The organism is Thermocatellispora tengchongensis (assembly GCF_014202315.1).
GTDB classification, from domain to species: domain Bacteria; phylum Actinomycetota; class Actinomycetes; order Streptosporangiales; family Streptosporangiaceae; genus Thermocatellispora; species Thermocatellispora tengchongensis.
In genome coordinates this window covers 1-57,032 of the sequence record NZ_JACHGN010000034.1, presented here as the reverse complement: position 1 = coordinate 57,032, position 57,032 = coordinate 1, and the positions used below count along the sequence as shown (strand labels likewise).

The 57,032-nt window shown below is 69.4% G+C and carries 49 protein-coding genes, 1 tRNA gene and 2 pseudogenes (1 of these 52 running past the window's edge); 20 read left to right on the top strand and 32 right to left on the bottom strand.

The window, feature by feature from the left end:
• From HNP84_RS47405 to HNP84_RS47375, 7 genes are all read right to left on the bottom strand, one after another.
• Positions 1–672 carry the 5' portion of an oligosaccharide flippase family protein gene (locus tag HNP84_RS47405; protein ID WP_221337658.1) on the bottom strand. Its footprint begins 789 nt before the window's first position, so 672 of the gene's 1,461 nt are visible here — the first part of the coding sequence; the start codon lies at positions 670–672; its stop codon lies off the left edge, out of view.
• Entirely contained in the window at positions 669–1,883 is a 1,215-nt protein-coding gene (locus tag HNP84_RS47400) for a glycosyltransferase family 4 protein (protein ID WP_185056716.1), read from the bottom strand. The genes HNP84_RS47405 and HNP84_RS47400 overlap by 4 nt, the downstream gene beginning before the upstream one ends.
• A gap of 3 nt (positions 1,884–1,886) precedes the next feature.
• Complete coding sequence (locus tag HNP84_RS47395) at positions 1,887–2,996, bottom strand: DegT/DnrJ/EryC1/StrS family aminotransferase (RefSeq protein ID WP_185056715.1); 1,110 nt, start codon at positions 2,994–2,996, stop codon at positions 1,887–1,889.
• Positions 2,997–3,004: 8 nt separating this feature from the next.
• The gene (locus HNP84_RS56590) at positions 3,005–4,195 is read right to left on the bottom strand and encodes a glycosyltransferase (protein WP_185056714.1); all 1,191 of its coding nucleotides are present in this window, start codon (positions 4,193–4,195) and stop codon (positions 3,005–3,007) included.
• A complete protein-coding gene (locus HNP84_RS47385) occupies positions 4,177–5,139 on the bottom strand; it encodes an SDR family NAD(P)-dependent oxidoreductase (protein WP_185056713.1) in 963 nt (320 codons plus the stop codon). The genes HNP84_RS56590 and HNP84_RS47385 overlap by 19 nt, the downstream gene beginning before the upstream one ends.
• Positions 5,136–6,176: a Gfo/Idh/MocA family protein gene (locus HNP84_RS47380; protein ID WP_185056712.1), complete on the bottom strand. Its 1,041-nt coding sequence runs from the start codon at positions 6,174–6,176 to the stop codon at positions 5,136–5,138. The genes HNP84_RS47385 and HNP84_RS47380 overlap by 4 nt, the downstream gene beginning before the upstream one ends.
• Positions 6,177–6,241: 65 nt before the next feature.
• Complete coding sequence (locus HNP84_RS47375) at positions 6,242–10,258, bottom strand: DUF4082 domain-containing protein (RefSeq protein WP_185056711.1); 4,017 nt, start codon at positions 10,256–10,258, stop codon at positions 6,242–6,244.
• Positions 10,259–10,487: 229 nt separating this feature from the next.
• On the opposite strand from HNP84_RS47375, the gene HNP84_RS47370 reads away from it, so the two are divergent.
• The 3 genes from HNP84_RS47370 (at position 10,488) to HNP84_RS47360 (ending at position 13,806) form a co-directional block, all read left to right on the top strand.
• Complete coding sequence (locus HNP84_RS47370) at positions 10,488–11,336, top strand: glycosyltransferase family 2 protein (protein ID WP_185056710.1); 849 nt, start codon at positions 10,488–10,490, stop codon at positions 11,334–11,336.
• Positions 11,333–12,316, top strand: coding sequence for a right-handed parallel beta-helix repeat-containing protein (locus HNP84_RS47365; RefSeq protein WP_185056709.1), 984 nt, complete (start codon positions 11,333–11,335; stop codon positions 12,314–12,316). Before HNP84_RS47370 ends, HNP84_RS47365 begins: the two co-directional genes overlap by 4 nt.
• A 206-nt stretch (positions 12,317–12,522) precedes the next feature.
• Positions 12,523–13,806, top strand: coding sequence for a right-handed parallel beta-helix repeat-containing protein (locus HNP84_RS47360; protein ID WP_185056708.1), 1,284 nt, complete (start codon positions 12,523–12,525; stop codon positions 13,804–13,806).
• 16 nt (positions 13,807–13,822) lie between these two features.
• On the opposite strand, the gene HNP84_RS47355 is transcribed toward HNP84_RS47360, so the two are convergent.
• Positions 13,823–14,479 (bottom strand): class I SAM-dependent methyltransferase, encoded by a 657-nt coding sequence (locus HNP84_RS47355; RefSeq protein WP_185056707.1) that lies wholly within the window; start codon positions 14,477–14,479, stop codon positions 13,823–13,825.
• Between the two features lie 110 nt (positions 14,480–14,589).
• Between HNP84_RS47355 and rfbC the strand changes: the two genes are divergently transcribed.
• On the top strand, positions 14,590–15,192 hold the full coding sequence (rfbC, locus tag HNP84_RS47350; protein WP_312927283.1) for a dTDP-4-dehydrorhamnose 3,5-epimerase: 603 nt from the start codon (positions 14,590–14,592) through the stop codon (positions 15,190–15,192).
• A gap of 51 nt (positions 15,193–15,243) precedes the next feature.
• Here rfbC and HNP84_RS47345 read toward each other — a convergent pair whose 3' ends face one another.
• Positions 15,244–16,224, bottom strand: coding sequence for a 2-oxoacid:ferredoxin oxidoreductase subunit beta (locus HNP84_RS47345; RefSeq protein WP_185056757.1), 981 nt, complete (start codon positions 16,222–16,224; stop codon positions 15,244–15,246).
• A gap of 64 nt (positions 16,225–16,288) precedes the next feature.
• Positions 16,289–18,136: a 2-oxoacid:acceptor oxidoreductase subunit alpha gene (locus HNP84_RS47340; protein WP_185056705.1), complete on the bottom strand. Its 1,848-nt coding sequence runs from the start codon at positions 18,134–18,136 to the stop codon at positions 16,289–16,291.
• Between the two features lie 556 nt (positions 18,137–18,692).
• On the opposite strand from HNP84_RS47340, the gene HNP84_RS47335 reads away from it, so the two are divergent.
• The 6 genes from HNP84_RS47335 to HNP84_RS47310 all read left to right on the top strand — a co-directional run bounded on the left by HNP84_RS47335 (position 18,693) and on the right by HNP84_RS47310 (position 22,183).
• Positions 18,693–19,064, top strand: coding sequence for an NADH-quinone oxidoreductase subunit A (locus HNP84_RS47335; protein ID WP_185056704.1), 372 nt, complete (start codon positions 18,693–18,695; stop codon positions 19,062–19,064).
• A 91-nt stretch (positions 19,065–19,155) separates the two neighbouring features.
• A complete protein-coding gene (locus HNP84_RS47330) occupies positions 19,156–19,680 on the top strand; it encodes an NADH-quinone oxidoreductase subunit B (protein WP_185056703.1) in 525 nt (174 codons plus the stop codon).
• Positions 19,677–20,240 carry an NADH-quinone oxidoreductase subunit C gene (locus HNP84_RS47325; RefSeq protein ID WP_185056702.1) on the top strand — a complete coding sequence of 188 codons (564 nt, stop codon included), beginning with the start codon at positions 19,677–19,679 and terminating at the stop codon, positions 20,238–20,240. Before HNP84_RS47330 ends, HNP84_RS47325 begins: the two co-directional genes overlap by 4 nt.
• Complete coding sequence (gene nuoH, locus HNP84_RS47320) at positions 20,233–21,186, top strand: NADH-quinone oxidoreductase subunit NuoH (protein WP_185056701.1); 954 nt, start codon at positions 20,233–20,235, stop codon at positions 21,184–21,186. The genes HNP84_RS47325 and nuoH overlap by 8 nt, the downstream gene beginning before the upstream one ends.
• On the top strand, positions 21,183–21,644 hold the full coding sequence (locus HNP84_RS47315; RefSeq protein ID WP_185056700.1) for a hypothetical protein: 462 nt from the start codon (positions 21,183–21,185) through the stop codon (positions 21,642–21,644). Before nuoH ends, HNP84_RS47315 begins: the two co-directional genes overlap by 4 nt.
• 35 nt (positions 21,645–21,679) lie before the next feature.
• Positions 21,680–22,183, top strand: coding sequence for a hypothetical protein (locus HNP84_RS47310; RefSeq protein WP_185056699.1), 504 nt, complete (start codon positions 21,680–21,682; stop codon positions 22,181–22,183).
• A 1-nt stretch (position 22,184) separates the two neighbouring features.
• Here the strand turns inward: HNP84_RS47310 and HNP84_RS47305 are convergent, their stop codons facing one another.
• A complete protein-coding gene (locus HNP84_RS47305; RefSeq protein ID WP_221337657.1) occupies positions 22,185–23,363 on the bottom strand; it encodes a serine/threonine-protein kinase in 1,179 nt (392 codons plus the stop codon).
• A 186-nt stretch (positions 23,364–23,549) separates the two neighbouring features.
• On the opposite strand from HNP84_RS47305, the gene HNP84_RS54455 reads away from it, so the two are divergent.
• The 7 genes and pseudogenes from HNP84_RS54455 to htpX all read left to right on the top strand — a co-directional run bounded on the left by HNP84_RS54455 (position 23,550) and on the right by htpX (position 34,792).
• Complete coding sequence (locus HNP84_RS54455; RefSeq protein ID WP_312927280.1) at positions 23,550–25,703, top strand: NuoI/complex I 23 kDa subunit family protein; 2,154 nt, start codon at positions 23,550–23,552, stop codon at positions 25,701–25,703.
• A complete protein-coding gene (locus HNP84_RS47295; RefSeq protein WP_185056697.1) occupies positions 25,700–26,236 on the top strand; it encodes an NADH-quinone oxidoreductase subunit J family protein in 537 nt (178 codons plus the stop codon). Before HNP84_RS54455 ends, HNP84_RS47295 begins: the two co-directional genes overlap by 4 nt.
• Positions 26,236–26,532, top strand: a pseudogene (nuoK, locus tag HNP84_RS56585) (NADH-quinone oxidoreductase subunit NuoK); the annotation flags it as partial. The gene HNP84_RS47295 and the pseudogene nuoK, both read left to right, overlap by 1 nt.
• Positions 26,533–27,563: 1,031 nt before the next feature.
• Positions 27,564–29,444: an NADH-quinone oxidoreductase subunit 5 family protein gene (locus tag HNP84_RS47285; protein ID WP_312927279.1), complete on the top strand. Its 1,881-nt coding sequence runs from the start codon at positions 27,564–27,566 to the stop codon at positions 29,442–29,444.
• Entirely contained in the window at positions 29,441–31,174 is a 1,734-nt protein-coding gene (locus tag HNP84_RS47280; protein ID WP_185056696.1) for a complex I subunit 4 family protein, read from the top strand. The genes HNP84_RS47285 and HNP84_RS47280 overlap by 4 nt, the downstream gene beginning before the upstream one ends.
• Positions 31,171–33,162, top strand: coding sequence for an NADH-quinone oxidoreductase subunit N (locus HNP84_RS54450; RefSeq protein WP_246519539.1), 1,992 nt, complete (start codon positions 31,171–31,173; stop codon positions 33,160–33,162). The genes HNP84_RS47280 and HNP84_RS54450 overlap by 4 nt, the downstream gene beginning before the upstream one ends.
• A 778-nt stretch (positions 33,163–33,940) precedes the next feature.
• Positions 33,941–34,792 (top strand): zinc metalloprotease HtpX, encoded by an 852-nt coding sequence (htpX, locus tag HNP84_RS47270; RefSeq protein ID WP_185056695.1) that lies wholly within the window; start codon positions 33,941–33,943, stop codon positions 34,790–34,792.
• Positions 34,793–34,887: 95 nt separating this feature from the next.
• On the opposite strand, the gene HNP84_RS47265 is transcribed toward htpX, so the two are convergent.
• The 6 genes from HNP84_RS47265 to HNP84_RS47240 all read right to left on the bottom strand — a co-directional run bounded on the left by HNP84_RS47265 (position 34,888) and on the right by HNP84_RS47240 (position 41,029).
• On the bottom strand, positions 34,888–35,463 hold the full coding sequence (locus HNP84_RS47265; protein WP_185056694.1) for a pyridoxamine 5'-phosphate oxidase family protein: 576 nt from the start codon (positions 35,461–35,463) through the stop codon (positions 34,888–34,890).
• Between the two features lie 28 nt (positions 35,464–35,491).
• Entirely contained in the window at positions 35,492–35,869 is a 378-nt protein-coding gene (locus HNP84_RS47260) for a VOC family protein (protein ID WP_185056693.1), read from the bottom strand.
• A 44-nt stretch (positions 35,870–35,913) separates the two neighbouring features.
• Complete coding sequence (locus tag HNP84_RS47255) at positions 35,914–36,951, bottom strand: aldo/keto reductase (RefSeq protein ID WP_185056692.1); 1,038 nt, start codon at positions 36,949–36,951, stop codon at positions 35,914–35,916.
• Positions 36,952–37,036: 85 nt separating this feature from the next.
• The gene (locus HNP84_RS47250) at positions 37,037–38,911 is read right to left on the bottom strand and encodes a hypothetical protein (RefSeq protein WP_185056691.1); all 1,875 of its coding nucleotides are present in this window, start codon (positions 38,909–38,911) and stop codon (positions 37,037–37,039) included.
• Between the two features lie 219 nt (positions 38,912–39,130).
• The gene (locus HNP84_RS47245) at positions 39,131–40,306 is read right to left on the bottom strand and encodes a hypothetical protein (protein WP_185056690.1); all 1,176 of its coding nucleotides are present in this window, start codon (positions 40,304–40,306) and stop codon (positions 39,131–39,133) included.
• A gap of 231 nt (positions 40,307–40,537) precedes the next feature.
• Positions 40,538–41,029: a YajQ family cyclic di-GMP-binding protein gene (locus HNP84_RS47240; protein ID WP_185056689.1), complete on the bottom strand. Its 492-nt coding sequence runs from the start codon at positions 41,027–41,029 to the stop codon at positions 40,538–40,540.
• A 151-nt stretch (positions 41,030–41,180) separates the two neighbouring features.
• Here HNP84_RS47240 and HNP84_RS47235 point away from each other — a divergent pair.
• A tRNA-Tyr gene (locus HNP84_RS47235) sits at positions 41,181–41,265 on the top strand.
• A 223-nt stretch (positions 41,266–41,488) separates the two neighbouring features.
• Here HNP84_RS47235 and HNP84_RS47230 read toward each other — a convergent pair.
• The 11 genes from HNP84_RS47230 to HNP84_RS47180 form a co-directional block, all read right to left on the bottom strand.
• The gene (locus HNP84_RS47230) at positions 41,489–42,424 is read right to left on the bottom strand and encodes a tyrosine-type recombinase/integrase (RefSeq protein ID WP_246519538.1); all 936 of its coding nucleotides are present in this window, start codon (positions 42,422–42,424) and stop codon (positions 41,489–41,491) included.
• A gap of 454 nt (positions 42,425–42,878) precedes the next feature.
• Positions 42,879–43,070: a helix-turn-helix transcriptional regulator gene (locus tag HNP84_RS47225; protein WP_185056688.1), complete on the bottom strand. Its 192-nt coding sequence runs from the start codon at positions 43,068–43,070 to the stop codon at positions 42,879–42,881.
• Positions 43,067–44,659, bottom strand: a complete 1,593-nt coding sequence (locus HNP84_RS47220; RefSeq protein ID WP_185056687.1) for a replication initiator — start codon at positions 44,657–44,659, stop codon at positions 43,067–43,069. Before HNP84_RS47220 ends, HNP84_RS47225 begins: the two co-directional genes overlap by 4 nt.
• Positions 44,653–44,805: a hypothetical protein gene (locus HNP84_RS47215; RefSeq protein ID WP_185056686.1), complete on the bottom strand. Its 153-nt coding sequence runs from the start codon at positions 44,803–44,805 to the stop codon at positions 44,653–44,655. The genes HNP84_RS47220 and HNP84_RS47215 overlap by 7 nt, the downstream gene beginning before the upstream one ends.
• Positions 44,802–46,226, bottom strand: a complete 1,425-nt coding sequence (locus HNP84_RS47210; RefSeq protein WP_185056685.1) for an FtsK/SpoIIIE domain-containing protein — start codon at positions 46,224–46,226, stop codon at positions 44,802–44,804. Before HNP84_RS47210 ends, HNP84_RS47215 begins: the two co-directional genes overlap by 4 nt.
• Positions 46,227–46,314: 88 nt before the next feature.
• A complete protein-coding gene (locus HNP84_RS47205; protein ID WP_185056684.1) occupies positions 46,315–46,530 on the bottom strand; it encodes a hypothetical protein in 216 nt (71 codons plus the stop codon).
• Complete coding sequence (locus HNP84_RS47200) at positions 46,530–46,943, bottom strand: plasmid replication, integration and excision activator (RefSeq protein ID WP_185056683.1); 414 nt, start codon at positions 46,941–46,943, stop codon at positions 46,530–46,532. Before HNP84_RS47200 ends, HNP84_RS47205 begins: the two co-directional genes overlap by 1 nt.
• Before the next feature lie 116 nt (positions 46,944–47,059).
• On the bottom strand, positions 47,060–47,776 hold the full coding sequence (locus HNP84_RS47195; RefSeq protein ID WP_185056682.1) for a GntR family transcriptional regulator: 717 nt from the start codon (positions 47,774–47,776) through the stop codon (positions 47,060–47,062).
• Positions 47,777–47,818: 42 nt separating this feature from the next.
• Entirely contained in the window at positions 47,819–48,484 is a 666-nt protein-coding gene (locus HNP84_RS47190) for a hypothetical protein (protein ID WP_185056681.1), read from the bottom strand.
• 50 nt (positions 48,485–48,534) lie between these two features.
• Positions 48,535–48,888, bottom strand: coding sequence for a hypothetical protein (locus HNP84_RS47185; protein WP_185056680.1), 354 nt, complete (start codon positions 48,886–48,888; stop codon positions 48,535–48,537).
• Positions 48,885–49,217, bottom strand: a complete 333-nt coding sequence (locus tag HNP84_RS47180) for a hypothetical protein (protein ID WP_185056679.1) — start codon at positions 49,215–49,217, stop codon at positions 48,885–48,887. The genes HNP84_RS47185 and HNP84_RS47180 overlap by 4 nt, the downstream gene beginning before the upstream one ends.
• Before the next feature lie 205 nt (positions 49,218–49,422).
• On the opposite strand from HNP84_RS47180, the gene HNP84_RS47175 reads away from it, so the two are divergent.
• Positions 49,423–50,640, top strand: coding sequence for a helix-turn-helix domain-containing protein (locus tag HNP84_RS47175; protein WP_185056678.1), 1,218 nt, complete (start codon positions 49,423–49,425; stop codon positions 50,638–50,640).
• Positions 50,641–50,646: 6 nt separating this feature from the next.
• Here the strand turns inward: HNP84_RS47175 and HNP84_RS47170 are convergent, their stop codons facing one another.
• Entirely contained in the window at positions 50,647–51,207 is a 561-nt protein-coding gene (locus HNP84_RS47170; RefSeq protein ID WP_185056677.1) for an NUDIX hydrolase, read from the bottom strand.
• Between the two features lie 714 nt (positions 51,208–51,921).
• On the opposite strand from HNP84_RS47170, the gene HNP84_RS47165 reads away from it, so the two are divergent.
• A complete protein-coding gene (locus tag HNP84_RS47165; protein WP_185056676.1) occupies positions 51,922–52,950 on the top strand; it encodes a hypothetical protein in 1,029 nt (342 codons plus the stop codon).
• 1,229 nt (positions 52,951–54,179) lie between these two features.
• On the opposite strand, the pseudogene HNP84_RS54445 reads toward HNP84_RS47165, so the two are convergent.
• The 3 genes and pseudogenes from HNP84_RS54445 to HNP84_RS47155 form a co-directional block, all read right to left on the bottom strand.
• A pseudogene (locus HNP84_RS54445) lies at positions 54,180–54,344 on the bottom strand (tyrosine-type recombinase/integrase); the annotation flags it as partial.
• A gap of 393 nt (positions 54,345–54,737) precedes the next feature.
• The gene (locus HNP84_RS56985; protein WP_185056675.1) at positions 54,738–55,379 is read right to left on the bottom strand and encodes an RloB family protein; all 642 of its coding nucleotides are present in this window, start codon (positions 55,377–55,379) and stop codon (positions 54,738–54,740) included.
• Positions 55,379–56,656 carry an AAA family ATPase gene (locus HNP84_RS47155; protein WP_185056674.1) on the bottom strand — a complete coding sequence of 426 codons (1,278 nt, stop codon included), beginning with the start codon at positions 56,654–56,656 and terminating at the stop codon, positions 55,379–55,381. Before HNP84_RS47155 ends, HNP84_RS56985 begins: the two co-directional genes overlap by 1 nt.
• Between the last annotated feature and the right edge of the window lie 376 nt (positions 56,657–57,032).

Sequence of the window (57,032 nt, the reverse complement as noted above, 5' to 3'; positions counted from 1 at the left end):
GAAGCGCAGCAGCCGCCGCGCCACCTCGCGGTCGAAGCCGAAGCGCAGCCGCAGCGGCGAGAACGCCACCAGCAGCGCGCCGCCCGCCAGCGAGCCGGACACCCGGCCGACGGCCAGGCTCATAGCCCCCCACCCGGTCAGGGCCAGCGCCAGCGAGACCAGCGCGCCCAGCCAGTTGTCCACCTGGTCGGCGATCGTCTTGCGGCCCTGCATGAACTCGCGCTGGAGCATCGCGGCCGAGGTGGACGCCAGCCCGTTGACCAGGATGTTCAGCGCCAGCACGCGTACGGCCCCGGTGGCGGAGGGATCGCCCATCGCCGCGGCGAAGTACGGCGCCGCGACCTGCACGCCCGCGAACACCAGCAGGCTGGAGCCCGCCGCCAGCGTGGCCACCGTGGGCACGATCCGGCGCGGGTCGTCCGGCCAGCGGACCACCGCCAGGCTGACGCCCAGCTCGTTGAAGCTGAGCATGGCCAGCAGCGCCACCGTGGCCACCGCGAAGGTGCCGAACTCCTCCGGCCCGAGCACCCGCGCCAGCACGATCCCGATCGCCATCGTGCCCACGCGGGCCCCGATGGTGCTGAGCATGCTCCAGCCGAGCGCGCGCCGCGCCCGGGACCGCAGCGCCCCGGCGGACGCGTCCTCTTCTGGCGGCGCCTCGCTCGCGGTCACCGTCTCGCCGTCCGGGCCACGGCGTTGAAGTCCTCGCGCCGGTCGGTGCCGCGCAGCCGCTGGTAGCGGCGGCGCAGCTTGTACGCGAGCACGCCCGCCGCCACGCCGAGCCGGTCGCCGGGCACCGGCCGTTCGGCCACCGCCCGCTCGTAGATCTCCACCTGGGTGTGCGCGGCCCGCTCCAGGCTGAAGCGCCGCACCACCAGCGCCCGGCCGTGCTCGCCCAGCTTGACCCGCAGCCCGGGGTCCTCGTGCAGCCTGCGCAGCGCGGCCTCGAACCGGGCGCCGCCCTCGTGGCGGCCCGCGCCCAGGCCGTACCAGCCCTTCTCCAGGAAGATCTTCTCGGTGTCGGGGGTGAGCAGCTCGAAGAAGCCCAGCTCGCCCTGGACGATGAGCGGCTTGGCGAAGGCCATCGCGCGCAGCGCCGAGCCGCCCATGCCCAGGCACGCGGTGGCGGCGGCGTACGCGGGGCGGGGGTCGGCGAGCTGCCCGGTCAGCACCACCGCGCGCCGCCCGGCCAGCGCGCAGGCCGCCGCCGCGTGCTGCTCGACCTCGGCCCGCGCGGGCCCGTCGCCGACCACGATCAGCCGCAGGTTCAGCTCGGTGGCCAGCCGCCCGACCACGCCGATCGCGGTGAGCAGGCCCTCCAGCTTCAATTCGGGGGCCAGCCGGGTGACCGCGACCAGGTCGAACGGGCCCGCGGCCAGCCCGAACCGCTCCCGGAAGGCCGCCACCGGGTGGCCGGGGGCGTTGGCCTCGGTGTCCACGGGCGGCTCGATGAGGTGCACCGCGCGACGCCCGCGCTCGGCGGCGAGCTGGATCTCCCGGGTGCCGACCACCAGCGGCAACGACGGCGGCAGGAACGGGGCCACCGACATCGACATGACCGTGCACACCGCGCTCGCCCGGCAGCCCAGCGAGGCCCAGTACGCCTCGACGCCCGGCGGCCACTCATAGCCGTGGATCACGTCCAGGCCGCGCTCCTCGGCCAGGGCCCGGATCATCCGCACCGTGTCCCGGGCCGGACGCCGCCGGGCCGGGTCCAGCTCGACGTGCGGCAGCCCCGCCGCGGTCACGTAGTCCACCAGCGGGCCCGGCTCGCTGATCACCATGACCTCGTGGCCGAGCCGCTGCACGGCCCCGGCCAGCTCGACCGCGTTGAGCTGGCTGCCGCCCAGCTCCATCGTGTGCGGGTACACCAGCACGCGCACGGCTCAGCCCTCCGCCGCCGCGCACAGCGCCTCGATGACCTGGTCCTGGTCGGCCTCGGTCATCGCGTGGAACAGCGGCAGGATCAGGGAGTTGCGGGTCAGCCACTCGGTGGCGGGCAGCTCGCCGGCGCGGGCCCCGGCGTACGCGGGCTCCAGGTGCGCGGCCATGATGCCGCGCCGCGCCGACACACCGCGCTTGGCCAGGTACGCCAGCAGCTCGTCGCGGCCCATCGGGAAGTCCTCCGGCAGCGCCACCCAGAACGACTGGTAGTTGGTCTGGCCGTACGGCGGGTCGGTCACGGCCCGCAGCCCCGGAATGCCGGCCAGGCCCTCGCGGTAGCGGGCGGCCAGCTCGCGGCGGCGCGCGACCATCTCGGCCAGCCGCCCGAGCTGCACGATGCCCACCGCCGCCTGAAGGTCGGTCATCCGGTAGTTGAAGCCCACCTCAAGGTAGCTCTCCGGCGCGGTGCTGCCCGTGGCGTGCCGGTCGGCGGCGCTGACGCTCATGCCGTGCTCGCGCAGCCGCCTGGCCCGCGCGGCGAGGTCCGCGTCGGTCAGGGTCAGCATGCCGCCCTCGCCGGTCGTGAGCAGCTTGCGCGGGTGGAAGGACCACGCCGCCAGCTCCGCCCCGGCGCCCACGGGCCGGTCGCGGTAGACCGACCCGGCCGCGCACGCCGCGTCCTCGATCACGATCAGGCCCGGATGGGCGGCGCGGATCTCGGCCACGTCGGCGGGCACGCCGCCCTGGTGCACCACGATCACCGCGCGGGTGCGCGGGGTGAGCGCCGCGCCGACCGTCTTGGCGGTCAGGTTGCCGGTCGCCGGGTCGATGTCGGCGAACACCGGCTCGGCGCCGACGTAGGTGACCACGTTGGCCGTGGCGATGAACGACAGCGACGGCACGATCACCTCGTCGCCCGGCCCGATCTCCGCCAGCACCAGCGCGAGGTGCAGCGCGGTCGTGCAGGAGGACACCGCGACCCCGTGCCCGGCCCCGATCCGGCTCGCGAACGCCCGCTCGAACTCCGCGACCCGCGGCCCCTGGGCGACCCAGCCGGAGGCGATGACCTCGGCCACCGCGGCCTCTTCCGCCTTGCCGAACCAGGGTCGCATCACCGGGATCATCGCCCGGCCACCTCCTTAGCCTCCACGCCGATCAGCCCCGCCAGCGTGGCGAGCCTCCGGTTCCAGTCGTGTTCCGCGGCGAACGCCCGCCGCCGCGCGTACAGCTCGCCGGTGCGCGGGCGGGCCAGTTCCTCGCCGGCCGCGCGGGCGAAGTCCTCCGGCGTGGCCGCGATCCGCAGCAGCGGCCCCGCCGCCAGCCACTCGGCCGCGGGCAGCGCGGTCGTCACGGCCGCCCGGCCCGCCGCCAGGTACTCCAGCGTCTTGAGCGGGAAGCTGGCCCGGTTGAACGCGGTGTCGGCGTACGGCGTCAGCCCCACGTCGATCGCGCGCAGGTACGACGGCAGCTCCACGTACGGCTTGCGGCCCACCCAGTGCACGTTCGGCAGCGCGCACAGCTCGGCGAACCGCCCGCCCGCGAAGTCGCGGCTCGCCGGCCCGACGATCACCAGCGGGTGCCCGGCCGCCGCGACCCGCTCCAGCAGGCCCAGGTCGATCCGGGCGTTGACGTGCCCAACGAACCCGGCCACCGGCCTGCCCGCCAGCTCCTGCGGCAGGTCGTCCGGCCACGGCGCGTCGTCCACCCCGTCGTAGGCGGCCACGTCGCACCCGTTGGGCACCAGCGCGGCGATCCGGCCCAGCCCGGCCATGCGGTCGGCCAGCGCGGGGGAGACCACCGCGATCGCGTCGGCCCTGGCCGCCATCCGGGCCTCCGCGCGGGCCAGCGGGCCCGCCGACAACCCGATCAGCCCCGCCCCGGCGACCAGGTCGTCGGTGCGGTACCACAGCGCCGGGGCGCCGGGCGGGGCCGCGCCGAGCAGGTCGATGGTCCCGGCCACGATCACCGCGCCGATCGGCGCCCCGATCGTCGCGGCGGCCCGGCGTACCGCCCGCCGGGCCAGGACCTCGGTGAGGCGGCGGACGCCGGGCCGGTAGCCGCCGGGCGGCGCGGCCGGGGTGAGCCGCCACAGGCCCGGCCGCACCCGCTCCAGCGCGTGCCCGGCGAACCGGCGCGTGGGCTGCGGCGGGTCCACGTACAGCACGTCGGCCAGCCGGGTGAGCCGGTCGGCGATCTGCCGGTCGGTGCCGGCCACCCCGTCGTAGAGCGTGCCACCGGCGTACACGACCAGAAGCCTGTCGCCGGTGGCGCCCGTCTTGCCGTCCGGGGCGTTCACCGTGCTCTGCGCCACCAGGACACCAGGTCGCGCAGTCCCTCCTCCAGGCCGATCTCGGCCTTCCAGCCGAGCCTGTCGGCCGCCGCGCTGACGTCGGCGAGGCGCCTGGTCACGCCGTTGACCGAGCGGGCCGGTCCGAACTCCAGGCCGAGATCGCTCGCGCCCATCGCCCGCATCAGCGCCTCGGCCAGCTCGCGCAGGCTGGTCTCGGTGGCGGAGGCGATGTTGAACACCTCGTCGGTGACGTCGCTCGCGGCGGCGAGCAGGTTGGCCCGCGCGATGTCGCGGGTGTTGACGAAGTCCATGGTCTGCAGGCCGTCGCCCAGGATCAGCGGCGGGCGCCCCGCCTCGATCCGCTCCATCCAGCGGATCAGCACCTCGGTGTACAGGCCGTGGATGTCCATCCGCGGGCCGTAGACGTTGAAGTAGCGCAGCGCGACGTAGTCGAGCCCGCGCATGGCGTGGAAGCTGCGCAGCAGGCCCTCGTTGAAGGTCTTGGCCGCGCCGTAGAGCGTGTCGTTGGCGTACGGGTGGTGGTCCTCGCGCGTCGGGAACGAGGTCGCCAGGCCGTACACCGAGGCCGAGGAGGCCGCCACGACCTTGCGCACGCCGGCGTCGGCCGCCGCCTCCACCACCTCGTACGTGCCGTCCACCAGCACTTCCAGGGCCAGGCGCGGCTCCTCGGCGCACTGCGTGATCCGGATGGCGGCCTGGTGGAACACCAGGTCGATCCCCTCCATGGCCGCGCGTACGGTGGCGCGGTCGCGGATGTCGCCCTCCACGACCCGCAGCCGGTCGCCGCCCGCCGCCTGCGCCTCGGCGAGGTTCGCCATCCTGCCGCGGACGAAGTTGTCCAGCACCACGACCTCCGCCGCTCCCGCGGCGAGGAGCTGGTCCACGATGGTCGAGCCGATGGTGCCCGCGCCCCCGGTCACAAGGCAGCGGCTGTCGTTGATCATTGGCCGAATCCCCCACCCAGTTCGATTCGCTTGCCGTCGTTGTCGATGCTCTGGCCCGCGGCCTCCAGCAGGGCCAGGACCCGCAGTCCCGACTCCCCATCGGTCAGCGGGGCCCGCCCTTCCTTTATCGCAGCGGCGAACTCGGACATAACACCGCGCAGTGCCTCACGTTCCGGCAGCGCGGGTACAACCACGTCTCCTGTGCGATAGGAGATCAAAGCCGCCCGGCGGGTGTCGGGATCGGCCGCGGTGAGGTCCACCCCGCGGTCGTACACCGAGACCCGCTGCGCCGGGTTCACGTCGTCCCACACGATCGTGCGCCGCGACCCGCCGATCACGTACGTACGGATCTTCGTCGGGCTGAGCCAGTTGACGTGCACGTGCGCCATGGCGCCCGAGGACAGCCACAGCGTCAGGTACGCCAGGCACGGCCGGCCCGCCCCGATCGGATCGGAGGCGTGCGCGGCCACCGCCACCGGACGCACGTCCGGGGGCAGCACGAAGTCCAGGATCGACAGATCGTGCGGCGCCAGGTCCCACAGCACGTCCACATCGGGCTGGACCAGGCCCAGATTGATCCGCACCGAGTCGACGAACCGCACCTCGCCCACCTCCCCCGACCGGATCAGCTCGCGGATCTTGCGCACGGCGGGTGTGTAGCAGAACGTGTGGTCCAGCATCAGCGTCAGCCGCTTCTCGGCGGCGAGCGCGACCAGGCGCTCGCCCTCCGCGTACGTCGGCGTCAGCGGCTTTTCCACCAGCACGTGCTTGCCGGCCTCCAGCGCGGCCCGCACCAGGGCCGCGTGGGTGCCCGCCGGGGTGGCGATGGCCACCGCCTGCACGGCCGGGTCGGCGAGGACCCGCTCATAGGAGTCGGTGGCGCGGACCGTGCTGTAGTGGCCGAGCACGGCCCGCGCCCGTCCCTCGTCGAGGTCGCACAGCCATTCCACGCGCAGCTCAGGCGTCGCCATCGCGTTGCGGATCAGGTTGGGACCCCAGTAGCCGGCGCCGATGACGGCGAGGCCGAAGGATGTCACCCGAAGTGTCCTTCCGGTCGGTGGTAGAGGGCGGTCGATTCGCGAGTGCAGGCGCCGTGGTGCCCCTACGGGACGAAGATCACGTCCACCCAGTAGTTGGCGCCGTTGTAGCTGTTCACCGGGAAGCCCGGCGTGGCAGTGTAGCGATACAGGCCGTTGGCGCCCGCGGGGCCGCCGTTGGCCAGGGCGTGCAGCGGCGCGTTGTCGTACGGGCCGGAGTTGAAGTAACCCCCGGAGGCCGCGTAGTAGCCGTTCGGCGAGTGGTACGACGCGACGTACACCTCGCCGGCCGTGACCTCGACCGGCTGGTCGAAGATCAGCGTCTGCCACCCGGAGGCCGTCTCGTTGACGAACGTGCCGCCGCGCATCGGGCTGCCTCCCGCCGTCCACAGGCTGCCGTAGTGCGTGCCGGTGTCGCCCGCCGCCTTGTAGAAGCGGATGCCGGTGATCTCGCCGTCCATGTCGGCGGTGAACTTCACGCCCAGCTCGATGCCGGTCGCGTCGTTGTTCACCGGGCTGGCCGGGGTCGCGCTGCTCGGCCAGATCGAGCACGGGCAGCTCGCCGCGCCGCCGGTGGTGAACGACCAGGACGTCGAGATCATGGCGTTGCCCGCGTCGTCCTCGGCCCCGCTCACCGTCACCGAGTACACCGTGCTCTGCGCCAGCGGGCTGCTCGGCGTGAACGTGAGCAGCGTACGCGCGGCGTTGAGCGTCGCGGTGCCGGCGACGGTCTGGTTGGCCGGGTTCTTCACCGTGATGACCGGCGTGCCCTCCTGAACCGGCTCGCTGAACGTCGCCGTCACGGCCGTGCCGGTCGGCACGCCGGTGGAGGCGTGCGCCGGCGACTTCACGGCCACGGTCGGCGCCTGCGTGTCGGGCACCTTGGTGAAGATCACGTCCACGTAGTAGTTCGTCGCCGCCCACGAGCTGTTCGGGAACGCCCGCGGGCCGTACCGGTAGACGCCGTTGCCGCTGATCGACCCGGAGGCGGGCGCGCGCAGCGGCGAGGCCGTCACCTGGGAGGCCAGCCCGTTGTACGTCGCCGCGTACCGCCCGTTCGGCGCGTGGTACGACACCACGTACGTGGTGTTCTTGTCGATCCCGACCGGCGAGGGGAACAGCAGCTCCTGCCAGCCCTGGGTGGACTCGTCGCTGAACGTGCCGGTCACGATCTCGCCGCCGTTCGCGTTCCACAGCGTGCCGGTGTGGGTGCCGGTGTTGCCCGGACCCTTGTAGAACCGGATGCCGTTGACGTAGCCGTCGCTGTCGGCCTGGAACTTCAGCCCCAGCTCGACCTCGCCGGTGTCGGCCACCGCGGGCACGGCCGGCACGGTGCCGTCGGACCACAGGCTGCACGGGCACACGCCCGGCGTGGAGACCTTCACCGTCTTGAAGGTGAAGGAGTACGGCGCCTCCATCGCGTTGCCGCCGTCGTCCACCGCGCCGGACACCCTGACCGTGAACGTGGTCCCGGCGGCCAGCGGGGCGGCGGGCGCGAACGTCAGCGTCGTCCGCCCGGCGTCCAGGGTCGCGGTGCCGGCGATCACGTTGTCGGCCGCGTCCTTGACCTCCATCGTCGCCGTGCCCGCCTGCACCGGCTCGGCGAAGACCACCTTCGGCTGGGTCGTGACCGGCACGCTGGACGAGCCCGGCACCGGCGTCGCCGAGAGCGCCGCCGGCGGGAACGTGTCGTTGACCTCGAAGATCGGATCGACGTAGTAGTTGCCGCCGTTGAAGGTCTGGTTCGGGAACCCGGGGCCGACCCGGTACACGCCGTTGCCCACCGTCTGGGTGGCCTTCGGCGCGGTCAGCGGGGCCCGCTTGTGGTCGGCGTACCGGAAGAAGTTCGCGTCGGAGGCGTAGTGCCCGTTCGGCGCGAAGTAGGTGACGATGAAGTCGGTGCCGGCCGGGATGTGCACCGGCGCCGCGAACTTCAGCGTCTGCCACCCGGTCTCGGTCTCGTTGCCGAACGTGCCGCTGGCCCGCACCTGGCCGTCGGCCGTCCACAGCGTGCCGGTGTGCGTGCCGGTGTTGCCCGCGCCCTTGTAGAACCGGATTCCGGTCACGTAACCGGGCACCGAGGAGCGGAAGCGGGTGCCCAGCTCCAGCGCGGTGGAGTCGTTCTCGGCCGGGTTGGCCGGGGTCGCGGAGTCGGGGAACAGCGAGCAGGGGCACTCGACCGTCACATCGCGCGAGACCGGCGTGCCCAGGTTGCCGCTGTCGTCGGCCGCCCGCGCCTGGATCTGCACCGTGCCCGCGCCCGCGACCTCCCAGGAGTACGTCCAGGTGCCCCGGCCGTTCGCCGGGTGCCAGGTCTGGCCGCCGTCGGTGGAGACCTCCACCGCGCCGACCTCGCCGCCGGTGTCGGCCGCGGTGCCGCTGATCGTCACGGTCGAGCCGTTCTCCAGCGTCGCCCCGCTCGCGGGGGCGGTGATGGCCGCCGTGGGCGCCACCGCGTCGGTGGACTTCGCGGCCGAGCTGAGGCCGGGCCTCAGCGACATCGGCTGCACGTCCATGTCGGCGAACAGGTTCACCGTCGCCTGCTTGATCCGGTCGTCGGCGAAGCCGCTGTCGCCGTCGTGCTCGTCGTCCAGGCCCCAGCTCCACTGCACCGTGCCCGCGCCGAACACCAGCGCCCCGCTGGACGCGCGGTACATCGTCATCTTGTGCGTGGCCTCCTGCACGGCCACCTTCGAGCCGAAGTCGATCAGCCGCTCGTCCACCGTCTCGGTGGTCTTCGACAGCGGCACCAGGCCCGGCGGCCGGTGCCCGTTGTCGATGTCCTCGTCCCACTCGTAGCCGAGGATGCCGGGCAGCGTCGTGCTCGTGCCGTCCGGCTGGGAGGCCAGCGGCGTGCCCCGCCAGAAGCGCATCTTGCCGTCGGCCGCCGGGACCTTCATCCCGGTGGCGCGGCAGCCGTTGTCCAGGCTGGTGCAGTTGACCGTGAAGAAGGTGCCGGTCAGCGCGTTCTCCGGCCTGCCGCCGTCGGAGGGCGGCGAGAAGCGCGGGTCGCGCCAGGTGCCGGTCCAGGTCGCCTCGGGGTCGGTCTTGGCGTTGTAGAGCGTCTCCTTGTACGCCACCAGCGTGCGGTGGCCGTTCTCCCAGCGGGTCTTCCAGTACACCTCGTTGCCGCTGAAGAAGGCCAGGTTCACGCCCGCGTCGCGGGCCGCCTCGAACGCCGCCCGCTCCTCGCCCGACCAGTACTCGTCGTGGCCCACCGACAGGATCGCCTTGCGCCCGAGCAGCGTCTGCGGCGTGCGCCCGGCGTCGGCGGTCGCGATGTAGGCCACGTCGTAGCCGTTGGCCTCCAGGAAGCGCACCATCGGGTACTCGTTGGCCCAGACGAAGTCGCGCCCCCACGGCGTGGAGTAGCGGGTGTTGAACGGCCGGTTGTAGCTGAGCTTGGCCGCCCGGCCGGGCGCGGCCAGGCTGTCACCGCGGTAGAAGCTGTTGTGGGCCTTCCACGGGTTGTTCTCGGTGGCGGGCACGTCGCCCCAGGAGTTGTACGCCTGCCACGTGCTGTCGGAGGTCTTGAACAGCATCTTCGCCTGGCGGGCGTCGTCGCGGACCACGAACACGATGTGGGTGTCGTCGCCGTTGTACTCCCCGGCGTCGGTGCGCACCACGTGCGCGAAGTAGATGCCCGAGACCATCGTGGTGGGAACGCTCCAGCTCGCCACGGTGCCCCAGGCGCACTCGACCATGCCCGTGGTCGTGTTCTCCGGGCAGCCCGGCTGGTTGCGCGAGATCGCGGTGTCGGCCGGGACCGTGGTGATGAACCTGGCGCCGTTGCCCTGGTAGTAGCCCATCCGGTAGACGTCCACCTTCAGGGCGGTGGCCGCCGACCGGATCTTGAAGTTGATGGTCTGGCCGAGGTTGACGCTCATCTGGTCGCCGTAGCCCTCGACCGTGCCCTTCGGGTCGATGTCCCACTGGGACTTCGGGGTGCCCGGCTGGCTGTTCTCGCACGTGATCGGGTTTCCGCCCGCGTCGCACGGGCCCGCCGCCGCCGTGACCGGGACGACGGCCGGCGCCGCGGCGGTGGCCGTGCCCGCCGAGGCGGGCACCGTCAGCAACCCCATGGTGAGGAGCAGTGCCGATAACAGGTAATAGCGACGCCCCACGGCTTTGTGGCGGTTCATGACGCTCCAACAGGGTGTTCTGACGGATCTTGACGACCGTTGGTGGTGATCACGCTGCGGAGCGTGGTTCCCGCCATAACCGACGCGCATGGGAATGGTGGGGTTTACGTGGATTGGGAAACCCGCTTGAGGTGGCGTCCCGGGGCCCGCACCCCCCATAATCGGCGCCATGCCGAACCCTCGCGCGTGCCTCGTCGTGCCCGCGCACAACGAAGCCGCCGTCATCGGCAGACTGCTCGGCGGGGTGCTGGCCGACGCCGAACCCGGGGAGCTGTCCATCGTGGTCGTCGCCAACGGCTGCACCGACCGCACCGCCGAGATCGCGCGGGGTCACGGTCCCGACGTCACGGTGATCGAGTCGCCGGTGCCGTCCAAGGCCGCCGCGCTGCGCGCGGGTCAGGACGCGGCGACGGCGTACCCGCTGATGTACGTCGACGCCGACATCGAGCTGAAGACCGGTGATGTGCGGGCGCTGATCCGGGCTCTGGAACGCTCCGGCGCGCACGCCGCCGCCCCCTCCCGGGTGCTCGACCTCGGCGACGGCGGGTTCCTCATCCGCTGGTACTACGACGTCTGGCGCGAGCTGCCGTCGGTGCGGGAGGAGCTGTACAACCGGGGCGCCATCGCGGTCAGCGAGGAGGGCGCGCGCCGGGTGGCCGCCCTGCCCCAGGTCATGGCCGACGACCTGGTGGCGTCGATGGCGTTCGCCCCCCACGAGCGGGTGATCGTCGCCGACGCCCGTGCGGTGATCCGGGTGCCGCGCCGCTTCGCCGACCTGATGCGCCGCCGCATCCGCGCGGTCACCAGCGTCACCCAGGTCGTGGACCACCCCGACCTGCCCCAGCCGCCCCGTACGGGCGTCTCCGATCTGCTGCGCCTGGCCCGCTCCCGGCCGGCCCTCGCGCACAAGGTCGTCGTGTTCGCGGGGGTCGCCGTCCTGGCCAAGATCCTCGCCCGCCGGGCGGTCAGGCGGGGCGACTTCACCACCTGGCTCCGCGACGAGAGCTCCCGCGCATGACCCACGGCCCGGCCGGTGGCCGTCGGCGCGTCCTGGCCGCGCTGCTCCTGGCGGGAGCGTCGGCGGGGTGCTCGTTCGGCGGCGCGGAAGCCGAGGGGCGCACCCCCGTGCCGGCGACGACGTTCGCCACCCCGCTGAGCCCGCCCACGCCCACGTCCGCCCCGGTGCTGCCCACGCCCGGCTCCGGCGGCGTCGAGCCGCCCGCCGCGCTGCCCGGGGGATGGCCGGGACCGCACAACACCGGCGTGCGGCCCGGCGTCGCGCTGCGCCCGTCGGGCTCGGTGAAGGTGACCGTGCCCGGCACCGTCGTGGAGAACCTGGAGATCCGCGGTGAGCTGGTCGTCGCGGCCCACGACGTGGTGGTGCGCAACGTGCGCGTCGTGGCCCAGCCGGGCTACTGGGGCATCCACCAGACGAAGGGGCACCGGGGGCTGGTCGTCGAGGACACCGAGGTCTTCGGCAACGGCAGGCAGCGCACCCAGTTCGGCATCCTCAACGACGGCGGCGACATCACCGTGCGACGGGTGAACATCCACGCGATCTCCAACGGCGTGCTCACCAACGAGGGCGTGGTGGAGGACTCCTACTTCCACGACCCGATCGAGTACGAGGGCGACCACATCGACATGATCATGGCGACGAGCGGCCCGCCCGAGGGCAAGACGCTCGTCATCCGGCGCAACACCGTGATCAACACGCTGGTGCAGACCGGGGCGATCGCCCTGTTCCAGGACTTCGGGGTGGTGCGCGACGTGACCGTGGAGAAGAACTTCCTGGCGGGCGGGGGCTACTCCCTGTACGGCGGCGCGGGCGACAAGGGCCGGACGTCCAACATCAAGATCATCGACAACGTGTTCAGCCGCCGGGTCTTTCCGCAGGGCGGCAAGTTCGGCCCGGTGGCGTACTTCGAGCCCGGATCGCCGGGAAACGAGTGGCGCGGGAACGTGTGGGAGGACGGTTCGCCGGTGCAGCCGTCATGAGGTGGCCGTCATGAGCGGCTCGCGAATTTTCTGACGCCGGAATTGACGGGCGGGGCGGGCGTCTGATGGGAAAAAAGTTCTTCGTGATGTTTCGGCAGCGTTGTGCGGCTGATTGCCACATTTTTCGTGATATTGCGGTTTGACTAGTGATCCGATCGTTATCATCGCCGCCGTAAGACTCTCGGGGCTTCTGAAAGGAGCCTGCCATGGGCAGTAGTCGGAGGAGCCCCCGCACGGGCACCCGGCGTGGCGCCGGCGTACTGGCCGGGATGTCCGCGGCCGTCATCCTGCTCGCCGGGTGCGAGATCAGCGCCGATTCCATCGCCGAGGCCTTACCCGGCGGGCTGGACAAGGAGGAGCTGGCCGAGGCCGACGCCGCCGCCTCCAGGTCCGCGGCGGCGTCGAAGGCGGCGGCCGGGCCGGCGAGCCCGTCACCCGAGGTCTCGCCCGGCGTGGCGGCCGGCCGGGGCCGTCCCGACCGCTGGTGGCACCGCCCCACGCGCACGCCCCGCCCGCGCTGGACGTACACGCACCGCCCCACCCGGACCCCCGTTCAGCCCCCGGTGCACACGCCCACGGCGACCCGCACCTTCACCCGCACCCCGACCCCCACCCCGACGCTCAGCCCTTCCGAGACGCCCACCCCGACGCCCACCCCCTCCGAGACGCCCACGCTGACCCCGACCCCCACCGTGTCCCCCACCGAGCAGCCGGAGCAGCCGCCCGGCGGGTGGCCGAACGCCGGCAACACCGGCGTTCCCGACGGCGTCGAGCTGGAGAAGAGCGGCTCGATCACGGTGAAGGAGGACGGCGCCGTCATCGACGGCATGGACGTCCACGGCGAGATCAACGTGGACGCGGACAACGTGACCATCCGCAACACCCGGGTGAACGGCCAGCCCGGCCACTGGGGGATCATCCAGCGCGAGGGCAGGACCGGCCTGGTCGTGGAGAACACCGAGGTCTTCGGCAACGGCGAGGAGCGCACCCAGTTCGGCATCCTCAACAACGGCAAGATGATCACGGTGCGGGCCGTGGACATCCACACGATCTCCAACGGCATCCAGACCGACCAGGGCCTGATCGAGCACTCCTACTTCCACGACCCGGTGGAGTACGAGGGCGACCACATCGACATGATCATGTCCACCGGCGCCGCCGCGCCGGGCACCAAGCTGGTCATCCGGTACAACACCGTGATCAACAACCTGGTGCAGACCGGCGCCATCGCGTTGTTCCAGGACTTCGGCGTGCCGCGCGACACGATCGTGCAGGGCAACCTGCTCGCGGGCGGCGGCTACTCCCTGTACGGCGGCGCGGGCAAGAAGGGCGTCTCGTCCAACGTGCAGGTGATCGACAACGTGTTCAGCAAGCGGGTGTGGCCGAAGGGCGGCTATTACGGCCCGGCCGCCTACTGGGACTCCGACGGGCCCGGCAACGTCTGGCGCGGCAACACCTGGGAGGACGGCACCCCCGTCCCCGAGCCCTAGGAGTCAGGAGTTACGCCTACCTCTTGACCGCGATGATCGACTTCACCAGGCCGCCCATGCGCTCGTACCGGAGCCGCGAGGACGGGAAGTAGTGCCGCATCTCGGTCACGCTGAGCAGCTCGACCTCCATGGCGTGCCGCAGCGCGGTGTCGCGGTCGGAGGACGGCGTGTGCACCAGCGGCCAGCGCCGCAGCACGGCGGTCCTGGCCGCCAGCGGCATGAACTGGAAGCCGGGGAACAGGAAGTGCGGCTCGACCGGGAAGTACCGGTACGGCGTCTGCACCCAGTGCCGCTCGGCCAGCTTGTGCACCGCGTCGGCGAACATCTGCCGGCGCGCGTGCCCGCCCACGTGCTCGATCACCGCGTTGGAGAAGACCAGGTCGTAGGAGTCGTCCAGGATGCCGGGCGGCAGCTCGCAGGCGTCGGCCACGTCGGCGCGGATCCAGTCGGGCAGGTCCGCCGGCGGGTGCTCCAGGTTCACGATGTGGACGCGTGCCGGGCGTACGGGGGCGCGCAGCCACGCGGAGGCCGTGCCGCCGAGGTCGATGACCGACATTTCGCGGAGATTCGGGAAGCTGGCCGCGAACCAGCTCCAGCGGCGTGCGCGTGCCTTGGCGCCGAGCGAATCGGGCGCGTCCACGAATCGGCCGCGCAAGGCATTGAGACGGCTCATCGAGCTCCTACCATCCGGTCATCACCTGCATCGAGCACCGACAACTATCCCAGATAAACATTTGTCGCGCAGGTCATGGATTGATGGGATTTCATGGGAGGCTTGGGCGCGTGCAGGAACTGGGATTCGAAGCCGCATATCTGGTCACCCCGACCATTCATTCCGACGACCGGGGCGACTTCCTGGAGTGGTTCCGGGCGGACTGGATCGAGGAGGCGGTCGGCCACCGGCTCGGCCTGGCGCAGGCCAACTGCTCGGTCTCGCGCCGCGGCGTGCTGCGCGGCATCCACTTCGCCGACGTGCCGGTCGGGCAGGCCAAGTTCGTCACCTGCGTCAGCGGCGCGGTGCTCGACGTGGCGGTGGACCTGAGGGTGGGGTCGCCGACCTTCGGCCGGTGGGCGGCGGCCGAGTTGGACGACCGCACCCGCTCGGCCGTCTACCTCGCCGAGGGGATCGGGCACGGGTTCATGGCGCTGAGCGAGCAGGCCACGGTGGTCTACCTGTGCTCGCAGCCGTACGCTCCGGCGCGCGAGCACGGCGTGCACCCGCTCGACCCCGAGCTCGGCATCCGCTGGCCCGAGGACATCACGCCGGTGCTGTCGCCCAAGGACGCCGCCGCCCCCTCGCTGGCCGACGCCCTGAGCGGCGGCCTGCTGCCCGACTACGCCACCTGCCTGGCCTACTACGACAAGCTCAGGACCGGCGGCGCGTGAACGCGAACGGACCGCGTGCCGGCCATGGCACGCGGTCCGTCACGGAGGTGACTAGTTGATCCGCCAGGTGTCGCCCGACAGCAGCAGATCGCTCAGGTCGCCCGCACCCTGGGCCGCGACCGCGGTCTCAAGCTGCTCGCGCATCATCTCGTCGTACGTCGGCCGGTCCACGTTGCGGAACACGCCGATCGGCACGTGCTCGAAGGCCGGGTCGTCGAGCCGGGACAGCGCGAACGCCGTGGACGGGTCGGGGTCGTGGGCGTCGTGCACCAGGATCTCGTCCTCGGCCACCGAGGAGCGCTCGACGACCTCAAGGCCGCGCGGCCCCCGGCGTACGGCCTTGGTGGCCGAGACGACCGGCTGCCCGTGCTCCAGCCGCAGCGTGATGTCGTCGCGGGTGGCGGGGTCCTTCAACGGCTCGAAGGCGTTGTCGTTGAAGATGTTGCAGTTCTGGTAGATCTCCACCAGCGAGGTGCCGCGGTGCTCGGCGGCCTCGCGCAGCACCGACTGCAGGTGCTTGCGGTCGGAGTCGATCGTGCGCGCCACGAACGACGCCTCGGCGCCGATCGCCAGCGAGATCGGGTTGAACGGCTTGTCCAGCGAGCCCATCGGCGTGGACTTGGTGATCTTGCCGATCTCGCTGGTCGGGGAGTACTGCCCCTTGGTCAGCCCGTAGATCCGGTTGTTGAACAGCAGGATGTTCAGGTTGACGTTGCGGCGCAGCGCGTGGATCAGGTGGTTGCCGCCGATGGACAGCGAGTCGCCGTCACCGGTGATCACCCACACGCTCAGGTCGGGCCGCGAGGCGGCCAGCCCGGTCGCGATGGCCGGCGCGCGGCCGTGGATGGAGTGGAACCCGTAGGTGTTCATGTAGTACGGGAAGCGCGAGGAGCAGCCGATCCCGGAGACGAACACCATGTTCTCGCGCTTGAGCCCCAGCTCGGGCACGAAGGACTGCACCGCGGCCAGGATGGCGTAGTCGCCGCACCCCGGGCACCAGCGCACCTCCTGGTCGGACTTGTAGTCCTTCATGGACTGCTTGGCGTCGCTCTTGGGCACCAGGGACAGGCCCCTGCCGTTGAGGCCGTTGACGATGTCACTCACTGTCGATCACGTCCTGGATGACGCCGGCGAGCTCTTCCGCCTTGAAGGGCAGGCCGCGTACGCGGTTGTAGCTGATGATGTCGATCAGGAACCGGGCCCGCAGGAGCAGCGCGAGCTGACCGAGGTTGATCTCGGGCAGCAGCACCTTGTCGTAGGACCGCAGCACCTCGCCGGTGTTGGCGGGCAGCGGGTTCAGGTGGCGCAGGTGGGCCTGGGCGACCTTGCCGCCGCCCTTGCGCACCCGGCGGGCCGCGGCGGCGATCGGGCCGTACGTGGAGCCCCAGCCGAGCACGAGCACCCGGGCGTCGCCGTCGGGGTCCTCGACCTCGAGGTCGGGCACGTCGATGCCGTCGATCTTGGCCTGGCGCAGCCGGACCATGCGGTCGTGGTTGTCCGGATCGTAGGAGATGTTGCCGGTGACGTCGGCCTTCTCGATGCCGCCGATCCGGTGCTCCAGCCCGGCGGTGCCGGGGATCGCCCACGGCCGGGCCAGCGTGGCCGGGTCGCGCTTGAACGGGTGGAAGGTCGTGCCGTCGTCGCCGTTGGGCGCCGAGGCGAACTCGACCGAGATGTCGGGCAGCTCGGAGACGTCGGGCACCTGCCACGGCTCGGAGCCGTTGGCCAGGTAGCCGTCCGAGAGCAGCATGACCGGGGTGCGGTACTTCACCGCGATCCGCGCCGCCTCGATCGCGGCGTCGAAGCAGTCGCTCGGCGAGGACGGCGCGACGATCGGCACCGGCGACTCGCCGTTGCGGCCGAACATGGCCATCAGCAGGTCGGTCTGCTCGGTCTTGGTCGGCATGCCGGTCGAGGGGCCCGCGCGCTGCACGTCCACCACGATCAGCGGCAGCTCGGTGGTGACCGCCAGGCCGATCGTCTCGGCCTTCAGCGCCACGCCGGGGCCGCTGGTGGTGGTCACGCCGAGCGCCCCGCCGAACGAGGCCCCCAGCGCCGCGCCCACGCCCGCGATCTCGTCCTCGGCCTGGAAGGTGCGCACCCCGAACTTCTTGTGCTTGGACAGCTCGTGCAGGATGTCCGAGGCCGGCGTGATCGGGTAGGACCCCAGGAAGAGCGGCAGCTTGGCCTGCACCGACGCGGCGATCAGCCCGTACGCCAGCGCCTGGTTGCCGGAGATGTTGCGGTAGACGCCCGGCTTCAGCTTGGCCGGCTTGATCTCGTAGGACACCGAGAACGACTCGGTGGTCTCGCCGTAGTTCCACCCCGCCTGGAAGGCCGCGACGTTGGCCTTGGCGATGTCGGGCTTCTTGGCGAACTTCGTCTCAAGGAACTTGACCGTGGCCTCGGTCGGCCGGTGGTAGAGCCAGGACAGCAGACCGAGCGCGAACATGTTCTTCGCCCGCTCGGCGTCCTTCTTGGAGATGTCGAAGCCCTCAAGAGCCTTGACCGTCAGCGAGGTGAGCGGCACCGCGTGCACCCGCCAGGCCGCCAGCGAGTCGTCCTCCAGCGGGTTCGCCGAGTAGCCGACCTTGGTCAGGTTGCGCTTGGTGAACTCGTCGGTGTTGGCGATGATGTCGGCCCCGCGCGGCAGGTCGCCCAGGTTGGCCTTCAGCGCGGCCGGGTTCATCGCGACCAGCACGTTGGGCGCGTCGCCCGGCGTGAGGATGTCGTGGTCGGCGAAGTGGAGCTGGAAGCTCGACACGCCCGGCAGGGTGCCCGCGGGGGCACGGATCTCGGCCGGGAAATTGGGCAGCGTGGAGATGTCGTTGCCGAACTCCGCGGTCTCCGCGGTGAATCGGTCTCCGGTGAGCTGCATACCGTCGCCGGAGTCGCCGGCGAAGCGGATGATGACGCGGTCGAGTTGCTGAACCTGCTTGGTCACAGCTCAGTCCTCCTCGACGCGCAATGGCGCCGTTGCTCGTGGCATGTCTCTCAATTCCATGCTAGATCCCTGGGGTCACGCGTTGTTCATTCGCGTTCCACTCTGCGGAGGAGTGTGACGTACGTCGCAGGTCCTCGCGGGCCGCGGAGTAGGAGTCGTCAACAGATACGGGCCGGCCGATCGGGCGGTTCCGGTGGAGCCGCGGGCGACCGGCCCCCGTGGGCGGCCCGTACCGCGTCCGGCTGGGGGTCTTCGCAAGACGGAGCCCGGGTCGTCGTGTGTGGGTGCGCATGCCGTCGAACGGCGCGGTCACGACCGGAGACGGTGGGCGCGACACAGCCCCGCCGCCAGCCGGCACAGGTCCACGTGCAGGCGTGCGAAGAGGATGGTTCGGGTCACGAGGCTCAACTATATGTCCCCCATTGGCGTGAGCGACGAGGGGAGTGCCCCAAGCGTGCCGAACGCCATCGTACGCCGCCGGGCGCTCGCGCACCGGCAGGCCGGTGGTCCGGAAGCGGCCGGTTACAGGAACGCCGGGCGGGGATACGATCGAGACATGGGTGGCTACTTCGGCTCCTATGCGCTGGTGGTGGCGCTCTTCGCGATCGGCGTCGCGATCGTGGCCGGGGCGCTGTCCGGCAGCCGCCTGCTCCGCCCGAGCCGCCCCACGGCCGAGAAGCTGACCACGTACGAGTGCGGGGTCGATCCGGTGGGCGAGGGCTGGGCCCAGTCGCAGGTCCGCTACTACGTCTTCACCTACCTGTACGTGGTGTTCGCGGTCGACGCGGTCTTCCTGTTCCCGTGGGCCACGGTCTTCGCCGCGCCGGGCTTCGGCATGACGACGCTGGTGGAGATGTTCCTGTTCCTCGGCTTCATCGCGCTCGGCATCGTGTACGCCTGGCGCAAACGCGTGCTGTCGTGGACGTGATCGCCCGATGAGATTCCCGTCGCCGAGATTCCCATCGTCCGATCGCGATCCGAGATGGCCCGGCCTCCCCGGGAGGTGAACAATGCCGCACATGGCCGATCTACCGATGCCCACCGTGGGCCCCGTCTCCAGGCTGGCCCCCAAGCCCATGCGGTTCGTGCTCAACTGGGGCCGGCGCTACTCGCTGTGGGTGTTCAACTTCGGCCTGGCGTGCTGCGCGATCGAGTTCATCGCGACCTCGATGAGCCGCCACGACTTCATCAGGTTCGGGGTGATCCCGTTCGCCAACGGCCCCCGCCAGGCCGACCTGATGATCGTCGCGGGCACGGTCACCGACAAGATGGCCCCCGCGGTCAAGCGGCTCTACGAGCAGATGCCCGACCCGAAGTACGTCCTGTCCTTCGGCGCCTGCTCCAACACCGGCGGGCCCTACTGGGACTCCTACTGCGTCACCAAGGGCGTCGATCAGATCATCCCCGTGGACGTCTACATCCCCGGCTGCCCGCCGCGGCCCGAGGCCCTGCTGCACGGCATCATGAAGCTGCAGGAGAAGATCGCCGCCGAGTCCCTGGGCGACCGCTACACCGGCCCGCGCGCCGACGGCGGCCGGTCATGACGGCCCGGCCCGCCGACCGCCTCATGGAGCGGCTGGCCGCCCACTTCGGCGAGCGTGTCACGCTGTCGGAGTCCTTCGGCGAGGTCACCGCCGACGCGCCCGCCGAGCTGTGGCCCGACCTGCTCCGGTTCGCCCGCGACGAGCTGGGCTGCGTCTTCTTCGACTGGCTGACCGGCGTGGACGAGCCGCCCGAGGGCTTCGCGGTGGTCGCCCACGTGTACGACCCCGCCGACCGGGCCCACCTGCTGGCCCGCACCCGGGTGCCCCGCGCCGACCCCCGGCTGCCGACCGTGACCGGGATCTTCCGCGGCGCCGACTGGCACGAGCGCGAGACGTACGAGATGTTCGGGGTGATCTTCGAGGGGCACCCCAACCTGGTCCCGCTGCTGCTGCCCGACGGCTTCGAGGGCCACCCGCTGCGCAAGGAGTTCGTGCTGGCCTCCCGGGTGGCCAAGGGCTGGCCCGGCGCCAAGGAGCCCGGCGAGTCCGACCACGGCTCCCCGAGCCGCCGCAAGACCCTGCCGCCCGGCGTACCCCCCGACTGGAGCCGCGATGGCTGAGGTGCTCGACGCCGCCGTGCGGCTGCTGGTGATCGTCCTGGTCTTCCTCGTGCTGCCGCTCGTCGTCGGGCAGACCGAGCACAAGGTCATGGCGCACATGCAGTCGCGCCTCGGCCCCATGTACGCCGGCGGCTTCCACGGCTGGGCCCAGCTCATCGCCGACGGCGTCAAGTTCGCCCAGAAGGAGGACGTGATCCCGGCGGCGGCCGACCGGCGCGTCTTCGCCCTGGCCCCGGGCGTGGCCCTGGTGCCCTACCTCGTGGTCATGGCCGTCATCCCGATCGGCCCCGGCCTGATCGGCGCCGACCTCGACGCCGGGCTGTTCTTCGTGCTCGCGGTGATGGGCATCGGCGTGCTCGGCTCGATCATGGCCGGCTGGTCCTCGGGCAACAAGTACTCCGCCCTGGGCGGCATGCGGTCGGCGGCCCAGCTCATGTCGTACGAGCTGCCGCTGGTGCTGGCGGCCTCGTCGGTGGCGATGGCGGCCGGCACGCTCTCGCTGCCCGGCATCGTCGAGGCGTGGCAGTGGTGGTGGCTGCCCTGGCAGGCGGTCGGGGCCGTGGTGTTCTTCGTCGCCGGCCTGGCCGAGCTGCGCCGCCCGCCCTTCGACATGCCCGTCGCCGAGTCCGAGCTGATCATGGGCCCGATGACCGAGTACACCGGCATGCGCTTCGCCCTGTTCCTGCTGGCCGAGTACGTCGGCATCGTCGTCCTCTCCGCGCTCACCACCGTGCTGTTCCTCGGCGGCTGGCAGGGCCCCTGGCTCCCCGGCCCCGTCTGGACCCTGATCAAGGTCCTGGCCCTGGCCTTCGTGGTGATCTGGCTGCGCGTCAGCTACCCCAGGCTGCGCGAGGACCAGTTGCAGAAGCTCGCCTGGATCGGCCTGGTCCCGCTGGCCCTGGCCCAGCTCGCCCTCACCGGGGTGGTCAAGGTGCTCATGGCATGACCGGCGTATCGGAGTTACCCGACTTATCCGGCGGGGCGCTGGTCGGCCACGACGGCGTCCGCGTGTGGGCCGACGACGGCGCGTTGCTCGCCGAAGCCCGCGACGGCACCCGCGTACGCGTCGAGCCCGGCCGGGTCGCGCACCTCATCGCGTACGGGTTCGACCTGGACCCGAACCCCCGGCGCGGCGGCCTCTCCCGCCGCAGCCGCACCCCCCGCCCCACCGGCCTGGCCGCCACCGAGCCGACGGCCTCGTCCTGCTCGACCTGCCGCACCACCACCCCGGCCCCGAGGCCGCCGCGCTCGCCGCCGCCCTGGGCGCCCGCCACTCCGTCGTCCGCCTCTCCGACCCCGCCCGAGCCCGCGCCACCCTGGCCCGCCGCGCCCCCGGCTGGCGCCGCCTGTCCGGCTCCGGCCGCTCCCTGCCCCTGGCCCAGCGGATCGCCTGGCACACCCTGATCGTCGCGGCCACCCTGGCCGGCGGCGGCGTCAGCGTGCTCTCGCGCGTCTTCGGCGTCACCGGCCGCATCCTCGGCGGGATCGGCCTGCACTTCGTCAGCCCCGTCGTCGCCGGCCTGGTCGCGGCCGGGCTCGTGCTCGCCTACGGCCCCTTCCTCCGCCTCCCCCCGGTACACCGCCTCGTCCTGCGCCGCCGCGCCGCCCGCATGCGCACCGGTGCCGAGGTCTCCGGCCCCGCCGGCACCATGAAGGTCCGCCGCGCCCGCCTGGAGATCACCGGCCCCGGCCTGCACGTCCGCCGCCCCATCGGCCACGAGCCCGGCCAGGCCGACCTGCTGCTGCTCTACCGGCACGAGGACCTGCGCGGCCTGTTCGTCCTGGACACCGAGGGCACGCCCCTCGTCCACCTGCCCGGCCCCTGGCCCCCGGACGCGGTGCACCGCTTCGCCGAGCGGCACGTCCTCGGCTACGAGTCGCGCACCCTGACCCGCGCCGAGTACCTCAGACTCACCGCCCTGGCCCGCGACGCGACCAGGTGAGTCAGTGCACGATCGCCAGCATCACGTCGGACGCCGTGGGCCGGTTGCCGGGCTGCTTGTCCAGGCAGGCGGCGGCCAGCGCGCGCAGGTTCGGGGGCAGGCAGGTGACGTCGGGGTGGTGGTTGAGCACCCGGTTGACGATGGCCGGGATGGTGTCGGCGCCGAACGCCGGCCGCCCCGACGCCGCGTAGATCATGGTGGCCGCCCAGCTGAAGATGTCGGAGGCCGGGGTGAGGTCGCCGCCCGCGAACTGCTCCGGCGACATGTACGCCGGCGTCCCCATGATCTTGTTCGCGGTGCCGCTGGTCTGGTCGAGGGCGCGCGCGATGCCGAAGTCGATCACGCGGGGCCCGTCGGCGCCGATCAGCACGTTGGCCGGCTTGAAGTCGCGATGCACGATCCCCGCCTTGTGGATCGCCGCCAGCGCCCCCGCCGTCGCCAGCGCGAGCCGGGTCAGCCCGTCGCCGTCGCGCGGGCCCTGCTCGCGTACGAGCTGCTCCAGGGAGCTGCCGTCCACGAACTCGCTCACGATGTACGCCGAGTCGGCGTCCACCCGTACGTCGATCACCCGGGCGGTGGAGAACTGCGCCACCCGCCGCGCCGCCTCGACCTCCCGCAGGAAGCGCTGTTTGGCGGCCTCGTCACCGGCGAACCAGTCGTGCAGCACCTTCACCGCGACCCGGGTGCCGTCGGGCGCCAGCCCGAGGTAGACCGCCCCCTGGCCGCCCTTGCCCAGCATGCGCGCCAGCCGGTACGGCCCGACCTGCACCGGATCGTTCGCACGCAGCGGCGACCCCGGCTGCCGCACGGCCCCCGCCGACGGGTGGGTCTGCGTCGTGTGCTGATCGACCGGCGGCTGCTGGACGGCATGGCCGGACGGGGGTCCGGGCACCTGCGTCACCTGGGCGTGCTCGTAAGGGCTCTGCGGCCGCCGGAACACGCTGGACCGGATCAGGAACGAGTGGACGACCGCACCGATGGTGCCGCCGAACAACCCGATGATCATCGGCCCGTTGAGCCAGCCGGGGATCTTGTCGGTGTCCTCGTACGTGGAGATCACGCCCCAGAACGTCATGACGCCGATCGCGTACAGCGCCGAGGCCAGCCACAGCAGCTTGCTCTTGAGCCGCATGGCGGCGTGCCCGATCGTGAACGGCGTGCCGACGCCGCAGGTCAACATGGGGACGAGCGCCCACATGACGGTGAGGGCCGTCGGCGTCCCCGACTGCCGCGGAGGCGGGGGCGGAGGCGGCGCACCGTACGGCCCGGGGACGAACGCGGTGGGCCCGGCGGTCGGCGGCCCGTACCCGGGGTGCCCGCCACCTCCGTGAGGCCCGTGCGGCCCCCCGTACCCGTGCCCTCCCACATGAGTCGGATGAGGACCACCCGCCCGGGGAGCGTGTGGACCACCGCCCGGATGCCCGCCTGGCTGGGGCGCGTATGGACCACCACCCATATGACCGCCTGCATGAGGCACGTGTGGACCGCCGCCCGGATGAGACCCCCCGTACCCCGGCCGGGGTCCGGGGGCCCCGTAGCCGGGTCCCGGCGTCTGGCCGGGGTGAGGCCCGTGGCCGGCGGGATCGTGCCCCGCGCGGGATTGCCCCGGCCCGCCGTACGACGGCGGGTACCCGTGCCCGGTCGGTCCGGGCGCGGGGCCGGGGTGATAGCCGGGTCCGGGATGATGCCCGGACGGCTCGCCAGCAGAAGCCATGGCGTGAAGGTATCCATTCTCCGTATTCGACGCATCAGCTTCTCACCTCTTGTGGACGCCGAACGGCACCTGTGGATAAAGAGCACGTATCGGGCGAGTTATCCACAGGCCCTGTGGATAAACGGTCGTTCTGGCGAACCCCCTGTGGAAAACCTGGGGACAGAGACTGTGCACATTCACCTTCGGGGCAAGGTGCGCCATGATGTTGAAGTGGCCCGCATACCAGGAGTAGGACTCGCCAAGGGCTTGTCCATCACGCTGCGGCACATGTTGAACAGGTCGGTGACGCAGCAGTACCCGGAGGTCCGCCCTGACCTGCCGGCGCGTAGCCGTGGGGTCATCGCGCTGGTCGAGGAGAACTGCACGGTCTGCATGCTCTGCGCCCGCGAGTGTCCCGACTGGTGCATCTACATCGACTCCCACAAGGAGACCCTCCCGGCCCCCGAGGGCGGCCGGCCGCGCGCCCGCAACGTGCTCGACAGGTTCGCGATCGACTTTTCGCTGTGCATGTACTGCGGGATCTGCATCGAGGTCTGCCCCTTCGACGCGCTGTTCTGGTCCCCGGAGTTCGAGTACGCCGACTACGACATCCGCAACCTGATCCACGAGAAGGACCGCCTGAGCGAGTGGGTCGAGACCGTCCCCCCGCCCCCGGCCCACGACCCCACCGCGGAGCCCCCGAAAGAACTCGCCGCCGCCTCCCGCCCACCGCGCCCGTCCGCCCCGGCACGCCCAGCGGCCCAGCAACGCCCAGCGGCCCAGCAGCGCCCAGCGGCCCAGCAGCGCCCAGCGGCCCAGCAGCGCCCACCCCGCGCAGACCGCCCGACGGCGGGCCGGCCGACCACCGAGGCCGCTCCCAGTACCGAGGCCGGCGAGAGCACCCCGCCTACGGCCCCCACGCCCGTGGAACGGCCCACCCCCGGCCCGACGACGCCCCCAGAGGCTACGACCACGGCACCGGAGGGTACGGCCACCGGCCCCACGACGCGCCCAGACCAGCCCCCCGCCTCGGGAGAGCAGTCACCCCGCGAACAAGAGACGCCCAGAGAAGGGACACCCAGAGAAGGGACACCCAGAGAAGGGACGCCCAGAGCGCAGCGCCGGGCGGGAGCCACCTCCCATGCCGCCGTGCGCGCCATCCGTCCCCCGGGCTCGCTGCCCAAGAAGCGTCCCCAGCCTCAGCAGCCGGAGGCGTCCGAGCCGTCCCAGCCCGCTGAGTCCCTGGCGGAGCCTGAGCCCTCCAAGCCGCCGAAGCTGCTGGAACCGCCCAAACCCCCGCAGCCAGCGCGCCAGATGGAGCCACCCAAGCCCCCGGAAGCGCCGGGAGCGTCGGGAGCGCCCGGAGCGCCGGTGTCCGGAGCGCCCGGAGCGCCGGGAGTGCCGGAAGCGTCGCAGCCCCCGGGAGTGCCGAAACCGCCGGAAGCGCCGCAGCCTGCCAAGGCGCCGGAACTGCCGGAACCCCCGGAAGCGTCGCAGCCCGCCGAGACGCCGGAACCGCCGGAACCGCCGGAATCACGGAAGCCGCACACGCCCCCTCAGGCGCCGGAACCGCCGCATCCACCGGAAGAACCGCATCCACCGGAACCGCCGGAGTCGCGGAGGCACCCGCAGCCACCATCCACAGGATCGCGGCCGAGTCCCGGCCTGCCGGCACCTCCATCCACAGAATCGCGTTCGGACGCTTCCCAGAACGCACCACCGGGGCACACTCCTCCCCGTGACCCCGGCCACCGTCGGCCGGGTCGGCACGAGCCTCCGGATTCCTCCGGAGGCCCCGAGACCGAGGAGCCCAAGGAGGGGTCGTGAACGAGGCGGTGCCGTCCTACCTGTCACCGACCGGACAGGAGATCGTCTTCCTGCTCCTGGGAGCGGTGGCGGTGGGATCGGCGCTGCTGGTCGTCACGACGAAACAGCTCGTCCACGCCGCTCTGTGGCTGGTCGTCTCGTTCGGCGCCCTGGCCGGGTGCTACCTGGTGCTCACCGCGGAGTTCGTCGCATGGGTCCAGGTGCTCATCTACGTCGGCGCCGTCGTAGCGCTCCTGCTGTTCGGGATCATGCTGACCCGTGCCCCCATCGGCAGATCGCCCGGCCTCGACAGCGGCAACCGCGTCGTCGCCGCCATAGTGGCCGTGGCGACCGCCGCCGTACTGGTCACGGTCGTGATCGACGGCTTCAGAACGGCGTACGCGGATCTGACGCCGGGCAGGGGAACGGCCGGTGAGCTGGGCAGCAGCATCTTCCGCAACTGGGTGCTCCCGTTCGAGGCGCTGTCCGTCCTGCTGCTGGCGGCCCTGGTCGGCGCCATCGTGCTGTCCCGCACCGACATCAGGGGGCGGTAGTGCACATCGTCTACCCGGCCGTGGTCTCCGCACTGCTCTTCTCCATCGGCGTGTACGGCGTGCTGGCCAGGCGCAACACGATCCTGGTCCTGATGTCGGTCGAGCTCATGCTCAACGCGGTCAACCTCAACCTGGTCGCGTTCGACGTATGGCTGCGCGACCGCCTGCACGGCGGCCAGGTCCTCACCCTGTTCGTCATCGTGATCGCGGCAGCCGAGGTCGGCATCGGCCTGGCCATCGTCCTGGCCGTCTACCGCACCCGCCGTACGGTGGACCTGGACTCCCTCACCACCCTGACCGACCCGCCCGGATACCCCACCACAGAGGAGGCGGACGACCCCCAGGGCCCCACGCCCACCCCCCAAGCCGCCCGAAAGCCCCCACCCACCGACGCGCCCTCCCAAACAGGCCAAGCGCCCCCTCAGCGCGGTGGCAGCGAAGCGCTCACCGAGCGCGATGGCGGCGACGCGCCCAACCCAGGCGATCCGGGTGAGGCAACCATCCAAGGTGGTGCCGATGGCACGACCATCCACGGCGGCGGTGCCACCGGCACAAGAGGCGCGAGCAGAAGCGGGAGGCCGACACCGTGATCACCCTCGCCGTCATCGCCACCCTGCTGCCCTTCCTCGCCGCCGCAGCCGCCCTCCTCGGCTCCCGCCTTCGCTCCACCACGCCGCCCTCCACCGTCCCCGCCCACCCCTCCAGCCCCACCCCAGAACCACCCAACGCTCCCGAACCACCGTCCACCAACAAACCCCACCCCCGGACCGAACTCCCGCCCCCAGCCGCCCCTGAAACTGCCGCCGAACCCCCGGCGACCGCCGAGCCCTCGCCGACCGCCGAGCCCTCGACCTCTACCGGACGCCCGACCCCGGCCGAGCCCCAGCCCTCTGCCGAACCTCCAACCACCGCCGAACACGTGCCGACGGCGGAGCCTTCGACCGCTGCCACCCCTCCGGCCTCCGCCGAGCCCGGGGCCTCCGCCGAGCCCCGGGCCTCCGCCGAACACCTGCCTGCGGCCGAGCCGTCGGCCTCCGCCAACCCTCCGACCTCCGCCGAACCGGGGACCTCCGCCGAACCGGGGACCTCCGCCGAACCGGGGACCTCCGCCGAACCCGGGACCTCCGCCGAACACCTGCCTGCGGCCGAACCCTCGACCCGCGCTAACCCTCCAACCCCCGCCAGCCCTCCAACCCCCGCCAAACCCTCGACCCCCGCCGCGGCTGCCTCCCATCCGGAGGTTGAGACCGCCTACCTTGAGACCGCGCGCCTTGAGGCCGCCTATCCGGAGGACCCGGAGTGGGCGGAGTGGGCGGAGGCTGAGCGGGTGGCGGCCGAGCGGGCCGTGCCGGAGGAGGCGGTGCTGGTGAAGCCGCCGCCCGACCGGCGGGCCAACCGGCGTGCCGCGTGGATCGCCGTGGTGCCGACCGCGGTGTCCACGGTGCTGGCGATCTGGATCGCGGTCCTGTGGTGGTCCGGAGGACGCCCCTTCGGTTGGACCGGCACCGGCGCCGGCACAGGAGACGCGGACGCCGCCGTCTCGGGCACCCTGACCCTGATCGACACCGGGGGCCTGCCGATCTCGGTGGGCCTGGAGCTCACCGCCCTGTCCGTGACGGTCGGCCTGCTGGTGACCCTGGTCGCCCTGGCCGTCCAGGTCTACTCCGTCGGCTACCTCGGCGACGATCCGCGCTACCCGTCCTACAGCGCCTTCGTCAGCCTGTTCACCAGCGCCATGCTGCTGGTGGTCTACGCGGCGGACCTCCTCGTGCTCTACGTCGGCTGGGAGGTCATGGGCCTGTGCTCCTACCTCCTCATCGGCCACTGGTGGGAGGATCGCGGCAACTCGAGGGCGGCGGTCAAGGCGTTCCTGGTCACCCGGATCGGCGACGTGGGCTTCCTGTTCGGGATCTTCGCGCTCGGTGTCGGCACCGGCAGCTTCCGCATCGCCGACGTGCTCGCCGGACTGCCGCAGATGTCCACGGCCGCGCTGACCGTGGCGACGCTGCTGCTGCTCGCCGGGGTGGCGGGCAAGAGCGCCCAGGTGCCGCTGCACACCTGGCTGCCCGACGCGATGGCGGGCCCCACGCCGATCAGCGCGCTCATCCACGCCGCCACCATGGTCGCCGCGGGCATCTACGTCGTGGCCAGGCTCTTCCCCGCCTTCCTCGGGGCCGGGCCCACGCTCGACGTGCTGGCCGTGATGGCCGCGCTCGGCATGCTGGGCGCCGCGCTGGCCGCGCTCGCCCAGGAGGACCTCAAGCGGGTGCTGGCCTACTCCACGATCAGCCAGCTCGCCTACATGGCGGCCGCGCTCGCCGCCGGCGACGACGAGGCGGCGATCTTCCACCTGGTCACCCACGGCGCGTTCAAGGCGCTGCTGTTCCTGTGCGCGGGCGCGGTCATCCACGCCGTGGGCTCCAACCTCATGCGCGACATGGGCGGCCTGCGCACGGCCATGCCGGTCACGTTCGCGACCATGACCGTGGGCTTCGCCGCCCTGATGGGCCTGCCGCCGGCCAGCGGCTTCTTCAGCAAGGACACCGTGCTCGTCGCCGTCGAGCGTTCGGTGTCCGGCGGCACCCTCACCGACGCGGCGGCCTGGCTGCTCTACGCCTGCGCGCTCGCCACGGTGGCCGTCACCGGGGCGTACGCGACGCGCGCCTGGCTGCGTACGTTCTTCGGCACCAGAAGGGTCGTGGCGCTCCCCGAGCCCCAGCCCGGCACCGCGCACGTGTTCACCGGCGACGAGGCGCCCTTGTCGATGCGCCTGCCGATCGTCGTGCTGGCGGTCCCGGCCGCGTTCCTGGGCTTCGCGGGCGGTGTGACCGGCCTGCACTGGAGCGCGGCGGCGGTGAGCCTGGCGCTGGCGCTGCTCGGGGCGGGCATCACGTACGCGGCCTGGCGCGGCGACCCGCAGGCCGACCCGGCCCGGCTGCTCGGCCCCTTCCGCGTCCCCTGCGAGCGCGCCTTCTACCTCGACACGGCCTACCGCGCCCTGTTCGTCCGCCCGGCGCTCGGCCTGGCCCGCGGCGTGGTGGCCGCCGACCGCGGCGTCGTCGACGGCGCCGTACGCGGGTCGGCCGGCGTGGCGCTGCGCGCGTCGGGCGTGGTCCGGCTGCTGCAGAACGGCAACCTGCAGCTCTACGTCAGCGGCCTGCTCGCCGGGGTGCTGCTGATCGCGGTTGGGGCGGTGATGTTCGGATGACCTGGGTGCCCATCGCACTGCTCGCCGTCCCGCTGGCCGGAGCACTCATCCTGCTGGGACTCCGCCCCCCGGCAGGCAAAGCCACCCCAGAAGGCGTCCGTACGGCCGAGGGCGAAGCCGCCGCCATGGAGGGCGTCCGTGCCCGCTTCATGGCCCGCTACGGCATGGCCGTCTCCGGTCTGACCCTCGCGCTCGCGCTCCTCCTCGCCGCGACCTTCGACTACGGTGCCGCCGCCCGTCCGCAGTTCGTCATCGACGTGCCGTGGATACCCGGTCTCGGGCTCCGCTTCCACCTCGGGATCGACGGCGTCTCGCTGCCGCTCGTCGTGCTGACCGCTCTGCTCACCTTCCTGTGCTTCGTCTACCTCGCCGGACACGGCACCGAGCGGCCCCGCGAGCTGGTGTTCACGCTCCTCGTGCTCACGGTCGGCATGATCGGCACGTTCCTGGCCCTGGACCTGCTGCTGTTCTTCCTGTTCTTCGAGATCGTGCTGATCCCGATGTACTTCGTGATCGCGATCTGGGGCGGCCGGGCGCGGCGCGCCGCCGCGGTGAAGTTCATCCTGTACACCCTGCTCGGCTCGGTCGTGCTGCTCCTCGGCCTGCTGCTGATCTGGGCGCAGACCGGCACGCTGGACATACCGCGGCTGGCCGCGGCGCACGGCGCCGGCATGCCGAGAGGCGTGCAGATCCTGGCCTTCGCCGCGATCGGCATCGGATTGGCGGTCAAGGCGCCCATGTGGCCGCTGCACACCTGGCTGCCCGACGCCCACACCGAGGCCCCGACGGTGGGCTCGGTGCTGCTCGCGGGCGTGCTGCTGAAGATGGGCACGTACGGTTTCGCCAGGATCGCGATCCCGATCCTGCCCGAGGGCGCCGCCGCCCTGGCGCCCTGGCTCGGCGCGTTCGCGGTCGTCGGCATCGTCTACGGCGCCCTGGCCTGCCTGGCACAGCGCGACCTGAAACGCATGATCGCCTACTCGTCGGTCGGCCACATGGGCTTCGTCCTGCTCGGCTTCGCCACGCTCACCCCGGTCGGCGTCAACGCCGCGCTGTTCGGCAACATCGCCCACGGACTGATCACCGGCCTGCTGTTCTTCCTGGCCGGAGCGGTCAAGGACCGATACGGCACGGCCGACATGCCCGCCCTGGGCGGCGGCATGCTCGCCCGCGTCCCCCGGCTGGGGTCGCTGCTCACCTTCGCCTGCGTCGCCTCCCTCGGCCTGCCGGGCCTGGCGGGCTTCTGGGGCGAAATGCTGGCACTCCTGGGCGCGTTCGCCCCGGCCCCCGGCCTGTCCCGCCCCCTCTTCCTGGTCTTCATGGCGGTTGGCGGCGTGGGCACGGTGCTCACGGCGGCCTACTTCCTCACCATGCTGTCCCGCGTGACCCACGGCCGCCCCCACCCCCTGGGCCAGACGCCGCCCACCGACACCCGCCACGAGACGCCCGAGCCCCACGCCCCCGGGACGCCCGAACCCCACGCCCCCGGGACGGCCGAGCCCCACGCCCGCCAGGCGCCCGAACCCCACACCCGCGAGGCGGCCGAGGATGCGCATGGCCACAGGGCCGGCGCGCCTCAGCGCACGCTCGCGCTGCTGCCGGACGTCCGCGGCTACGAGCTCGCCGCCTGGGTGCCCCTGGTCGGCCTGATCCTGCTCTTCGGCCTGTGGCCCAAGGCGCTCCTGCTCGTCACCACGCCCGCCGTACTCGCGTTGCTGGGGGCGCCATGATCCAGACCATCGACTACGCCGCAATCGCCCCGGCACTGATCCTCGCCGTCACGGCCGCGGCCGTACTGCTGCTGGACGCCTTCCTGCCCGCTCCCACCCCAGGAAGGGAGACCAGGCTGAGCGGCCGGACCCTGCTGGGCCTGGTCACGCTGGCCGGGGTGCTCGCCGCACTGGCGGCGGTGGCCGCGCAGGCCCTCACCGGAGGGGTGCGTCGCACGTTCTGCGTCCCGCCGGGCCTGGCATCGGGCGAGCCGCCCTGCTCCTACGTCGTGGACTCCTTCGCCCTGGTCCTCGCCGGGCTGGTGCTCGCGGCGGCCGTCGTCGTCGTGCTGCTCTCCATGGGCGAACTCGCCGACGGCCGCATCCCGGCGGGGGAGTGGTACTTCCTCACCCTGTGCACGCTCGTGGGCGCGGTCGCGCTCCCGGCCGCCCGCGACCTCGTCATGCTCGTGGTGGCGCTCGAACTCGTCTCCCTGCCGGTGTTCGCGCTCACCGCCCTCAAACGCTACGACGGCCGCTCCTCCGAGGCGGCGGTCAAGCTCTTCCTGGTCTCGGTGGTCTCCACGGCGGTGATGCTGTTCGGCGTCTCGCTCCTGTACGGCCTGACCGGCACCGTCTACCTCGACCGACTGGCGATCCCCGCCGACGCCCCGCCGGTGGCCACGGTCGGCGTGGTGCTGGTCCTGGCCGGCTTCGCGTTCAAGGTGGCGGCGGTGCCGTTCCACGCCTGGGCGGGCGACGTCTATCAGGGCGCCCCGATCCCGGTCGCGGCCCTGCTCTCGGTCATCTCCAAGGCCGTCGGCTTCGCCGGGCTCATCCTCCTGCTCGCCCTGGCCCTGTCCGAGCAGGCGCACGTCTGGGCCCCCCTGGTGGCCGCGATCTCCGCCCTCACCATGACGGCCGGCAACCTCCTCGCCCTCCGCCAGCGCCACGCCGTACGCCTGCTCGCCTGGTCCTCGGTCGCGCAGTCGGGCTACATCCTCGCCCCCCTGGGCGTGGCCGCCGCGACCGGCCCCGCCGCCACGGGCGCGTCGGTCGCGTACCTGGTCTTCTACGCGGCGATGAACCTAGGCGCCTTCGCCGTGGTCATGCACGTCACCCGCCACCCCGCCCCCACCGCACTCCCGGCCGAACCCGCCGGCGCGCTCGCCCAGGACTCCCGCCCGTCCACTCAGGGGCCGGGCGCGCTCGGGCAGGAGCCCGGCGTGCTCGCACAGGCGTCTTCTGCGCCCGGGCAGGCCCGCGGCCCTTCCCAGAGCGGAGCAGAGGCAGGCGCCCAGGAGCCCGGTGACCTGGACGCCTACCGCGGGCTGGCCCGCCGCAACCCGGCCGCGGCCCTCGCGCTGGCCTTCTGCCTGATCTGCCTGGCCGGGCTGCCACCGGGCCTGGCCGGCCTGTTCGCCAAGATCGTCGTGTTCCGCGAGATCGTCGATGGTGGCGGCGTCGTACTGGCGATCGTCATGGCGGTCAACACCGTGATCGGCCTCTACTACTACGTGGCCTGGACCGCGCGCCTGTTCACCCCGCCCGCCCCTGCGGCGATTCCCACCGCGTCAACGCCGGCTGCCCTGCGCGCCCAGCCCGTCGTACCGGCCGCCGTGCCGATGTCGATCGCGCCGGTACCAAGCACTGGGGATGCTGTACAGGTGCCCAGCACAGGGGACGCTGGGCCGACGCCCGGCACGGGTAACGCTGCGCAGGTGCGACCCGGCTCGGGGGACGCCGGCCCGGTGTCCGGCACGGGCAACGCTGGGCCGGTGCCCGGCACCAGGGACATCGCACCAGCGCCACTCGCAACGGAGGCTCCCCCGGCGCCCGGCGCACCGGAAGCCGCGCCAGTGCCCGCCGCCACGGGTGCCACTACCGCCGCCCGGGAGTGGGCGACTCCGGTTGGCGTCGCGATCGTGATCGCGGTGGGTGTGGCCATCGCCTTCTCCCTCGCCCCGCAAGCGGTCTTCGACCTCCTCCCGCCTGCCTTCCCCGGCTGAGGCCCTCTGCACGCTGCGACGCGCTGCGCTCGGGCGTCGGCTGTGCCTGATGGCGCCGGCCGTGCGCGGGCATACCGGCGGTGCTGTACGTGTGTGGTGGTGTGGGTGGGGACGGTGCCTGTGGTCGTGCCGTCCGTGTAGGTGGTACTGGAGGGTGGGGACGGTGCATGCTGGCCCTACGGTGCGTGTCGGTGTTGCTCGGGGTGGCCGCGGTGTGTAGGTGTGCCCACACGTCAGGCGTGGCCGCATGTCCGGGCACGGCCCGCATGTCCGGGCACGGCCCGCATGTCCGGGCACGGCCCGCATTTGCGGGCAGGCCGCCCCGGCAGGGCGGGGCCGTAGCCGGAGCACGGCCCGTACGTCGGGGCAATGATCAACACGTCGAGCATGGCCCGCACGACCGCGCACCGCGACTTACCCCTGAGCGCGACCCAACGCGCAGCACGGCCCGCAGGCCCACGCGCCACCCGCAGCGCCGGCGCCATCCACATGTGCCTCGCGTCGCACCTTGTGCCTCGGGCCCCTGCTTCTGCCCTGCGCCGCACACCGTGCCCTGCACGCTGGACCCGCATGCCACCCCCCATGCCCCACACCCTGTGACATGCCTCCATGAACCGCCCACGCCCTCGTACGCCAAACCGCCGCATGCCGGGCGCGGCGGCTCTCGCCTCCCGGGAAAGGCCCGCTATGAGGGGGGACCAGGGCGTGGGGCGGGAACGCCGGGTCGGGCGTGCGCGTTGGAAAGTACGAGCCCGCATCAAGCGAAAGGGGGTGCCTCATGCACCACAACGGTTTGCGGACTGCGGTCCTTCTTGGCGCTCTCTCCGCGTTGATCGTGACGGTCGGGGCATGGCTGGGTGGCGGGACCGGTGTGCAGATCGCGGTCGTGCTGGTGTTGCTGTCCAACGGCGTGGCCTACTTCTTCTCCGATCGGATCGCGCTGTCGGCGATGCGCGCGCGTCCGGTGGGGGAGGTGGAACAGCCCGTTCTGTACCGGATCGTACGCGAGCTTTCGACCGAGGCCAGGCAGCCGATGCCCCGTCTCTACGTCTCGCCGACCTTGCAGCCCAACGCGTTCGCGACCGGGCGCAACCCGCGCAACGCCGCGGTGTGCGTCACGTACGGGATCACGCAGTTGCTCGACGAGCGCGAGCTGCGCGGTGTCATCGGGCATGAGCTGTCACATGTGTACAACCGCGACATCCTGATCTCCTCGGTGGCCGGGGCGCTCGCGACGATGATCACCTACTTCGGGTACATCGCGGTCTTCTTCGGGGGATCGGACGACGACGAGGGGCCGGGTTTCCTCGGCGCGCTGCTGATGATGGTCCTGGGGCCGGTCGCGGCCGGGATGATCCAGATGGCCATCTCGCGCTCGCGGGAGTACCAGGCCGACGAGTCGGGCGCGCGGCTGACCGGCGACCCGCTCGGGCTGGCCAGTGCGCTCAGGAAGATCGAGATGGGTGCGCGTCAGTTGCCGCTGCCCGAGAACGGCAGGCTGGCGTCGGCGTCGCACATGATGATCGCCAACCCGTTCCGCGGCGACAACATCGGCCGCCTGTTCTCCACCCACCCGCCGATCGCCGATCGGATCGCGCGGCTGGAGCGCATGGCGGGCTACCGCCGCTGACCGGCCGGTTTCGAGTACGGCTCCCGCTCGGCTTCACCTCGGGCGGGAGCCGTACGCATGTGGGGCCCCTGCGGAGAGCGTAGCGTCCCGCCGGGTCAGGAGTGCTGGTGCACCGGGTCGGTCTCGGCGGGGGCAAGGGCGGGCAGGCCGTCGATGCTCTCGCGGTTGTTCTTGGCCCGGTACGCGCGCTTTTGCTGGATGTCCTTGCGCCCGGCCCACTCGTCGAGCAGCGTACGGTCCTGGTCGAAGGTCATGAACGGCACGGAGAAGCCGCACGAGTCGCTGATCCGGTCGCATTCCACGACGATGACCGAGCGCACGCCCGGGTGGGGCCCGAAGTGCTTGAGCAGGTCGGGGAACTCCGGGTCGAGCGGCGTGACGACGCGGCCGGTGCCGTACAGGCGGAGGATGTTGGGCGGCCCAGTAAAGGCGCAGAACATGATGGTGATGCGCCCGTTGTCGCGGATGTGGGCGATCGTCTCGACGCCGCTGCCGTCGAGGTCGAGGTAGGCCACGGTCGTGTCGCCGAGTACCGCGAACGTGTCGGCGTACCCCTTGGGGGAGATGTTCACGTGACCGCCCTCATTCGGGGCGGTTCCCACGAAGTAGACGGGCTGCGCGGCGATGAAGCTCCGCAGCCGCTCCGACAAACTGTCGTAAATTTTCCCCATAAATTCGAATATATCCGCTTTAGGGATATTAGCGAGAGGTGTCCGAATCCTGGGACGTGGTCTCCTCCCAGTACACCTCCACGACGTACCCGTCCGGATCGAGGCACTTGAAACTGTCGAACCCCGGCTCCGACCAGCGCTCCACGATCGGCACGCCAGCGTCCTCAAGTGCGGCGAGCCGCTCGGCGACGTCCCGGCAGGTGAATCCGAAATGCTGGAAATCCGGCACCTTGCGGGGCTCCGGATCGGGGTGCAGAGCCAGATCGAACCCGTCCGCGTCCCTGATGATCAGCGTGCCGTCGTCGTACGACGTGGCCGGTCCGGCGCCGAATCCGAAGAAGGTCTCATAGAACCGCCGCGACCGCTCGATGTCGCGCACGGCGAGGGCGAGGTGGTTGAGTCGCATGCCGTTGACGGTAACTGCGGTCCTCGCCCCCGCACGAGGCATTTTTACCGGGTCGTCCGCCGCCGCAGCGCGGGCTCGGTGAGGGCCGGGTGCTGCCATCCGGCGTCCTCCCGGTTCACGTTCACGCCGGGCGGCACGATCTCGTCGATGCGGTCCAGCACGTCCGCGCTCAGCCGTACGTCCGCCGCCGCGAGCTGGCTCTCCAGATGCTCCATCGTGCGCGGCCCGATGATCGCCGAGGTCACGGCCGGGTGGTTGAGCGTGAACGCCACCGCGAGCTGGATCAGGGTCAGCCCCGACTCCTCCGCCAGCACGGCGAACGCCTCGGCGAGCTCCAGCTTGCGCTGGTTGGCGGGCAGCGACATGTCGTACCTGCCGGGAATGCGCTCGGCGCGGCGGCTGCGCGGCACGTCCTGCCCCAGCCGGTACCGGCCGCTGAGCCACCCGCCGGCCAGCGGGCTCCAGGTGATCACGCCCATCCCGTACGCGGCGCAGGTGGGCAGCACGTCCGCCTCGATCCCGCGCACGAGCAGCGAGTACGGCGGCTGCTCGCACCGGAACCGCTCGAACCCGCGCCGCTCGGCCGCCCACTGCGCCTCCACGATCTGGTACGCCGGGAACGTGGAGGACCCGATCGCCCGCACCTTGCCCGAGCGCACCAGGTCGGTGAGCGCGCTCAGCGTCTCCTCGATGTCGGTGTCGGGGTCGGGCCGGTGGATCTGGTACAGGTCGATGTAGTCCGTACGCAGCCGCCGCAGGCTGTCCTCCACGGCCCGCATGATCCACCGCCGCGAGTTGCCCCGCTCGTTCGGGTCGTCGCCCATCGGCCCGTGGCACTTGGTGGCCAGCACGACCCGGTCCCGCGCGCCCGCCTTCGCCAGCGCCTCACCGACGAACTCCTCCGACTGGCCGCGCGAGTACACGTCGGCGGTGTCGATGAAGTTGATCCCGGCGTCGAGCGCCCGGCCGATGATCTCGGCCGAGCGCTCCGGGGACTGCTCGCCGAACCAGCCGAACATCATGGCGCCCAGGCAGAGCGGGCTGACCTTGATACCAGTACGGCCGAGTACGCGATATTCCATGGCATACGTCCTTCTCATGGGCGTCTGAGGGGCTTTCCAGTCTCGTCCGTACCCACGCGAAGAACATCCTGCTACTGGCCGCCGATCAGGCCAGCTCCACCGTCACGTCGAGTGCCCCCTCGTGCGGCACGCGCAGCACGTGCAGCAGCCGCTTCCCGTCCCGCATGTAGCTGGACGAGCCGAACCGGAAGTTCACCGCGCGGGCGGCGCCCCACCGGATACTCACGAGGGACCGGCCGCGGCGCAGGTCCAGCCCGTTGGCGGTGGCGGTCGCGTTCGCCCCGTACGCGACCGGCGTGCCGTCCGTGAACGAGACGACGTCGGTGGGGTGCAGGATCAGCGGGATCTGCTCGGTGGCCGCGGACGTCGCGGTCACGACCCGCCGTACGGAGTTCCGCGACACGGACACCTCGGTCACGACGCTGGAGTTCGGCGTGCGGTAGCGGATGCCCACCACGTCGTCGTCGAACCCGGAGAACTCCGCGGCCAGGTTCCCGTTCGCGTCGAACGCGCCGCTCGCCAGGACGGTCCCCCAGCAGCCCTGGTTGTTGTTGTTCAGCGAGTGCACCACCATCCCGGCCTCGGGGTGCCACAGGAAGGTGAGCCCCATCCGGGCGTACGAGGTGGCCCGGGTGCCGAAGTGCCCGCCGAGGTAGAGGCCGGGGCGGCGTACGTACAGGTACTGCTGCCCCAGGTCCTCGCGCAGTTCCACGAACCGCTTGCGCTTCAGGTACGGCAGGCGCGCGACCGCCTTGCGCTTGGCCTTGCGGCTCGGCATCGCCTCGCCGAAGGGCGCGTGCGCGAGGATGCGCGGTGAAGTGTCCTGCTTCGCGAGCTGTGCGACCGGGGTGGGATCGGCGGCCCACGCCGCCCGCGCCTCCGCCAGGTCCTCCCGGGCGCTGAAGAACGCCCCCAGCTCCGGCACCTCGGGCACGAACAGCGACCCCAGGTTCGTACGGTCGGGGTCGATGCGGGTGTCGTCGTAGTAGCGGGTCTGGCTCCGCGCCGAGATGGCGACGTTGCAGATATATCCAGACCCGTCGGGCTCCCGGATCAGGTTGTACCCGAGCCAGTCCGTGAACTTCCGCGTCATGTCCACCAGCACCGGATCGCCGGTCGCGTGCCAGGTCTCGGCCATCTCCGGCAGCATGACCTCGAAGTTGTAGTTCATGTCCGTGCCGCGCGGCTCGTAGAAGTACCCGGCCGGGCTCTGCCCCTCGCGCGCCAGCGCCGCGATGGCGTCGGTCAGCTTCTGCCGCAGCACCGGGTCCGGGTCCAGCTTCAGCGCCAGCCCCGCCCCGGCCAGGCCCGAGGTGTTCTGGTTCGCGTAGTCCAGCGGCTTGGGCCACACCGACCGGTTCTCCAGGTCCAGGAACCAGGCCATGGCCTTGCGCAGCGCCTGCCTGATCTGCTCCTGCCGCTCCGGCAGCGCCCCGGCTCCCCGCAACACCTCCAGCGTCTTGCTGAGATACCCCAGCCCGAACCCCGTCGGCGCCCGCCCGTGCTCGTTCGGGCTGTACTCCGGCCACGACCCGTCGTCATGCTGCAGCTTCAGGTAGTGCCCCAGCGCCGCGTCCAGCGCCGCCAGCAGCGCGGGGTCGCCGGCGTACGGGTTCCACGGCCGCGCGTTGGCGTAGAACCAGGCCATCGTGTAGACGTGCTCCTGAACCCGGGCGTTGTACCAGGCGGCCGGCGTACGCCACCAGCCGCCGGCCATGAAACCGTACGTGTCGGGGTTCACGTCCTCGATGTCGTTGACCATCGGCGCCAGCGTCTTCAGGTACGGCGCGTACCGCTGCTCCGCGGGCGCGAACGCCCGCCGATCCGGCGCCCCCTCCGGCAACAGCGCCAGATCCGCCAGCGGCCCGCCGGCCACAGCGCCGTACGCCCGCCTGCCCGGCAGCACCGCGAGAGCCGCCGCACCCGCGGCGAGGGCCAGCAGCCTCCTGCGTCCGAACACGAAGGGGGAAGAACCGAGATCAGGGCGCGCGTGAGTCACGGGGGGTCAACTCCTCAGGCCACACGAATCCCGCGCACCCCGCCGAAGCGCCGCAACCGCAAGGCACGCGGCGGTAAGCCGGTGTTATGGGTGTTTCGCAATGGTTGCGGTGAGATGTCATCTTCAGTCGCCCTTTGGCGGGGAGTCAATACGCTAATGCGTATTACCAAGGGCGCTTGATCACCGTCCGGGCTCCTCCTCCTGCCAGGTCGCCTCCGAGCACCGGACCCGGGCGGCCTCGTGCGGCTCGGCGTCGCGCACGACGTACCAGTTCATGCGGCGGTTGCGGCGGTCGGCGCGCAGGATCGTCACGATGCCCGAGACATAGATCTGGCGGGTGTACGGGTCGCGGGCGTGCACCGTCCGATCCACCAGGAGGTTCCCGTCGAACGGCTCACCGTCGATGATCTCGTCCTCCCAGCGCCAGAGGCGCCGGCTGGTCCCGGGATACAGGCGCTCGACGCCGCGCTGCTGGTAGGGCATGGAGAACTCCGGGACGCGACGGGGATTCAGCGCCTCGGCGATGAGCTCGCCGTCGGCGAGTTCCCGCAGCCGCTCCTCCTGGACGTGGGGCTCCCACCCCTCGAAACCATGCGGCAGCGCCTCCCTCTGCACGGCCCGCCCGTAGTAGCGGTCGATGTAGCGGTCACGGAAGCGGCCGGGGCGCTTCTGGAGGTCGGCGATGAGCTCGGCGGTGATGGGCGTGTCATCGGCGACATCCACACCCTGCTCGCGAAGCCAGTCGTGCACGGTGACGCCCTGGCGCGCGAGCCGCGCCTGCGTCCGGCGTAACTGATCGTCGAACGCGCCCGGCCGCATGGCCGCCCACTCCTGGGCGGTGGAGACGGGAACGGGCACCCGGCGGGGCTCCAGCGGCGGAGCCCGCAGCTCGGGCGGCAGAGGCAGCGGAACGTACTCCTCGGGCATCCGGATGATGCGCTCCATGGCCCGCATGTGCTTGAGCGGATCGAACGCGTCGCGGATCGGCCAGAACCGCAGCAGCCACCGCTCATCAGCAGCGTCCTCACCACCGACGCCGCCCTCACCGTCCACCTGGACATGCGCGGTCACGCCGTACTCGAAGTACGGCGGGCCGATGAGGAAGTCGTGGCCCCGCTCGTCCATCATGGCGACCAGATGGACCACTCCACTGTCGGCCACGAACGTCGACTCCTCGACCGGCTCCCACGACCCGTCAGGCCGCGCCGGCTCCGCGTCCCACGCCTCCATCCGGACCGCGGCGGTGAAGTGATAGCCCTCCGGGCTGGTGAACCGGGACAGGTCGGTCCCCCCGAGGGTGAAATGTCCGTATTGAACGTACAGCTCATCGTCAATGCCGCGAAGCAGGCGCGCCATGGTGTCCTTCGATCGACTCGGTGGGGCGATGATCGAAGGCAGCATGCCGTACAGGACCGACAGTAGTGGCCCGGGGCACAGGGAAAGCCGCGCCCCCACATGGGCAGCGCGCTCGGCCGTGTGCCCCGATGCCCCCTCCACGCCCGCGGTCCCGCAACCGCAGCGGTTGGTTGCCGTTGCCCCGGATCGCGCCCACCACGCCCGCGGGCCCGCTACCGCGGCCGGGTGCCGCTACCGGTAGTTGGTGAACTGCAGCGCGATGTCGAGGTCCTTGCTCTTGAGCAGCGCGATGACCTCCTGCAGGTCGTCCTTCTTCTTCGAGCTGACCCGCAGCTCCTCGCCCTGGATCTGAGCCTTCACGCCCTTCGGCCCCTCATCCCGGACGATCTTGGAGATCTTCTTGGCGTGCTCCTGGTCGATGCCCTCCTTGAGCCCGACCATGAGCCGGTACTCCTTGCCGGACAACTTGGGCTCGCCGGCGTCCAGCACCTTGAGCGACAGCCCGCGCTTGATCAGCTTCTCCTTGAAGACATCGAGTACGGCGTTCGCCCGCTCCTCGCTGTTGGCCTTGATCTCGATGTCCTTCTGGCCCGACCAGGCGATGCTCGCCCCGGTGCCCTTGAAGTCGAACCGGTGCCCGACCTCCTTGACCGTCTGATTCAGCGCGTTGTCGACCTCTTGCCGGTCGATCTTGCTGACGATGTCGAAACTCGAATCGGCCATCGATGTAGGTGTCCTCTCTGCGTCGCCTCCGACCTTAGCGACCCCGGACAGGCGAGGTACGGACGTCCCACCCCACCGCACTCATCCAGTGTCACGACCACCCCCGAAGTCCGCTATTCTTCTACCTGTCACCGCCGCAAGCGGACGACAAGGCAGGTTGCCCGAGTGGCCAAAGGGAGCGGTCTGTAAAACCGTCGGCTCAGCCTACCCAGGTTCGAACCCTGGACCTGCCACCAGCAGAACCCCAGCTCAGAGGCCCTACGGGGCCTCTTCTGGTTTCCGGGCACATGCAGCCAGAGGCAGCCGAGAGCCGCCGCTTGTCACCGGTCCCGGAATATACCCGGAATGGATCATGGGTGTTCTCCCAGGTCGGCGCCCATGATCCGGAGTGAGACGGGCCCCAAACGACGGAGAGCCCCGGAGATCATCCGGGGCTCTCGCCATCTCTTGGAGCAGGTTTTACGCGACAAGAGCGTTCTCTATCCGCTGATTCACGATCTCGTCCTGGCCGTCGATGCACTTGGCGTAGACCCGCAGCAGGACGTCCACGCCATGCCCCGCCCTGACCGCGACCTCCGGGGCCGGGACGCCGCCGTTGAGCCACAGCGAGACGGCCGCGTGCCGGAGGTCGTACGGCCGGCGAGCCAGGGGAGAGGCGACCTGGGCGGGGGACAGCGCCAGCGTCCGGGCTTCCTGCCATACCTCGGTGTAGGCCGTCGAGGCGACGACCCCGCCGCGCTCGCTGCGGAACAGCCGCCCGTCAGGAGCCACCCCGAACTCTTCGATGTGCTGGCGGAGAATCTTCACCAGCTCCGGAGGGATGGGGACGACCCGAACGTCATCCTCACCGCGATGCTTGAGTCCTCTCTGTTCGTGCGCGTCTCCGGTGTCCGTCCACTTCCGATTGACCTCGGGACGGGAGACGTCGAGCGTCAGGCGCCCCCAGCCCTGGGCCGGGAGGTGGCAGTCCTGCTTGCGCAGGCTCACCGCCTCACCGGGCCGCAGGGCCGCGAAGTACATGCAGGCGAACATCGCCATGAGCCGTTGCCCGCGGCCCCGCCTGCCTCTCCCGCGCTTGCCCACGTAGGTCACCGCGGTCAGCAGTTCCCGCGCCTGTCGCGGATTGACGACCACACGTGGGTCTACCGTCTCAGTGGTCTTGGGCGGCTTCCACTTCACGCGGTGCAGTGGGTTGGACGGCAACTCCTCCAGTTCCACCGCGTATTCGAGGACGTGATGGAAGACCGCCCGCTTGCGCTTCACCGTGTTCGCTGCGGCCTTCCTGCCGTCGAGGCGAAGAGTCAGCGCGTCGAGAGCGGAGCGTACGACCTTGGTCTCACTGAGGGCAGCCAAGTCGAGGGACGCGGACTCCAGCCAGCGAAGCACCTTGGCCATGCTCGCCGGAGTCGCCGGCCGCTTGTCCTGGGGGAGAAGCGCGTGTTCTCGCAACGCCTTTCGCAGGGTCTTCGCGTCCGGGCGGCCAGGAGCGTCCTTGGTGAGCGCAGGGAGAACCGTAGACAGGGCGTCCGACATGCTGTCGCGGCTCTTGGAAGCCGCGTGAGGCCACTTCATCTCCACGTAGGCCGTGACGAACTCGAAGACTGTACGGGCTTTCTTGGCCTTTAGCATCGATACCGGAAGGCCCGTCTCGATATCGAACGGCTCCCGTCCTTGGCCGCCTGCCGAAGATCGGACAGCCAGTTCTTGGCCTGAGCGGACTTGGCGTAGGTCTTGGACCTCTCCCGCCCGGCCACCGTCCAACGCACCGTGTAGGAGATTGCCTTACCCGGGCTCGTGGCCGACTTGTTCGCCCGGATCTCCCAGAACCTCACGTGATACGAGGTGCCGTTCACGATGCCTCCCGGAGGGATTCGAGCCAGCGTGTCAGCTCGCTGCGGTAGATGCGGATCTCGCCGTTAGGGAGCCTGATTCCACGGGGTGCGTGGCCGATCTCTCGCCAGCGGTAGAAGGTGCGGCGGGAAACGCCGCCGAGTTCGTCGAGGACCTGGGCGACGGTCAGCAACTCGTCTCGCTTGCTCACGCCGCCTCCCCAGTTGCCGAAGGATCTTGGCCGGTCGCGTGCGCCTCCAACTCGGCGAGGTGGTTGCGCCAGCGCTGGCGCTGGTGGACCGAGCGCAGGAGTCGTACGGCCAGCGGCGGCACGCTCGCATCCCCCTCGGGCACCATGCGCCAGATGTAGCGGGTGGGGTCGGTCGGCTCGTCCTGGACGCCGAGCGCTTCCAGGACCCAGGTGCGCCGGTCCTGCCGGTGTTCGGCGAGGGTCTTGTTGGACCACTTGCGCGAGACCAGGACGCGCCGTCCGGCGTAGCCGAGGTGTTCTGGGCTGTGCGCCTTGCTCCGACAGCGGCCCGGAGTCATGCCCGGCTTGGCGCCCTTGGGCTGGACGCCGTAGCGCAGCCAGTTCGGGCAGGCCGGCGAGCACGGCTCGTACCGCAGCGCCTCGACCAGGCGGGCGGCATGCTCGCGATGCTCGGTGGTGTCGAGAGCATCGCCGAGGCTCTTGGTCAGGTACTTGCTCAGGTAGCGGATGCGGTGGTCGGCGTCGGGCGTGCCAGCCAGCACGCCCTGTATGTCGAGCTGCGAGCCGAAGCGGATCACGTGCAGCGGTTCGGCGTCGTCATCGGCGTCGAGCCGGTCGAGCGCCTCATCCCAGGTGGGCAGGACCTCGCCCGTGTCCGGATCGAGGTAGCCGACGCCATCCGCCCAGACCGGTAGGTGCTCGCCATCGAACACGACCCGATCAGCCGGGGGCCACCACACTTGGTGGTACGTGGCCGCGACGATCTGCCGGATCTCCGCACGGGGCAGGGTGCCGCGGATCGCCATGTGCAGGTGCGGGGCGAGCCGCTTCTGTTCCTCCACGCTGGCGAAGTACTGCACGTCATAACCCGCCACGCGGCGGAGGTTCTGCACGAACCGATCGATCAGCTTGCCGAAGTGCAGCGCGTCCCGAGCCGCGCGCCGGTAGTCGTAGGCGTCCGGATCGACCGGCGCCCCGTTCCGGATCTTGCCGTAGGACGGCAGGGTCAGGGTGATGAAGAGCGATGGCCGGTAGACCTCGCCGTCAGAGCTGGTGAATGTCCGCCCGAGCGTGGTGTTGGTCATGGTCCGCTTGGGCAGGTCCGGTACGTCTTGGCGGCGCCGGGTCGTACGAGTCCGCTTGGCAGCGATCCGGCCCAGGACGTTGCCCCGCATCCCGGCTTGGTTGATCTCCTCATCAATGCCGCGGATGGCCGAGTCGTAGTCGGAGGTGTCCTCACCGGCCTGGTCGGCGGCGTCTCGCGCGGCCTGGACGTCGGCGCGGAACTCCACCAGCCAGCGCTGATCTTCATTCGGCTCGTCCGGGGTGATGGCCGGTTCGGTGGCCAGGTGCCAGCCCTCGCGGCACTGCGCCATGCGGAGCAGCCGGTTGCGTTTGGCACAGGACGGGCACTTGGCCTCCAGCGTCGCCCCGCACGGCAGGTCGATGTCCTCACTCGCTCCGGTGTGGGTGTCCAGCCTGCGCACTAGGACCGGGCGGATGCAGACGCCGTACTGCTTGGCGACCTCTTCGGCCACGTCCCGCGCCAGGGGCTTGCGCTGATGGGCCGCGCGGGTGGTGTTCACCATGCGTCCTCCTCGCTGTCGAGGAGGTAGGCCCGCGCGCCGCACTCGTAGCACTCTGCCAGGTCCCACACCGGGTCCACCCACAGCGTGTCCAGCGCGCCGCAGGAGGCGCAGTGCAGCCCTTCCAGGAGGTAGGCCCGCCTGTTCACGCCGCCTCCATTGAGACGTACGCGGCGACCATGGCGCGGATGTCGGCATCGGAGACGAACGCCGCGCGCACCCGCACCGGGTCCGGGGAGCCCTCCAGCCTCACGTAGCCCACGCCCGCGCCCTGCTCGGGCCGGGAGGAGATCAGGTCCGCGTGCGCGCCGCGATCGCGGGCGCCGTCGCCGAGCACCATGTCCACCTGTTCCGACTCGTCCAGCCGTAGCGCGATCTTGTCGGGGAACAGGTTGCGGATGTTCATGACCTCCTTGCGCGGGTCCTGGAGCGCCGCCAGGACGCCGACGCCGACCGCGCGCCCCTGCGTGGTGAGCGTGGCCAGGGCAGCAGTAATGCGCTGGCGTAGGTGCTTGTCAGGCTGGTAGGCGGTCAGGAACGCCACCTCATCAACGACGAGGAGGATGAACGGGTCATCTACGGTCGGGACGTGTGAGCGCTGCACGCCGGCGAACCGGGCCGCACGTTCCTGCATGACCTTCACCGCCGCTTCCAGCAGCTCGGCGCAGTCTTCCGGGGTGGCGGCGTAGCAGGGGCCGAACAGGTCGCGACCGTAGGACAGTTCCATGAGCTTGGGGTCCAGCGCCCAAACCTCGGCCAGGCCCGCCGCCATCGCCGGGAGCAGGCCCCGGATGATCGACCACAGCCATGAGCCCTTGCCCGAGCCGGTCGCGCCCGCGACCAGGACGTGAGTCCCGTGCACCTTGAGCCGGTATGGCCGTCCGTCCTCGCACGTGCCGATCTCGACCGGTCCGACCTCGCCCACAGTGGGGAGAGGAACCGCGGGCATGGGGACGTCGAGCGGATCGCGCCGAGGGAAGGTCAGGACCAAGCGCCCCGCGCGTGCCGTCGAGACTCGGCACGAGGGAGCGCCGAAGCCATGGGCAATGTGGTCGGTGCGGTCGGTCCAGTCCTTGAGGGACTGGCCGTTGAGCATCTTCACCGACACGACGTCGGCCCAGGACGTGCAGGTGACCTTGCCCAGCCGGGGCAGGTAGTCACGGCCCCGGATGTGCCGTCCGAGACCGGAGACGATCATTACGGGCTGCCAGTGCCGCCGGTAGACCCACACCAGCCGCCACCAGGCCAGCAGCCGAAGGCCGAGCAGCCGGGAGAACGACGCGCGGTGAACCAGCGCCCAGGCCGCGCCGGAGACGACGACCAGGGCGACGACGGCGAGGGACCAGCGCCACCCGTACGCGAGCCACAGCGCACCGGGAGCGAGCGCGACCGGCACTGCGACGGGGTGACGCCACAGCAGGCGCACCAGACCGATGAAGAGTCGCGCCAGGAAGATGAGGATGGTGAGGATCGCGGGGGTTCGGACGACGGCCGGGCGGAAGACCACGGCCGTGTCCGGGGTGGTGGAGACGAGGTTCCGGGTCTCATCTCCGGGCAGTTTCCTGAACATTAGGATCGAGACCTCTCTTGATTTCGCTGTCACGGGAGATCCAGGGGCCGCCGGAAGTTGCCGCTTCCAGCGGCCCCGCTTGCGAAGATCAGGCCGCCTGCTGGTTGTGCAGTCGCTCGCACTCGGCCAGGTAGCGGGCGGTGGCGTTGAAGATGTGCCGGGCCACGGCCACGTCCTGTTCGGTGACCGTTTCGGCCGCGGTGGTGGAGATCGAGACGTGCGCCTCACGGGTGTCGAAGTCGAGGCAGGGGCGGACGTCCTGGACGGTCATGGTGTTGACGTAGGTGTACGGGTCGGCGGTCATCAGGCCGCGTCCTTGCCGCCGGCCGAGTGCTTGGCGGCCGTGCGGGGGGCGCGCATGGTGCGGACCCGGATGGAGTAGGCCAGCCGTCCGACCTGGTTGACGTACGGCGTGACGGTGATGTGGTCGAACTCGACCGGGGTGAACGGCAGTCCGGGCGCCGCCGGCGGGGTGGCGGGCTGGTCGGTGGTGAGGATCTTGACGCTGACGGTCTTCTGCGCGGCCTTCAGGGCCGGGTCGGCGTCCATGACCGCGACCTGCCACACCGGCTCGCCGCTGTTCTTGTCGCGCGCCTGGACGAACCGCTCCTTGGTGGAGGCGTCGAAGTCCTTGACCTTCTCGACCTCGCCGACGATGAAGCAGCCGTAGGGGAACAGCATGTCGAAGGTGACGGGGATGGGACCTTGCAGGGCCATAGGGCTTCCTTCCGGGGAGACGATCCTCATTCGGTCGTCCACTTGTCCGATTGAGTTAAGCGTACGCGCCTGCAACTTGTCCGCACAAGTGGTTGAGCCGGTGAGGTGGGTAAGACTTACCTCACCGGATAGACATCCTCAAGCTCGTGAAGGTCGCCAGGCAGGGCCACGCTCATCACCATGAGCACGACGCCGGCCGGGTCGTGCACCGTCGCCAGCACGCCCATGACCGGGCCGGACGAGCCGAGCAACTCCGCTTCCTGCTCGGTCGCGTTGCGCGCGGTCAGCCGCTCGGTGACGTGATCGAAGCGGACGTGCTTGACCGCCTGGAGGTGGTGACGGACACCGCGCGCCAAGGGCTCAGGCTTCTCCAGGTCCGTATCGAGCGCAACTTCCAGCGGGAACCACAACGTCTCCACCGCCGACAGCCGCCCGCCCTGCCGCGCCACACGTTGCCGCGTCACGACCGGCGTACCTTCGGGGACGCCCAGCAGTCGCGCCACATGCCGGGGGGCCGGGCCGCGCCCCGCATGCGTCACCGTGTCGCCACTCTCGGGCTGCTCGGCGACCGCCAGGCCGGGCCGGACGCGATCCGCCGGACTCTCCGGGCGCCCCTTTACGAACGAGCCGCGCCCGTGCTCGCGCTCAATCCACCCCTGCATGGCGAGGGTCTGCAACGCGCGCACGACCGTGGTACGCCCCACGCCCAACTCGCGGACAAGCTGAGTCTCAGACGGCAGCATGTCGCCAGGGGCGTACTGGCCGGCCTCGATCTTCTGCTGGATCGCCGACATGACTTGGATGTACTTCGGGGGGGCGTAGTCCATGCCCATATCGTCCGCCCAATCACTCTTGCGCTTGTCCGCATAAGTAGACTAGCGCGAATCGGCGCAGGTGTCAGGAAGGCGAATGCGCTCAACGCAGGCGGGACAGGAACGCTCAAGATCAGGGCTGAACGGTGGCGACCAGCCCGCGATCAGGATCGGACGCACACGCATACCGCACAGCGAGACCGTTGTCTCACCCGCCGCCGTCGCGTGGCGCATCACTCCACCCGCGCTCGCCGTCATGCCCGTCCCCGTGATGGCCGGAGCCGCCGCCTCCTCTACGCGCGCGATATGCAGATCATCGACATGGAGGTTCCAGCGCCGTACGCCGTGAAGCGCTCGGGGCGGATTGTCGAGTTCCACGATGGCGTACTCATGATCGCGGCACATCCGCACGATCACGCCTTGTTGCCCAAGGAGTTGGTTCTCGTACGCGCACACCCATGTGTGGCTGTGCCGCAGCCTCACGATCGTGGCCCGATCACCGGCCCGAGGGCGCCGCAGCGTCTTCCCCTCCGGGATCTCCGGCTCGATCACTTGCAGCCCGCCGACATGAAGCGAGCGATGGCGTCGCCGACGGGGCGGCAACTGATCACTGAGCAACTCCACTTCGACGTACTCACCGACGGTGGGCACGAACATGACCCGCGCATCCTGCCCGAGCAGCCACGTCGCGCGATTCCGCACGTTATACCGCTCATGATCGAGCGTCACGACCCGCACCACGTCTCCGACCCGAACACCCCGTTCGGTCCCATCCGCCATCAAATCGCACCCCCGACAGAAGGGTTGACTTCAGGCCCAACAGCGGACGTGACTCGCAGGGCCGTATTGCGCAGATCCGCCAAGCGGAACGCGACCCGTCGCGCCGCCCGCTCCGGATCGGTCACCGAATGCCAGGCATAGCTGTATCGCCGCGTCCGGGCGTTCCAGTCCAGCCGCCACCAGAAGTACTGGCCATCAGTCCACACGAGCAGATCCGTCCAGACCGGCACCACCGCCAGGCCATATCCGCCGATGACCTCGCCACCGACCCCAAGTGCCTTCAGCTCATCCAGCAACCACCAGGCCGCGATCAGGGCCGCATCCGCGCCCGAGTAGGACGCCGCGCCGTTCACAACTCCGCCCGCGTGAAGCGCACCGAGCCCGCCAGGTCCAGCACCGCAGTGAAGACCAGCTCACGCCGCCAGTCGTCAACCGGCGCCCCGAACTCGTAGGTCCGCCGCGTGATCCGCCCCCATGCCCCCTCACGCGGCTCGGTCCGCCGCAGGGCGTTGCGCAGCTCGTCCATCGCGGTCGCCTGACCGGAGTTCGCACCGGACGCGCTCACCCGCTCCTCGCCACCCTCGGCCGGGAGAAGCACCTCCCAGTCGAACATCTCCAACGTCGGCGCCGGCCCGTCGCAATAGAGACAGTCCTCCCGCGACGAGGTGGCCGTGCCCAGCATCGACGCCGCCACGTAGCCCCGACGTGTGACGATCTTCCACCCGCGACCGCCGCATGCATCGCACCTAACCGGTTCTGTCATGCAGGAAAGCATCCGCACGCAAACCGCTTGGCTCTATTCCTCACGCATATTCCCCTGAGGCATATAGAGTTTCAGCACTAGCACGTCGCACAACCTCACGGACGAGACCACCCGGAGGTACGACTTGCGTGAGCAGGCTTTCGAACCGATCAAGATTCCCGACGAGGTATGGGAGCGGGAGCAAACGCGCGAAGTTCTCAAACGTCGCGACATTCCCGGATTGTTCGAGCTTGCCAGGAAGTACGCCGGCGCCAGCCAGGCCCGCATAGGCGCCGCAACCGGCATCTCCCAGGGCCGGATCAGCCGCTACATGCGCGGATTGATCCAGGTCACCGAGCTAGAGGTCTACGAGCGCATCGCCACAGGACTCGGCCTGCCCGACCACGCCCGAACCCTCTTCGGCGTAGGCGCAACGCACACCGACGCATTCGACGGAGCCGACGACCACGAGCAACGCCAGCAGCACGAGGAATTGACCGCGCGATTGGACGCCGCCGCGTCCATCGACTCCACCATGGTCGCCATCCTCAACGTCGATACCAACAATCTCCGCCTAATGGACCGAAAACTCGGCGCCGTGGCCATTGCGGACAAAATGCGCGCACAAAGCAACCAGGTAGCACGTGCACTACACCACGCTGTGCGGCCCGGAATCCGCGCCAAACTCGCCCATATCCTCGCCGAGACCGCCTCACTCGCCGGATGGCAGGCCATCGACATGTGCGGCCTGTCGGATGCATGGCAGCACTACGAACGCGCCAAGAGCGCCGCCCGCGAAGCCGACGACCCCGCCGTACTCGCCTACGTCTCCGGCGAACAGGCGTACGTCCTGGCCGACCTCGGCCGACCGGCCGAAGCCACTGAGCTACTCCAGTACGTCCATGCCACCTACCGCAGCCGCATCCCCGCACTCACCCGCACATGGCTGTCAGCCGCGGAAGCCGAACTCGCCGCCATCCTCGGCGACGAGAAGACCTGCCGCACCGCCCTGGACCAGGCCGCTACCCTGCTCGGCGACAACGGCCACGACCCCGCCATGCCCTACATCTCACTCAACACGGCCCACCTCGCCCGCTGGCGCGGAAGCTGCCTCCTCCACTTCGGCGACCCCGACACCGCCGAAGACCTCCGCTCCGCCCTCGCCGGCATGGACGGCACCTACAACCGCGCCGAAGCCGGAACCCGCTGCGACCTCGCCCACGCCCTACTCGCCGCCGGCGAACCCGAAGCCGCCCTCCCACACATCCACCGCGCCCAGCAGCTCGCCACGATGACCGGCTCCCGCCGCCAGCGCCGCCGCATAGAAGAGGTGGCCCGCCTGACGAAGCGCGCCCTGAGCTAGAAGGGTCTACCCGCGCCCCGAGCCGAGCCGTTCCCGAGCCGCGTATAACCCGATGAGCGTCCCCGAGGTCCAGATGTCCCCCTGAGCGATCATCTGAGGGATCTCCGCCATCGGCACCCACCGGATGAGATCCGCCTCGATCTCCCCGGTCGGCTCCCCGACGAACTCGGCCCCACGCGCCAGGAACAGGCAGTGCTCGGAGTCCACCATGCCCGCCATCGGTTGGTAGGTGACAAGAGGCTCGATCTCTTTGGGCCGATACCCGGTCTCCTCCTCCACCTCCCGCGCAGCGGTGGCAAGCGCGTCCTCGCCGGCCTCGATCAGCCCGCCCGGCAACTCCCACCCCCACCGGTCGAACACGAACCGGTGCCGCCACATCATCAGCACCCGATCCTGCTCATCGAGCACCACCGCAATGGCCGCCCGATCCAGATGCACCACATGATGCTCGAACCGCTCAACCCCCGGGATCTCCACATCGGCCAGCCCCAACCGAATCCACCGGTTGTCATAGACCAGCCGCTCACCATGCACGACCCAACGCGTCCGCTCAGCATCCTCGGTCACACCCGCGAAGCTACCGCCCCACACCCCCGCCGTACACGCGCTTCCAGGTGACACCCGAGATCGTTGCCGAATTACGCTCATAAGGATCAAGGCGGCGGCGTGCCGCGCCGCCGCACCTCGGCCCGCCGCCCGCACGCCGACCGGGCATGCGGCCTGGAGGCCGGTCCCGGTCGGCGGCGGGACTCTGGGCCGCGCGCCGCATACCGCCGCGCCGTCCTAGTGCTCATGCCGCACCCAACGCCACGCCGCAACCTGAAACTGTCCCACCGATGTTGTACGCACCGAGTTGCTACGGGTTTTCTGTCCCGCTGATCGATTGCGCTGCGGCCATCGGAGCCCATCTAGTCCCGCGAATCGAGATCTTGTAAGGAGCGAAAACATCTTCATTGCTTTCTTGACAGGACCCGAGAGGCAGTCGCGCAAAGGATCGCTAGTGGGCATAGAAGAAAAGCGGCTACGGGCCATGGGACGATGACACAGCTTGCACGAGGCGCATCACAGGCCACAGCTGTCGGCTGCTAACCCTGACGTGACTCTGTGGTCGATCATGGTAGGCATCGACGTGCACTATAGCCATGTCGTACAGACTTGTCCCACTTTAGACCGCACTGCTATAGGCTGCATGGTCGATCTTCTGGCGGTCAAGGTTCGTTCTCGGCCAGTGATCCTCACCATGCACTAGTAAGGTGAGGCCCGGCCGTGTCAAAGTAAGTTATGCCCACGAGCCGGTCCAAGTCTGTTCCGGAAGATCTCCTGCCGGAAGCGCGCGAACTCGCGGACTATCTTAGCTCTTTGTTTGATCAATTGGGAAAGTCGATGCGAGTTTATGCACAAGAAAAATCATTGACCCCTAGAGTTATTTCACACTTCCTTCGCGGGCAACGAATTCCTCCACCTGAATTCGTGTCTTCCTTGTTGAAGGACGCTGCCGATGCTACTAGAGACCCCCTGCCTCCCGAGGAAATCGAGAGAGCACAACAACTGCGATTGAAGGCCGTGCGGGCGAGCACGAATGCTCAGTATGAGCTAGAAGATTTGCGAGCGAGGCTTGAGGTTGCCAATGCACTAAAGGAGCAAGCAGATGAGCGATTGCGGACGCTTGTAGATGTAATAGCATCACTGCATAATGAGGCTGGCATAGTGCGAGAGGAGCACCGAGAATTAGAGGGGCCTCCTGCGCGCAAAGCCATAACCGCAAGAGGACGACTAGAACTAGAGCAGCGCAAGCAGAAGCATGCCTACCTGGTGCGAACCGAAGAAGGCATTGAAGATGAAATTGAACAACTGAATATTAAGCTGAAGGAAGCTCGCGAGGCAAAAGAACGGGCCGAGAAGCGCTGCCAAGATCTTGAAGTTGCGCTGAAGCAAGCTCTGCAGAAGTTTGCCATAATGGGAGGGCTTATCGGACGCCCAAATATAGACCTTCCCGAAAGCATAAAGGACTATATCGACAACCATCGGATTCGCTGGGGCGGTATCATTGGTTGGTTTATAGGACCCTTGACGGCGTACATCTTACCGGCTTACCTCGGTATTATGTATCAACTGGTATTCGATCGGAGTCGACTCCTTCAGATAGCCACATTGATTGGTTTAATCATTCCCATTTGGTTTGCCTATGGGATCAAGCGGCTTGAGCGAGCTGGGGTATCGCGTGTCGCGCATTTGCTCTATACGATAGCGGGAACCGCGATCATCTTCGGCGTCGCTGCCATACTTCCGCGCTATCTTTGGCTGTTCTAAAGTCGAAGTAGCTTTGACGTGGCCGAAGTGTTCGAAGGGACGTAGGGGGCAGGGTATGCGTAACCGCTCTGCTATCGCTCTGTGGGCGCTTGCGTTGGTTGCATTTCCTCTCGTTAGCAATCTCGCAACGAATACCGTAAGCATGCCTATATACTTGGTTCCATGGATTTGGTGCGGCCTGGCCTTGCTGGCAATATTTGCCGCCATGCAGATCTACTTTGATCTATCGGCGATGCGGCGGACAGATCGAAGTGGCTCTGAAAACTCGGATGCCGCCCCGACTACAACGCTGCGCTTTCTGGGAGGTAGGCTAGAAATAAGCAAGCAAAACGTTAAACTGATCAGATGGGGGAGTCGCCCGCTAATTGTTCCTTGGTCCGAAGTAAAGGATATCCATATCGGCGTAGGGGATGATTGGTTGGGTAACTATGCAGACGCCGTAGCTCTGGACAGTTGCTTACTTGTTCAGCCACTTCCTAACTCGTATCTATTAACCACCGATCCAAGCATGTCCGCTTATCGTCCCAAGTTCGACAGGATTCAAATACTCGATCTGGAGCGTGTAGGCATTCCACGCCACGCTGTCGAAGCTGCCCTTTCTCTGCATCGGCCATAATTGCGTTTACGACTCGGATGGCGTTCATGTATCCCACTGCTCAAGTTTCCGCCGATCCATCCTAGATATCAGTAGTCCAGAAGGCCGCCCTCACGATCGGCTGGCTGTGGCCGGTCGCCCAGCATGGCTGGGGGCAATCGACGGTTCAGGGTTTCGTTTCTCAGCCCTAACCCACCGGACGACGTGGCGTAGCGCCGTCGCGAGATACGTGCGGTATAGGGGCCACGAGCCAGGCGTTTCCCTGGGTGCTTCCGAGAACTTCAGGAGCGTGACGCTCTTGGTGGCCGCCGGTCCACTTCTAGTCCCGTGACTCGTCCTCCCCGCTGCTCAAGTATCCCGGCCGAGCCCTCCGAGTCAAGGGCGCCTACGGCGTCGCTTCGCGATCAGCTTCGCTGCCCCTTGACACGGCGGTCTCGTCCTGGGGATCGGCAGCTACGAGGAGGACGGGGGAGAACCAGGGGCCAGCTATGCTCCTCACCGCGGTGACGATTAACGGTGGCAAGCGGTCACTGGCCGCAGCGCCGGCCCCGGGTGGGTGCACCAGGGGAGACGAGACGACACCGTTGGCGAAGTCTCGAAACACACCCAAGATCTCGCCGAGGTTGAGAGGGCCGATGCACTTGGCGTAGACCCGCAGCAGGACGTCTACGCCGTGCCCCGCCCTCCCGGCGACCTCCGGAGCCGGAACGCCACCGTTGAGCCACAGGGAGACGGCGGCGTGCCTCAGGTCATACGGCCGGCGGGCGAGGGGAGAGGCCACCTGGGCGGGGGTGAGCGCCAGCGGAAGCGGCAACTTCCGGCGGCCCCTGGATCTCCTGCGCGCTACCTGGCCGAGTGCGAGCGACTGCACAGCCAGCCGCGTTGAAGATGTGCCGGGCCAAGGCCACGTCCCGTTCGGTCATCAGGGCGACGATGGCGAGGGACCCGTTCCCTGCCGCTCGATCGAGGGCACGCCTCAATTTGGTTGCTCAACTGGCGGGATCGCCCTGTGTTGGAAATCTTGCCCCTTCGCCATTGCAAGAACTTGGTGAATACACGGCCGAAACAGTTCGTACTCACACGACCGAGCCGGCGATCGTCACCGAGATCGATGGAATGGCTCTCCCTTTGGGAGCAGTCTCCGTAGGACGACTAAACTACAGGTCAATCAAGTGATCGCTGTGCCATCAACCTAACAATCAGAACGGCCATCTTGCTGTTCGCCTTCGAGACTCCGTAGGAGTTTATACATCCCGGAAGATGGATTATCGTGTGGAAAGGCGGTGCCATTTCGCTCATGTCTAACATCGAGGCGCTCAGCGTGTCGGCCCGCTTTCCTTCGTAGAGGCATATATACTGCAGGATCGATACTTTTCCCTGTTCGGCCGTCCAAGGAACGGGAAAGGCGCTCCGCAGATGCCGTGTCCAAAAATGCACTACAGTTCTGGTGGTGCAGAATCAGCCATAACTCGAAACATGGATTGGATATGGCAAGACTTACCTCGTTCGCTCTTGCGATATCAATTGCGCGAGCTAGGTTTGGATGATTTTTCGGCCATTCGACATCGAAAAGGCACCAGCACTCATCGACTTCAGGATCGTTTTTGTGCTCTATAGCTCTCTTGACCAGAGTGAGCGGCACGCCTGGCTCGGGATGGATCTGTATGCTCAGTGCAGTGTTTTCGGCTATATGTGGCAGTTTCTTTAAGCCATTTATGTAGTCCGGTTCCGAATTTCGGCCCTCACAAAAGACTATTATCGTACGCAGTTCGGGACGCTTTTCCGGGACCCTTTTGAGCGGCCTGCCACCTCTTTGATGCCTACTTAAAGCCATTAGCCGATTAATCCTAGGGCTCGCAATAAATCGGTCTGATCTACTTGAGGTAGAGCGCCAAACCTGCCGTGGAGATAGGCATTCTCAAGGTTCTGTGATTTACGCACGCGCTCTCCGGCAAAGTCTGCCAATGCGCCGAGGCGGGTAGAGCCATCGGCCTGCTTTTCGGTTAGCCACACTTCGTCCCTGTTTAGATGGTTCAGGAGACTGGTGTCATGCGACGTGAAGATCAGTTGAGCGCCGTGAGGATTAGTTGCCGGGTTATGGAAGATGCGCAGTAATTCCGCCGACAAAGTTGGATGTAGACTTGCGTCTAGCTCGTCGAAGAGAATGAGCGACCCTTGCCGCAGCGCAGTTAGCACGGGGCCGATTAAAGCAAACCATGTCTTCGTCCCTTCTGACTCGACGTTCAAGTCAAACGGTACGCTCTCCTCCGGTGTCTTGTGGAGCAATCGAATTCTGCGTACGGTACGCACCTCTGAGTCGGGATAGCTAACTTCCTCATTATCTATGATTACATCTTCGATGCCGAGGTCTGCTAGGCGCAGCAGCGCCAACGCTTGCTGGCGACTTCCTATGACTCTATCACTGAAGTCCCTATCGGTGAACAGGGAGAGTTGGTCGTTCGGCCCTTCGAACCAGCGAAATGTAGAGCGAGAGTACGAACCTCGGAGCCCCCCACTTATTCTGCGCCTAGGCACATGGCCAAGGTTTTGTATACTTAGAAGTTCTCGTGTAAATTCTGACACCAGTGGCTCATCGAACCGTCGGGCGATCGAGAGTGCCAGTGTTCTAGGCGTCATTAGTTCACGAGTGCCGGATAGATTGCCTAGCCCCCTTTGGAGCTTCAGCTCCAATCCTTCTCGCTCAAATATTCTCCTCCGTTTCTTCTCTGGATAATGAAAAAGGCCCTCGTAAACTACATGTTCGCGATCGACTTCGAGCAAATATTCGAAGCGGACGCCTCGGATGGCAAGCTCGATACCAAATTCACTCGTGGAGGAAGGTCCGTCGCCGAAGGCAAACGGCTCGGTTGGTATCACATCCTCCCAAATGCGCAGAGAGGATCCAACTGCATCGCGTAGCCACGAGAGTGCAGCTACAACGTTTGACTTGCCGGAGGCGTTTGGCCCATAAACCGCCGCAAGAGGCAGGAGGCTTTCTCCGATCAGCGGTATCGGGCGCGCCTCATCACGATCTTGATCGATGGCCACCATCGACAGCTCGACTGGCTCCCGGATGGAGCGATAGTTCGTAGCCCCAAACCTGATCAACATGATCTCACCTTACCCTGCGCTCTCGCTGCTAATACAGGGGCCTGGCCGTAAAGATCGGACGAAATCCAAGCTTTGCGCGCAGCGTGCCTGCATGTAGGTGTCCAGTCGAGCCTCGACGATCTCCAGCTTAAGCCAACCATGCTTGGGACTAGGGTCACCGGAAGATTCTGTTGAGGGAGTCTGGGTGCGATTGTCCTCTTCGTCCCAAGTGTTCACTCTCCGTCGCTCGGGTGCTGGACGAGCTTGTGACCGTGTCACGGGACGAGAAGTTGGAGTGCCGAACTGAGGCTTTTCCAACCTGATCGCGCAGGTCAGCAGGGGTGGGGCCGGGACCGGGTTGGCATGACAAGAGGCTCCCGGTAAGACAGCAGTCGAC

Bases quoted from the DNA above. Each gene is read 5' to 3' on its own strand.
- HNP84_RS47280 (WP_185056696.1), top strand. From the start codon at position 29,441: ATGACCTGGGTGCCCATCGCACTGCTCGCCGTCCCGCTGGCCGGAGCA.
- HNP84_RS56985 (WP_185056675.1), bottom strand. From the start codon at position 55,379: ATGGCTTTAAGTAGGCATCAAAGAGGTGGCAGGCCGCTCAAAAGGGTC.
- HNP84_RS47240 (WP_185056689.1), bottom strand. From the start codon at position 41,029: ATGGCCGATTCGAGTTTCGACATCGTCAGCAAGATCGACCGGCAAGAG.
- HNP84_RS54450 (WP_246519539.1), top strand. From the start codon at position 31,171: ATGATCCAGACCATCGACTACGCCGCAATCGCCCCGGCACTGATCCTC.
- HNP84_RS47230 (WP_246519538.1), bottom strand. From the start codon at position 42,424: ATGGCCAAGGTGCTTCGCTGGCTGGAGTCCGCGTCCCTCGACTTGGCT.
- HNP84_RS47370 (WP_185056710.1), top strand. From the start codon at position 10,488: ATGCCGAACCCTCGCGCGTGCCTCGTCGTGCCCGCGCACAACGAAGCC.
- HNP84_RS47355 (WP_185056707.1), bottom strand. From the start codon at position 14,479: ATGAGCCGTCTCAATGCCTTGCGCGGCCGATTCGTGGACGCGCCCGAT.
- HNP84_RS47305 (WP_221337657.1), bottom strand. From the start codon at position 23,363: ATGTTGACCTGCGGCGTCGGCACGCCGTTCACGATCGGGCACGCCGCC.
- HNP84_RS47395 (WP_185056715.1), bottom strand. From the start codon at position 2,996: ATGCGACCCTGGTTCGGCAAGGCGGAAGAGGCCGCGGTGGCCGAGGTC.
- HNP84_RS47245 (WP_185056690.1), bottom strand. From the start codon at position 40,306: ATGGCGCGCCTGCTTCGCGGCATTGACGATGAGCTGTACGTTCAATAC.
- HNP84_RS47315 (WP_185056700.1), top strand. From the start codon at position 21,183: ATGACCGGCGTATCGGAGTTACCCGACTTATCCGGCGGGGCGCTGGTC.
- HNP84_RS47265 (WP_185056694.1), bottom strand. From the start codon at position 35,463: ATGGGGAAAATTTACGACAGTTTGTCGGAGCGGCTGCGGAGCTTCATC.
- HNP84_RS47165 (WP_185056676.1), top strand. From the start codon at position 51,922: ATGCCCACGAGCCGGTCCAAGTCTGTTCCGGAAGATCTCCTGCCGGAA.
- HNP84_RS47345 (WP_185056757.1), bottom strand. From the start codon at position 16,224: ATGAAGGACTACAAGTCCGACCAGGAGGTGCGCTGGTGCCCGGGGTGC.
- HNP84_RS47220 (WP_185056687.1), bottom strand. From the start codon at position 44,659: ATGGTGAACACCACCCGCGCGGCCCATCAGCGCAAGCCCCTGGCGCGG.
- HNP84_RS47180 (WP_185056679.1), bottom strand. From the start codon at position 49,217: ATGCTGGGCACGGCCACCTCGTCGCGGGAGGACTGTCTCTATTGCGAC.
- HNP84_RS54455 (WP_312927280.1), top strand. From the start codon at position 23,550: ATGAGTCGGATGAGGACCACCCGCCCGGGGAGCGTGTGGACCACCGCC.
- HNP84_RS47325 (WP_185056702.1), top strand. From the start codon at position 19,677: ATGACGGCCCGGCCCGCCGACCGCCTCATGGAGCGGCTGGCCGCCCAC.
- HNP84_RS47205 (WP_185056684.1), bottom strand. From the start codon at position 46,530: ATGACCGCCGACCCGTACACCTACGTCAACACCATGACCGTCCAGGAC.
- HNP84_RS47200 (WP_185056683.1), bottom strand. From the start codon at position 46,943: ATGGCCCTGCAAGGTCCCATCCCCGTCACCTTCGACATGCTGTTCCCC.
- htpX (WP_185056695.1), top strand. From the start codon at position 33,941: ATGCACCACAACGGTTTGCGGACTGCGGTCCTTCTTGGCGCTCTCTCC.
- HNP84_RS47365 (WP_185056709.1), top strand. From the start codon at position 11,333: ATGACCCACGGCCCGGCCGGTGGCCGTCGGCGCGTCCTGGCCGCGCTG.
- HNP84_RS47260 (WP_185056693.1), bottom strand. From the start codon at position 35,869: ATGCGACTCAACCACCTCGCCCTCGCCGTGCGCGACATCGAGCGGTCG.
- HNP84_RS47335 (WP_185056704.1), top strand. From the start codon at position 18,693: ATGGGTGGCTACTTCGGCTCCTATGCGCTGGTGGTGGCGCTCTTCGCG.
- HNP84_RS47330 (WP_185056703.1), top strand. From the start codon at position 19,156: ATGGCCGATCTACCGATGCCCACCGTGGGCCCCGTCTCCAGGCTGGCC.
- HNP84_RS47375 (WP_185056711.1), bottom strand. From the start codon at position 10,258: ATGGGGTTGCTGACGGTGCCCGCCTCGGCGGGCACGGCCACCGCCGCG.
- HNP84_RS47255 (WP_185056692.1), bottom strand. From the start codon at position 36,951: ATGGAATATCGCGTACTCGGCCGTACTGGTATCAAGGTCAGCCCGCTC.
- HNP84_RS47210 (WP_185056685.1), bottom strand. From the start codon at position 46,226: ATGTTCAGGAAACTGCCCGGAGATGAGACCCGGAACCTCGTCTCCACC.
- nuoH (WP_185056701.1), top strand. From the start codon at position 20,233: ATGGCTGAGGTGCTCGACGCCGCCGTGCGGCTGCTGGTGATCGTCCTG.
- HNP84_RS47360 (WP_185056708.1), top strand. From the start codon at position 12,523: ATGGGCAGTAGTCGGAGGAGCCCCCGCACGGGCACCCGGCGTGGCGCC.
- HNP84_RS47155 (WP_185056674.1), bottom strand. From the start codon at position 56,656: ATGTTGATCAGGTTTGGGGCTACGAACTATCGCTCCATCCGGGAGCCA.
- HNP84_RS47195 (WP_185056682.1), bottom strand. From the start codon at position 47,776: ATGGGCATGGACTACGCCCCCCCGAAGTACATCCAAGTCATGTCGGCG.
- HNP84_RS47385 (WP_185056713.1), bottom strand. From the start codon at position 5,139: ATGATCAACGACAGCCGCTGCCTTGTGACCGGGGGCGCGGGCACCATC.